The organism is Ligilactobacillus faecis, from assembly GCF_029889745.1.
Lineage (GTDB): Bacteria > Bacillota > Bacilli > Lactobacillales > Lactobacillaceae > Ligilactobacillus > Ligilactobacillus faecis.
Genome location: NZ_CP123639.1, coordinates 1,753,529 through 1,809,452 on the forward strand (window position 1 = coordinate 1,753,529; position 55,924 = coordinate 1,809,452).

The 55,924-nt window shown below is 39.3% G+C and carries 69 protein-coding genes and 1 other RNA gene (2 of these 70 cut by a window edge); 51 read left to right on the plus strand and 19 right to left on the minus strand.

From position 1 onward, the window contains the following. From QFX10_RS07940 to mvk, 5 genes are all read right to left on the minus strand, one after another. Positions 1–875, minus strand: partial view of a M1 family metallopeptidase gene (locus QFX10_RS07940; RefSeq protein ID WP_280605703.1) — the 5' end (the start) only. It extends 1,642 nt beyond the left edge of the window; only the first 875 of its 2,517 coding nucleotides appear in the window; the start codon lies at positions 873–875; its stop codon lies beyond the left edge, outside the window. 97 nt (positions 876–972) lie between these two features. Continuing rightward, positions 973–2,010: a type 2 isopentenyl-diphosphate Delta-isomerase gene (gene fni / locus QFX10_RS07945; RefSeq protein WP_280605704.1), complete on the minus strand. Its 1,038-nt coding sequence runs from the start codon at positions 2,008–2,010 to the stop codon at positions 973–975. Continuing rightward, complete coding sequence (locus QFX10_RS07950; protein WP_280605705.1) at positions 2,003–3,091, minus strand: phosphomevalonate kinase; 1,089 nt, start codon at positions 3,089–3,091, stop codon at positions 2,003–2,005. Before QFX10_RS07950 ends, fni begins: the two co-directional genes overlap by 8 nt. A 4-nt stretch (positions 3,092–3,095) precedes the next feature. Beyond that, complete coding sequence (gene mvaD / locus QFX10_RS07955) at positions 3,096–4,073, minus strand: diphosphomevalonate decarboxylase (protein WP_280605706.1); 978 nt, start codon at positions 4,071–4,073, stop codon at positions 3,096–3,098. Continuing rightward, positions 4,060–5,031, minus strand: coding sequence for a mevalonate kinase (mvk, locus tag QFX10_RS07960; RefSeq protein WP_280605707.1), 972 nt, complete (start codon positions 5,029–5,031; stop codon positions 4,060–4,062). Before mvk ends, mvaD begins: the two co-directional genes overlap by 14 nt. Positions 5,032–5,238: 207 nt before the next feature. Between mvk and QFX10_RS07965 the strand changes: the two genes are divergently transcribed. From QFX10_RS07965 to QFX10_RS07995, 7 genes are all read left to right on the plus strand, one after another. Then, positions 5,239–8,043: a helicase C-terminal domain-containing protein gene (locus QFX10_RS07965; RefSeq protein ID WP_280605708.1), complete on the plus strand. Its 2,805-nt coding sequence runs from the start codon at positions 5,239–5,241 to the stop codon at positions 8,041–8,043. Between the two features lie 75 nt (positions 8,044–8,118). Continuing rightward, positions 8,119–8,616 (plus strand): cell wall elongation regulator TseB-like domain-containing protein, encoded by a 498-nt coding sequence (locus QFX10_RS07970; RefSeq protein WP_280605709.1) that lies wholly within the window; start codon positions 8,119–8,121, stop codon positions 8,614–8,616. A 22-nt stretch (positions 8,617–8,638) separates the two neighbouring features. Continuing rightward, positions 8,639–9,826, plus strand: coding sequence for a pyridoxal phosphate-dependent aminotransferase (locus tag QFX10_RS07975; RefSeq protein WP_280605710.1), 1,188 nt, complete (start codon positions 8,639–8,641; stop codon positions 9,824–9,826). Between the two features lie 16 nt (positions 9,827–9,842). Next, positions 9,843–11,144 carry an asparagine--tRNA ligase gene (gene asnS / locus QFX10_RS07980; RefSeq protein WP_280605711.1) on the plus strand — a complete coding sequence of 434 codons (1,302 nt, stop codon included), beginning with the start codon at positions 9,843–9,845 and terminating at the stop codon, positions 11,142–11,144. A 64-nt stretch (positions 11,145–11,208) separates the two neighbouring features. Beyond that, the gene (locus QFX10_RS07985; protein ID WP_280605712.1) at positions 11,209–11,916 is read left to right on the plus strand and encodes a DnaD domain-containing protein; all 708 of its coding nucleotides are present in this window, start codon (positions 11,209–11,211) and stop codon (positions 11,914–11,916) included. Between the two features lie 26 nt (positions 11,917–11,942). After that, entirely contained in the window at positions 11,943–12,587 is a 645-nt protein-coding gene (gene nth / locus QFX10_RS07990) for an endonuclease III (RefSeq protein WP_280605713.1), read from the plus strand. Between the two features lie 126 nt (positions 12,588–12,713). Next, positions 12,714–13,991 (plus strand): cation:dicarboxylate symporter family transporter, encoded by a 1,278-nt coding sequence (locus QFX10_RS07995; RefSeq protein ID WP_280605714.1) that lies wholly within the window; start codon positions 12,714–12,716, stop codon positions 13,989–13,991. A 42-nt stretch (positions 13,992–14,033) separates the two neighbouring features. Here the strand turns inward: QFX10_RS07995 and QFX10_RS08000 are convergent, their stop codons facing one another. The 3 genes from QFX10_RS08000 to recU form a co-directional block, all read right to left on the minus strand. Continuing rightward, on the minus strand, positions 14,034–15,701 hold the full coding sequence (locus tag QFX10_RS08000; protein ID WP_280605715.1) for an IS1182 family transposase: 1,668 nt from the start codon (positions 15,699–15,701) through the stop codon (positions 14,034–14,036). Between the two features lie 139 nt (positions 15,702–15,840). Next, positions 15,841–18,210 (minus strand): transglycosylase domain-containing protein, encoded by a 2,370-nt coding sequence (locus QFX10_RS08005; protein ID WP_280605716.1) that lies wholly within the window; start codon positions 18,208–18,210, stop codon positions 15,841–15,843. Between the two features lie 67 nt (positions 18,211–18,277). Continuing rightward, positions 18,278–18,886: a Holliday junction resolvase RecU gene (recU, locus tag QFX10_RS08010; protein ID WP_280605717.1), complete on the minus strand. Its 609-nt coding sequence runs from the start codon at positions 18,884–18,886 to the stop codon at positions 18,278–18,280. A gap of 541 nt (positions 18,887–19,427) precedes the next feature. Here recU and QFX10_RS08015 point away from each other — a divergent pair. From QFX10_RS08015 to QFX10_RS08030, 4 genes are all read left to right on the plus strand, one after another. Then, positions 19,428–19,976, plus strand: coding sequence for an SLOG family protein (locus tag QFX10_RS08015; protein ID WP_280605718.1), 549 nt, complete (start codon positions 19,428–19,430; stop codon positions 19,974–19,976). Positions 19,977–20,100: 124 nt separating this feature from the next. Then, positions 20,101–20,442, plus strand: a complete 342-nt coding sequence (gene gpsB / locus QFX10_RS08020) for a cell division regulator GpsB (protein ID WP_280605719.1) — start codon at positions 20,101–20,103, stop codon at positions 20,440–20,442. A 24-nt stretch (positions 20,443–20,466) separates the two neighbouring features. Continuing rightward, positions 20,467–20,841: RNase P RNA component class B (gene rnpB, locus QFX10_RS08025), an RNA gene on the plus strand. 111 nt (positions 20,842–20,952) lie between these two features. Continuing rightward, positions 20,953–22,089: a THUMP domain-containing class I SAM-dependent RNA methyltransferase gene (locus QFX10_RS08030; protein ID WP_280605720.1), complete on the plus strand. Its 1,137-nt coding sequence runs from the start codon at positions 20,953–20,955 to the stop codon at positions 22,087–22,089. Here QFX10_RS08030 and QFX10_RS08035 read toward each other — a convergent pair. Next, entirely contained in the window at positions 22,086–22,460 is a 375-nt protein-coding gene (locus QFX10_RS08035) for an RNase H family protein (RefSeq protein ID WP_280605721.1), read from the minus strand. The two genes, QFX10_RS08030 and QFX10_RS08035, sit on opposite strands and share 4 nt — an antisense overlap. A gap of 79 nt (positions 22,461–22,539) precedes the next feature. Between QFX10_RS08035 and QFX10_RS08040 the strand changes: the two genes are divergently transcribed. The 4 genes from QFX10_RS08040 to QFX10_RS08055 all read left to right on the plus strand — a co-directional run bounded on the left by QFX10_RS08040 (position 22,540) and on the right by QFX10_RS08055 (position 26,601). Next, a complete protein-coding gene (locus QFX10_RS08040; RefSeq protein WP_280605722.1) occupies positions 22,540–22,923 on the plus strand; it encodes an EbsA family protein in 384 nt (127 codons plus the stop codon). 104 nt (positions 22,924–23,027) lie between these two features. Next, positions 23,028–24,686, plus strand: coding sequence for a formate--tetrahydrofolate ligase (locus QFX10_RS08045; protein WP_280605723.1), 1,659 nt, complete (start codon positions 23,028–23,030; stop codon positions 24,684–24,686). A gap of 79 nt (positions 24,687–24,765) precedes the next feature. Beyond that, positions 24,766–25,218: a signal peptidase II gene (lspA, locus tag QFX10_RS08050; protein WP_280605724.1), complete on the plus strand. Its 453-nt coding sequence runs from the start codon at positions 24,766–24,768 to the stop codon at positions 25,216–25,218. A 225-nt stretch (positions 25,219–25,443) separates the two neighbouring features. Further along, positions 25,444–26,601, plus strand: coding sequence for a cellulase family glycosylhydrolase (locus QFX10_RS08055; protein WP_280605725.1), 1,158 nt, complete (start codon positions 25,444–25,446; stop codon positions 26,599–26,601). Between the two features lie 270 nt (positions 26,602–26,871). Here the strand turns inward: QFX10_RS08055 and QFX10_RS08060 are convergent, their stop codons facing one another. From QFX10_RS08060 to QFX10_RS08095, 8 genes are all read right to left on the minus strand, one after another. Next, positions 26,872–28,218, minus strand: a complete 1,347-nt coding sequence (locus QFX10_RS08060) for an ISL3 family transposase (RefSeq protein WP_280605726.1) — start codon at positions 28,216–28,218, stop codon at positions 26,872–26,874. Between the two features lie 676 nt (positions 28,219–28,894). Continuing rightward, entirely contained in the window at positions 28,895–29,980 is a 1,086-nt protein-coding gene (locus QFX10_RS08065) for a tyrosine-type recombinase/integrase (protein ID WP_280605727.1), read from the minus strand. Between the two features lie 73 nt (positions 29,981–30,053). Beyond that, positions 30,054–31,346 carry a hypothetical protein gene (locus QFX10_RS08070; RefSeq protein ID WP_280605728.1) on the minus strand — a complete coding sequence of 431 codons (1,293 nt, stop codon included), beginning with the start codon at positions 31,344–31,346 and terminating at the stop codon, positions 30,054–30,056. A gap of 89 nt (positions 31,347–31,435) precedes the next feature. Beyond that, entirely contained in the window at positions 31,436–32,038 is a 603-nt protein-coding gene (locus QFX10_RS08075; protein ID WP_280605729.1) for a DUF3862 domain-containing protein, read from the minus strand. A gap of 58 nt (positions 32,039–32,096) precedes the next feature. Continuing rightward, the gene (locus tag QFX10_RS08080) at positions 32,097–32,987 is read right to left on the minus strand and encodes a DUF5067 domain-containing protein (RefSeq protein WP_280605730.1); all 891 of its coding nucleotides are present in this window, start codon (positions 32,985–32,987) and stop codon (positions 32,097–32,099) included. Positions 32,988–33,000: 13 nt separating this feature from the next. Next, a complete protein-coding gene (locus tag QFX10_RS08085; protein WP_280605731.1) occupies positions 33,001–33,201 on the minus strand; it encodes a hypothetical protein in 201 nt (66 codons plus the stop codon). Positions 33,202–33,282: 81 nt separating this feature from the next. Continuing rightward, entirely contained in the window at positions 33,283–33,696 is a 414-nt protein-coding gene (locus QFX10_RS08090) for a hypothetical protein (RefSeq protein WP_280605732.1), read from the minus strand. Between the two features lie 9 nt (positions 33,697–33,705). Then, entirely contained in the window at positions 33,706–34,047 is a 342-nt protein-coding gene (locus QFX10_RS08095; protein ID WP_280605733.1) for a helix-turn-helix domain-containing protein, read from the minus strand. Between the two features lie 240 nt (positions 34,048–34,287). On the opposite strand from QFX10_RS08095, the gene QFX10_RS08100 reads away from it, so the two are divergent. The 5 genes from QFX10_RS08100 to QFX10_RS08120 are packed head-to-tail and all read left to right on the plus strand — an operon-like array spanning position 34,288 to position 36,051. After that, positions 34,288–34,497: an XRE family transcriptional regulator gene (locus tag QFX10_RS08100; protein WP_280605734.1), complete on the plus strand. Its 210-nt coding sequence runs from the start codon at positions 34,288–34,290 to the stop codon at positions 34,495–34,497. 3 nt (positions 34,498–34,500) lie between these two features. Continuing rightward, on the plus strand, positions 34,501–34,821 hold the full coding sequence (locus tag QFX10_RS08105; RefSeq protein WP_280605735.1) for a hypothetical protein: 321 nt from the start codon (positions 34,501–34,503) through the stop codon (positions 34,819–34,821). Beyond that, positions 34,809–35,540, plus strand: coding sequence for an antA/AntB antirepressor family protein (locus tag QFX10_RS08110; RefSeq protein ID WP_280605736.1), 732 nt, complete (start codon positions 34,809–34,811; stop codon positions 35,538–35,540). Before QFX10_RS08105 ends, QFX10_RS08110 begins: the two co-directional genes overlap by 13 nt. A 14-nt stretch (positions 35,541–35,554) precedes the next feature. Next, positions 35,555–35,890: a DUF771 domain-containing protein gene (locus QFX10_RS08115; RefSeq protein WP_280605737.1), complete on the plus strand. Its 336-nt coding sequence runs from the start codon at positions 35,555–35,557 to the stop codon at positions 35,888–35,890. 26 nt (positions 35,891–35,916) lie between these two features. Next, positions 35,917–36,051 (plus strand): hypothetical protein, encoded by a 135-nt coding sequence (locus QFX10_RS08120; protein WP_280605738.1) that lies wholly within the window; start codon positions 35,917–35,919, stop codon positions 36,049–36,051. A gap of 86 nt (positions 36,052–36,137) precedes the next feature. Here QFX10_RS08120 and QFX10_RS08125 read toward each other — a convergent pair whose 3' ends face one another. Continuing rightward, positions 36,138–36,344, minus strand: a complete 207-nt coding sequence (locus tag QFX10_RS08125) for a hypothetical protein (RefSeq protein ID WP_280605739.1) — start codon at positions 36,342–36,344, stop codon at positions 36,138–36,140. 284 nt (positions 36,345–36,628) lie between these two features. Between QFX10_RS08125 and QFX10_RS08130 the strand changes: the two genes are divergently transcribed. From QFX10_RS08130 to QFX10_RS08175, 11 genes are all read left to right on the plus strand, one after another. After that, the gene (locus QFX10_RS08130; RefSeq protein WP_280605740.1) at positions 36,629–36,835 is read left to right on the plus strand and encodes a helix-turn-helix domain-containing protein; all 207 of its coding nucleotides are present in this window, start codon (positions 36,629–36,631) and stop codon (positions 36,833–36,835) included. A 7-nt stretch (positions 36,836–36,842) separates the two neighbouring features. Then, positions 36,843–37,016, plus strand: a complete 174-nt coding sequence (locus QFX10_RS08135) for a hypothetical protein (protein WP_280605741.1) — start codon at positions 36,843–36,845, stop codon at positions 37,014–37,016. Positions 37,017–37,091: 75 nt separating this feature from the next. Continuing rightward, on the plus strand, positions 37,092–37,340 hold the full coding sequence (locus QFX10_RS10975) for a Thoeris anti-defense Tad2 family protein (RefSeq protein ID WP_437178600.1): 249 nt from the start codon (positions 37,092–37,094) through the stop codon (positions 37,338–37,340). Beyond that, positions 37,340–37,525, plus strand: a complete 186-nt coding sequence (locus QFX10_RS08140; protein WP_280605742.1) for a hypothetical protein — start codon at positions 37,340–37,342, stop codon at positions 37,523–37,525. The genes QFX10_RS10975 and QFX10_RS08140 overlap by 1 nt, the downstream gene beginning before the upstream one ends. Beyond that, positions 37,497–38,222: a putative HNHc nuclease gene (locus tag QFX10_RS08145; protein WP_280605743.1), complete on the plus strand. Its 726-nt coding sequence runs from the start codon at positions 37,497–37,499 to the stop codon at positions 38,220–38,222. Before QFX10_RS08140 ends, QFX10_RS08145 begins: the two co-directional genes overlap by 29 nt. Further along, on the plus strand, positions 38,200–38,394 hold the full coding sequence (locus tag QFX10_RS08150) for a hypothetical protein (protein WP_280605744.1): 195 nt from the start codon (positions 38,200–38,202) through the stop codon (positions 38,392–38,394). Before QFX10_RS08145 ends, QFX10_RS08150 begins: the two co-directional genes overlap by 23 nt. A 17-nt stretch (positions 38,395–38,411) precedes the next feature. Then, positions 38,412–39,383, plus strand: coding sequence for a phage replication protein O (locus tag QFX10_RS08155; protein ID WP_280605745.1), 972 nt, complete (start codon positions 38,412–38,414; stop codon positions 39,381–39,383). Then, positions 39,380–39,622: a hypothetical protein gene (locus QFX10_RS08160; RefSeq protein ID WP_280605746.1), complete on the plus strand. Its 243-nt coding sequence runs from the start codon at positions 39,380–39,382 to the stop codon at positions 39,620–39,622. Before QFX10_RS08155 ends, QFX10_RS08160 begins: the two co-directional genes overlap by 4 nt. Beyond that, positions 39,619–40,050: a replication terminator protein gene (locus QFX10_RS08165; protein ID WP_280605747.1), complete on the plus strand. Its 432-nt coding sequence runs from the start codon at positions 39,619–39,621 to the stop codon at positions 40,048–40,050. Before QFX10_RS08160 ends, QFX10_RS08165 begins: the two co-directional genes overlap by 4 nt. Positions 40,051–40,054: 4 nt before the next feature. Then, a complete protein-coding gene (locus QFX10_RS08170) occupies positions 40,055–40,789 on the plus strand; it encodes a hypothetical protein (RefSeq protein ID WP_280605748.1) in 735 nt (244 codons plus the stop codon). A gap of 498 nt (positions 40,790–41,287) precedes the next feature. Then, positions 41,288–41,467 carry a hypothetical protein gene (locus QFX10_RS08175; protein WP_280605749.1) on the plus strand — a complete coding sequence of 60 codons (180 nt, stop codon included), beginning with the start codon at positions 41,288–41,290 and terminating at the stop codon, positions 41,465–41,467. Here the strand turns inward: QFX10_RS08175 and QFX10_RS08180 are convergent. Next, complete coding sequence (locus QFX10_RS08180; RefSeq protein WP_280605750.1) at positions 41,464–41,688, minus strand: DUF2188 domain-containing protein; 225 nt, start codon at positions 41,686–41,688, stop codon at positions 41,464–41,466. The genes QFX10_RS08175 and QFX10_RS08180 overlap by 4 nt on opposite strands. A 108-nt stretch (positions 41,689–41,796) precedes the next feature. Between QFX10_RS08180 and QFX10_RS08185 the strand changes: the two genes are divergently transcribed. From QFX10_RS08185 to QFX10_RS08280, 20 genes are all read left to right on the plus strand, one after another. Then, the gene (locus tag QFX10_RS08185) at positions 41,797–41,991 is read left to right on the plus strand and encodes a helix-turn-helix domain-containing protein (protein ID WP_280605751.1); all 195 of its coding nucleotides are present in this window, start codon (positions 41,797–41,799) and stop codon (positions 41,989–41,991) included. Positions 41,992–42,738: 747 nt separating this feature from the next. After that, positions 42,739–42,927 carry a hypothetical protein gene (locus QFX10_RS08190; RefSeq protein WP_280605752.1) on the plus strand — a complete coding sequence of 63 codons (189 nt, stop codon included), beginning with the start codon at positions 42,739–42,741 and terminating at the stop codon, positions 42,925–42,927. 85 nt (positions 42,928–43,012) lie between these two features. Then, the gene (locus QFX10_RS08195; protein WP_280605753.1) at positions 43,013–43,477 is read left to right on the plus strand and encodes an ArpU family phage packaging/lysis transcriptional regulator; all 465 of its coding nucleotides are present in this window, start codon (positions 43,013–43,015) and stop codon (positions 43,475–43,477) included. 256 nt (positions 43,478–43,733) lie between these two features. Continuing rightward, positions 43,734–44,354 (plus strand): GNAT family N-acetyltransferase, encoded by a 621-nt coding sequence (locus tag QFX10_RS08200; RefSeq protein WP_280605754.1) that lies wholly within the window; start codon positions 43,734–43,736, stop codon positions 44,352–44,354. 496 nt (positions 44,355–44,850) lie between these two features. Then, positions 44,851–45,378, plus strand: coding sequence for an HNH endonuclease (locus QFX10_RS08205; RefSeq protein WP_280605755.1), 528 nt, complete (start codon positions 44,851–44,853; stop codon positions 45,376–45,378). A 171-nt stretch (positions 45,379–45,549) separates the two neighbouring features. After that, entirely contained in the window at positions 45,550–45,987 is a 438-nt protein-coding gene (locus tag QFX10_RS08210; protein WP_280605756.1) for a phage terminase small subunit P27 family, read from the plus strand. Between the two features lie 9 nt (positions 45,988–45,996). Continuing rightward, a complete protein-coding gene (locus QFX10_RS08215; RefSeq protein WP_280605757.1) occupies positions 45,997–47,877 on the plus strand; it encodes a terminase large subunit in 1,881 nt (626 codons plus the stop codon). Further along, positions 47,870–48,055, plus strand: coding sequence for a DUF1056 family protein (locus QFX10_RS08220; protein WP_280605758.1), 186 nt, complete (start codon positions 47,870–47,872; stop codon positions 48,053–48,055). The genes QFX10_RS08215 and QFX10_RS08220 overlap by 8 nt, the downstream gene beginning before the upstream one ends. 2 nt (positions 48,056–48,057) lie before the next feature. Further along, positions 48,058–49,239, plus strand: coding sequence for a phage portal protein (locus QFX10_RS08225; RefSeq protein WP_437178588.1), 1,182 nt, complete (start codon positions 48,058–48,060; stop codon positions 49,237–49,239). Beyond that, a complete protein-coding gene (locus QFX10_RS08230) occupies positions 49,205–49,927 on the plus strand; it encodes a head maturation protease, ClpP-related (protein WP_437178589.1) in 723 nt (240 codons plus the stop codon). The genes QFX10_RS08225 and QFX10_RS08230 overlap by 35 nt, the downstream gene beginning before the upstream one ends. Beyond that, positions 49,927–51,129: a phage major capsid protein gene (locus QFX10_RS08235; protein WP_280605759.1), complete on the plus strand. Its 1,203-nt coding sequence runs from the start codon at positions 49,927–49,929 to the stop codon at positions 51,127–51,129. The genes QFX10_RS08230 and QFX10_RS08235 overlap by 1 nt, the downstream gene beginning before the upstream one ends. 6 nt (positions 51,130–51,135) lie before the next feature. After that, positions 51,136–51,462, plus strand: coding sequence for a head-tail connector protein (locus QFX10_RS08240; protein ID WP_280605760.1), 327 nt, complete (start codon positions 51,136–51,138; stop codon positions 51,460–51,462). Beyond that, entirely contained in the window at positions 51,428–51,781 is a 354-nt protein-coding gene (locus tag QFX10_RS08245) for a phage head closure protein (RefSeq protein ID WP_280605761.1), read from the plus strand. Before QFX10_RS08240 ends, QFX10_RS08245 begins: the two co-directional genes overlap by 35 nt. Continuing rightward, the gene (locus tag QFX10_RS08250; RefSeq protein ID WP_280605762.1) at positions 51,774–52,202 is read left to right on the plus strand and encodes a phage tail protein; all 429 of its coding nucleotides are present in this window, start codon (positions 51,774–51,776) and stop codon (positions 52,200–52,202) included. The genes QFX10_RS08245 and QFX10_RS08250 overlap by 8 nt, the downstream gene beginning before the upstream one ends. Further along, positions 52,199–52,579 carry a DUF806 family protein gene (locus QFX10_RS08255; protein WP_280605763.1) on the plus strand — a complete coding sequence of 127 codons (381 nt, stop codon included), beginning with the start codon at positions 52,199–52,201 and terminating at the stop codon, positions 52,577–52,579. The genes QFX10_RS08250 and QFX10_RS08255 overlap by 4 nt, the downstream gene beginning before the upstream one ends. Then, positions 52,579–53,217 (plus strand): phage tail protein, encoded by a 639-nt coding sequence (locus tag QFX10_RS08260; protein WP_280605764.1) that lies wholly within the window; start codon positions 52,579–52,581, stop codon positions 53,215–53,217. The genes QFX10_RS08255 and QFX10_RS08260 overlap by 1 nt, the downstream gene beginning before the upstream one ends. A gap of 70 nt (positions 53,218–53,287) precedes the next feature. Beyond that, on the plus strand, positions 53,288–53,656 hold the full coding sequence (locus tag QFX10_RS08265; protein ID WP_280605765.1) for a hypothetical protein: 369 nt from the start codon (positions 53,288–53,290) through the stop codon (positions 53,654–53,656). A gap of 62 nt (positions 53,657–53,718) precedes the next feature. Continuing rightward, positions 53,719–53,859 (plus strand): hypothetical protein, encoded by a 141-nt coding sequence (locus tag QFX10_RS08270; RefSeq protein WP_280605766.1) that lies wholly within the window; start codon positions 53,719–53,721, stop codon positions 53,857–53,859. Between the two features lie 15 nt (positions 53,860–53,874). Then, complete coding sequence (locus tag QFX10_RS08275) at positions 53,875–55,245, plus strand: phage tail tape measure protein (RefSeq protein WP_280605767.1); 1,371 nt, start codon at positions 53,875–53,877, stop codon at positions 55,243–55,245. A gap of 609 nt (positions 55,246–55,854) precedes the next feature. Further along, positions 55,855–55,924: the beginning of a phage tail tape measure protein gene (locus tag QFX10_RS08280; RefSeq protein WP_280605768.1), read on the plus strand. It continues 3,812 nt past the right edge of the window; the window shows 70 of its 3,882 coding nt (coding positions 1–70); the start codon lies at positions 55,855–55,857; its stop codon lies off the right edge, out of view.

Consider the following 55,924-nt stretch of genomic DNA (forward strand, 5'->3'; position numbering starts at 1 on the left):
TGGGCTAACTCGTGTGCGATCACTAAAGCAACCCGTTGTTTGACGGGTAAAGTCGTATTATCGGGATCAACTAAGAGCAAAGCTTCGCGATATGTCACAAGCCCCCAGTTTTCCATCGCTCCGGCTGAAAAATCAGGCAGAGCGAGTTGATACGAATGAGGGAGCGGATAAGGAGTTTCATAGTAAGCTTCAAAGAATTCGATCGAGCGTTTCGCCACATCTAAAGCAAAATCGAGTTCTTTTGGTGCATGAGCTTTAGTTGAGAAAGCTCCGATCGTCACTCCAGAGCTTGTTTTAGTCGTTTTAGCATTCAATTCCCCAAACGCAAAGGCGACAAGATAAGTCGACATCTTTTTAGTTGTTTCAAAATGATGGACGCCTGCAACACAGCTAGTCTCGGGCATATTGCTCAAGATGGTTTCTCCTGGGTGTTCATCAAACTTCAATGAAAGAGAAAACGTCGCTTTAGCAGCGGGTTCATCGACACAGACAAATGCTTGGCGGGCTGCATCTGTTTCAAATTGCGTGCCGATCAGTTGCTTTGTTTCACCGTCAAGTTCATAGTAGGACGGATAGATCCCCATCATCGTATCTGTCAGCTTAGCCGAGTAAGTGACTTCGATCACATGCTGTCCTAGCTCTGTATGTAAGATCAAGGCGTCTAAAGCTTCGTCCAGTTCAAAGAAAGTTGGTTTATTATCGATCAAAACTTCGGTGATCGCTAGATCTTTTTGGTGTAAAGCGATCGTCTGGGCGTTAGCTTCACCAGTCACTGTTGTTTTACCGTGAAAAATTTTCTTTTTGCGGTCGATATCTAAAAAGATCTCGTAGTTTGTAGGTTTGAATAGCTCGTAAAAACGGGTAGTTTTATCCATCGTGTCACCTTCTTCATTTAGATACGGATATTATAAGCTTTTTTTTAAGAAATTGTAAACAAAAAGGCTAGTCCTCACTTAGAAACTAGCCTTAATGTTAGTAATATTTTTTTAGTTGTGCTTCAAAGCTCAAAAGCTCAGGGGATAAAAGGTAAGGCGCTTGTTGTAATTCGACGATCGAACGACAACCAACTAGCGCCATCACACTTTTGAGCTCAGCTTTTAAGTTTTCGATCCGTTTGATCAAGCCACCGACATCTTCTTTAAGTAGGATATGCAAAAATTCACCTGAGATCCCAACGTTATCTGCGCCTAAAGCCAGACATTTGGCGATATCGAGCGCATTTCTGATCCCACCAGAAGCAGTCAAAGAAAAATCAGCGTGGTAAGGTTTAGCACCGAGTAAAGTTTCTGCTGTCGTCAAACCAAATCCGGCTAAAAACATATGATCTTTTTCTTTGCGGCGCTCATTTTCGATCGTGATAAAATTTGTTCCACCTTTGCCCGAAAGGTCTAAATATTTGACGCCGGCCGCCTTTAATTTAGGTAAAGCTAAAGGCGAGATCCCACCACCGACTTCTTTGACTAAAAGAGGCTGGGGAAGTTTTGCTTGGACTTCTTTGATATTGTCTAAAGCATAAAAACTCCGATCTCCTTCAGGCATCGTCAGCTCTTGGGCCACATTGACATGGAGTTCTAAAGCATCAGCTTCTAACATCTCTAAGGCACGTAAACAATTTTCCAAAGAATGTTCTGCGCCTAAATTACTTAAAAGTAACGTCTTAGGACCAGCCAGTTTGCGCATCTTTTTAAAGCCAGCTTCCGCTTCTGGAAAACGTAAAGCAATACTTTGAGAACCAACTGCTAAAGGTAAGCCAGTTTCTTTTGCGACTTTAGCTAATTTAAAATTGAGTTTATCTGTTTCTTTACTTCCACCTGTCATCGCATTGATAAAGAAAGGGGCTTCGATCTTTTGACCAAGGAAAGTCGTTGAGATATCGATCTCGTTTAAAGCGATCTCAGGCAATGTTTGGGGGAGCAGACGGACTTGTTCTAGACCATTAGTTGCATTTATTTGATATTGTTTTTCAGCGATAAAAACATGTTCATCTTTACGATGGGCGTGCTTATCCATTGGCTCCACCTCCTTTAGCAGTATAGACATTGATCAAAAGTGGGGTGATATCGAGTTTTTTCCATGTTTGATAAAGCTCTTTATAAGGTAGACTTTTATCGACTATTGCGATCCCACAATCGCCACCACCAGCGCCCGAAGTTTTAGCTTGACCGCCAAAAGTTTGAGTACTTGTGATCAAAGCTCGTAATACAGGCGTTTCGATCGGAGTTTGTGTCAACTGAGCTAGACCTTGTAAAAGTTGGCGGTTATGTGCGATCTCAGCTTGAAAGGCCTCCAAAGAATCAGTCTCACATGCGTGGATCATCTTTTCGACACACTCTTTACTAGCTTGCAAAAATTGGGCATACGTCAAGGATGAATTTTTCTTTGAGTGGTCGACTTGATCGACTAATTTAGCAGTCGACGCTGGCGTTTTTGTCCAACCGATCAATAACCGCAAAGCACTTGGAGGTGTTAAACGCTTGATCTTTAGTTTCGGCCAGGGACGGTGCAAAAGTTCATTTAAAGAATATTGTTCTAAAGCTTTTAAAAGCCAGGAGCGATCGCAAGAATAGTAGGCGAGCCAACCGGTGAAACTACTGGCGGCAATATCCCCAAGTGAACCATTTTTTTGGACTGAGTAATGCGCTAAGGCTGCTAATTTAAAAGTTTCAAGTGCAGTGAGCGTGACTCCATAAAAGGCAGCGATAGCTTTGACGGTTGCCACCGTCACTGCCGCTGAAGAACCAAGACCGTACTTTTTGCCGTCTGGGCTATCAAGATCGCTGTCAAAATGTAATGTGAAATGTTTTAATGTGATACCTTGTTCAGAGAGGTAACGTTCAGTAAAGTCTAAGGCAGTCGTCACATAGGCAAATTCTTTTGTATCACCTAGAAAATGAGCTTGACCGTCAACATGGTGCCACGTCACTTTTTTAGTGGGGAGTTGCCTAGAAGTGATCTCGCCACCTTGCTCAGCTTCTTTGATCTTGGCATAGACGAACTGATCGACTGCAATTAAAAGGGCAGGGTGACCTGATTTGACTACAGCATATTCACCTGCGATATAAAGTTTTCCAGGAGCTTTGACAGTAAGCAAAAGATCAATTCCTTTCTAAGAGCGTTGCTCCAGGGCCTGGAGCGGAGACTAAAAGTTGCTCTGCTCTAAAATGTTGTTTTAATTTAGCTAAGATCGTCTCGAGATCTTGACCTTGACAGATAACTTTGACGTTTGGACCAGCATCCATCGTATAGTAACAAGCGATCCCATCTGCGCGTAATTGTTCGACAGCTTGCATCGCTTCTAAGCTTTCTGGTTCAAAGTAGTTGAAATGCGGATCAGCACTGAGATTTAGGGCGTGCATCTTCATCGCACTTTTCTCAGCTAAAGTTCCCATTTTGACAAAATCTTCTTGCAAGATCGCATCTTTGATCAAAGCGAGATCTTGTTCGGTACTTTCGACCCAAGCTGGGTAATATGGAGAAGTTTGGACGACATGTTGCATCCCAAAACGCGAGGAGATCTTCTTTTTAGCAGCGTTGATCACGATCGCGATCATTTTGATATCCCAAGTCGGCGCTTCGATAAAAGGTTTAGCAAAAGAACTCTGATCATCATCGCCTTTTTGCCATTCGACAAAACCACCATAGATCGAACGACAGGCTGAACCCGATCCACGTCGTGCTAAACGTGAAAGTTCAGTCTTATTTAATTTAAGCCCGGCAGCTGTGCTAGCAGCTAACGCTAAAGCAGCATAAGCTGAAGCAGAAGAGGCTAGTCCAGCCATCGTTGGGACATGGTTGACTGAAATGACTCGGGCGGGCAGATCTAAGCCACTTTTTTGGCGGACTAGATCAAGAAAGGCACTGACTTTTGTCGCTTCACAGGCTTTACCATTCAAAGAAAAGTGATCTTTTGTCAAATTCTCATCAAATTGGACTGTCGTATCGGTATAAAAGTGATCAAGTGTCAAAGAAAGTGAACTATTTTGGGGAATGATCAATTTTTCGTCTTTTTTGCCCCAATATTTGATGAGCGCGATATTTGTATGAGCGCGCGCTGTTATTTTAGCAGTTTGCATAGTCAGTTCCTTTCTCTTGTGACAAAGGTTCGATCCACGCTGAGATCGCACCATTTTCAAGTAAAATTTGGGCTAAATGTTTAGCTTCGGCTTGATCAGAGACTAAGCAGATAAAGCAGCCTCCACGACCGCCCCCAGTCAATTTTGCGCCTAAAGCACCACTTTCTTTAGCAAGGGCGATCAGTTCGTCAAGTTTAGCGTTACTTACACCAAGTGCTTTCAAATGGCTTTGTGCCTGATCTAACAGTTGACCAAGTCCGATGACGTCATTTGTGGCTAAGGCTACTTTAGCTTTATGAGCTAAGGCGCCTAACGCATCTAAATGAGCGGCCGTTTTTTCATGATCATTTTGGAGCGCTTCTTTGACAGCTAAGATCGCTTCAGAAGTCTGACCTTTGATCCCGCTATCGCAGATCACAAGGTAAGCATCCATTGCGATCGGGATCGAGGTGATCTCTTGGTCACGGATCAGCCAGATCGGTGTTTCAGAGGCACTTGTCGCTGCATCGAGACCACTTGGATTTTTATGGGTTTCTTTTTCAGCGATATTAGCTAGACTAAGGAGCTTTGTATGCTCAAGGGGAAAGTTGAGTAGTTGGGCTAAAGCCCGGACGATCGCGATCGCAACTGAAGCAGACGAACCCATCCCGCGTTCGATCGGAAGCTCACTTTCAACTTTTAAAGTTAGACCTTGAGTACTGTTATTTTGCACTAAAATGTATTCGACTAAACGTTTGATCCCGTTCATAAATGGTGGGACTTGTGCGAGTGGTCCCGTATAATAACGACTTTCTAAGATCAGTTGATCATCATTTCGAAAACTTGCTTGGACTGTTGTTTTTAAAGTTTTTAAAGGTAAAGCGATCGCTGGATGTCCGTAAACAACAGAATGTTCACCAAGCAAAATGATCTTTGCATGACTAGTCCCAAGACCAAGTTTTTTTCTAGTATCGATCAAAGGAGAGCATCCTTTCTAATATTTATCTTTACGTAAAAATACCATGAAGGTACGTCCAACTTAAATAATAGTTGAAACGGTCAAACTAAATTATACCTGTTTCGTGGCTTGGCTACAAGGGAACTTCTTCTTAGAACATCCCGCCAAAAACATGTGAGAGTGTGGTAAAATTGTTTTCAGAAACGATTTATTTAAAGCGGTGATGATATGACTAAGTCAAAAACTTATGCAGTAGTCGATCTGGAGATGACAAACCCAACTTTAGATGGTAGTGGTCGGATCATCCAGTTTAGCTGCACTTTTATTGAAAAGGGACAGATCACAGATACATTTAGTACTTTGATCGATCCTCAATTACCGATCCCACCTGAAGTTCAAAAACTTACAGGGATCAATAATAATGATGTTCGCAAAGCACCGTTATTTATCGATGTTGCTGAAACGATCTATGCGTTATTACAAGATACAGTTTTTGTAGCGCATAATATCATGCAAGATTATCGCTTTTTAAATGCCGAACTAGAACGTGCAGGTTTTCCGCCTTTAGAGTTAAAAGGGATCGATACTGTCCAATTAGCGCAGATCTTATTGCCAACACTCCCGTCCTATCGGTTAGTCGATCTAGGTAAGTATCTCGGGATCGAACATGATCGGCCTCATCAAGCAGATAGTGATACATATGTGACAGCCGAGCTCTTCTTACTTTTACAAAAACGCGCCCAAAAATTACCGGTCGAAACTTTAGCTAAGCTCTGTCAGCTGAGCAGTGCTTTGATCTATGATACGGCTGATTTCTTCAAAGAAGCGTATCGAATCAAGAAAAAAAGTGGAAGTCCACTCTCGCATGAGTTGATGCAAGTTGAAGAGCTGATCATCAGGCGTCCTAGCTTTGTAGCGAAAAGTGAACGCCCCTTAGCGTTTCCTAAAACAAAAGCAGAACAAAAAGAACTTTTTTCAGGGGTGATCGAATGGCGCAAAGAACAAGTCAACTTGATGGAAACGATCGCGACCTTTTTAGATTCTAAAGAAGAAAAGCAATTATTGATCGAAGCACCAACGGGGATGGGCAAAACTTTAGGCTATTTGATCCCAGCTGCTTATACAGCGACTAAAAACAAACGTATCGTGCTCAGTACAGCAACGACTGCTTTACAAATGCAGTTAGCCGATGAGATCAAACAAACACTGACGACGTTGTTGCCTTTTGAAGTCGAGACTGTCATTTTAAAAGGTAATCAACATTACCTAGACCTTGATAAATTTTGGCGTTCTCTCAGTCAACCATATAACAATAATTCGCGTTTATTGCAAATGAAGATCTTAGTGTGGCTTTTGCAGACAAAGACCGGTGATCTAGATGAATTACGCTTGACGACCCAGCAAGATCCGCTTTTTGAAAATGTTGCTCATACTGGTGTCTTAGGGCTCGATAAAGCCAGTTCCTTTTACAGTGTCGATTATTTGCGCTTACGAGCGATCGCACAAAAAAATGCGACGTTTTTAGTTACAAATCATGCTTATCTGTTGAACCACGCGTCTGAATTGGAGACAGATGAATTTGAGTTGATCGTAGACGAAGCTCAAAATCTCCCGCAAGCAGTCATCAAAAATGTGCAGCAAGTACTTGATTTTGATGAGATCAAGATCTTGAGCGATAGTTTGTTAGTCAAGATGGAATCTAAAGTTTCCTTTTCCTTTGCACAACTCATCGAGCAAAAATTTGTGACACAAGAGCAATACCGGCGATTCCAAAAAAATGTGCAGGTCTTGGATCACGTCACTTGGGAGTTGAGACAGCGCTTTATCGAACGCTTTTTACGTTTGAGAAGTGCTGGGATCATAGAATGCCCCCTTTCAAAGAAACGTTTTTTAGGGTTTCTCAAAGAAAATATCGGACTGATCACTAAGATCACTAAAGCGCACATGGCGTTTTTACAAGATATCGTAGCGTTCAAACAACTATTTTTTACTGCTACTAGAACAAAACAACTCGCACAAACGGCAGAGCTATATCTTTTAGATTTTTTTAAACTAGCCGATCAACTAGCCACAAGTTTTTTGGCTTGGGCCAATCTTTCCTTTGAAAAACTTGAGACAAGTACAGATCAACAACTTATTTGGCTCAGTTTGGCATCACAAGAGACTGCCCACTTACGCCTTCATTTTAGCTATTTGGAAGGAGGCGACTTTTTAAAGCAAAATATTTATCGTAAGTTCCAGCATACGATCTTTTTAGGGGCTGGTCTCTTTACAAAAGAGACGCGCGCCTATACGTTACGGCAGCTAGATCTGCCAAAAGAGACGCGTTTACTGAATTTCAAGAGTTCCTTTGACTATGAAAAGCAAGCTACGGCCTTTCTGGTAAAAGATGCGCCTAATGTCTTGCAAACACCTCCTGATCTTTATTTAGACTATTTGGCTCAGACATTGGCAGAATTGACAACGACAAATAAATGTCAAACGATGATCTTATTTAATTCGTTAGATGAGATCACTAAAGTCTATGACCGCTTAGCCACATTGGGTCTGACAAAAGAAAGAGAAATCTTAGCTCAAGGTGTGAATGGTAGTCCTGAAAAGCTCAAGAAACGGTTTGTATTAGACCAAGATAAAAAGGCGATCTTACTTGCAACAGGAACATTTTTTGAAGGAGTCGATCTGCCTGAAAAGTTGTTAGAGTTACTAGTGATCGTACGTTTACCTTTCCAAGCACCAAACACTTTGTTTAATCAAGTGCGCTATGAAAGGGCAAAAGAAAAAGGCTTAGATCCATTTTGGAATATCACAGTCCCAGAAGCTGTTTTACGCTTGAAACAAGGCTTTGGCCGTTTGATCCGAACGCCAAATGATAAAGGCGCGTTTGTTTTATTGGATGAACGGATCTTATCTAAAAGTTATGGTAGCGAATTTATGCAGGTCTTTCCTGAAAAATTACCAATCAAAGTTGTTTTAACAAAAGAGCTAAGTGCACAAGTCAAGGACTTTTTAGCGCTAGCAAAAGAAAATTTTTAAAATAGGTGGTAAACTTGGTATAATTGAAATTAGCTAGGTAATTTTATTAAGTATATAAGGGTGAAAGATATATCAATGGAAAGAAAAATGCGAAGTAGGAAACGTTCCAAGCGGTTACGCATAGTTGGCGGGATCAGCGCTGTTTTATGTGTGATCTTTGTACTTTACAGCCTGGCAGTCTCACCAATGAGAAGAGCTCATGACCAAGCTTTTGAGCTTGCGCAAAAATACGCGTCGTTAAAAGATGATGAAAAATTCTATCACTACAACCGAACGCAAACGTACTATACACTTTTAGGAACAAACAAAAAAGGCCAAAAGATCTATGTGATCGTGGCGCAAAACGGTAAGAAGATCAATATTTACCAAAAAAATGAAGGAGTCAGTGAAGCTAAAGCAAAAGAGGTGGTCAAAAGTTCAGATAAAGTCAAAAAGATCACGCATGTGGCGCTAGGACTTCACAAAAATAAACCTACTTGGGAAGTCAGTTATTTAAATCAATATGGAAATTTATGTTATGACTTGCTTGATTTCAAATCGGGTAAGATCATCAAAACGATCCAAAACATTTAACGATCAAGGGGGATTTTTATAGATGGAATTATCAAAAAGAGTGCAGGCAGTAGTCCCTTCAGCAACGTTAGCTCTCTCAACTAAAGCAAAACAGTTAAAAAAAGAAGGTCTTGATGTCGTCAATTTGACTGCTGGTGAACCTAATTTTCAAACGCCACAACATATCAAAAAAGCAGCGATCAAAGCGATCGAAGAAGGGCGTTCTGATTTTTATACCCCAGCGTTAGGGATCACAGAATTGCGTCAAAAGATCGCTGAGTACACAAATGAACAATACGGGACTCACTATGGGATCAAAAATACAGCTGTTACTGTAGGGGGGAAATTCTCACTTTATGCGATCGCCCAAACGATCTTAGATCCAGGTGATGAAGTTTTGATCCCGTTACCTTATTGGGTCAGTTACAGCGAACAAGTTAAGTTAGCTGGAGGCAAAGCAGTTTTTGTCTTACCAAAAGAAGGGCATTTGAAGATCACCCCAGCTCAGCTCGAACAAGCAAGAACAGACAAAACTAAAGCCGTGATCATCAATTCACCGCAAAATCCTTCAGGTGTGATCTATTCGCGTGCAGAATTAGAAGCACTTGGAAATTGGGCTGTGGAAAATAATATCTGGTTAATTGCTGATGACATGTATAATAAGTTAGTTTATAATGGAAACAGCTTTGTTTCTTTGGTCCAACTTTCAGATGCGATCAGAGAACAAACGATTTTGGTCAACGGTTTTTCCAAGACGTATTCGATGACAGGGTGGCGTGTTGGTTATACTTTAGCGCCTGAACCAGTGATCGCAAAACTCAAAGCTGTAGTCGGGCATGCGACAGGCAATCTAGCGGCTGTCAGTCAGTATGCAGCTTTAGAAGCGATCACAGGTGATCAAACTTGTGTCGAAGAGATGCGGGCTGAATACGAAGAGCGTTTAAATACTTTTTATCCGCTTATAAATGAGATCCCAGGCTTTTCGATGAAGGGTAAACCAGCAGGGGCTTTTTATCTTTTCCCAGATATTCGCGAAGCTTTAGAAAAAACAGGTTTTACTGATGCAGATCAATTTGCCCAAGCTTTACTAGGTGAAGCTTTTGTGGCAGTCGTACCAGGCGAAGCTTTTGGGATGCCAGGACATATTCGCTTGAGTTATGCAACTTCGATGCTAGATCTGGAAAAGGCTGCCCGTCGGATCAAAAAATTCGTTGAGCAACATAGTAAATAATTTAGGAGGTTTTTAAGTGGAAACTATCAGCATTATCAACGCTAAAGATCATGTCGACCAAAAAGTAAAGATCGGAGTTTGGTTGACAAATAAGCGTTCGAGCGGTAAGATCGCTTTCTTACAATTACGCGACGGAACAGCTTATTTTCAAGGAGTCGTTGTTAAAAATAATGTTTCTGAAGAAGTCTTCAAACTAGCTAAAGAAGTCAGACAAGAAGCAAGTATGTATGTTATCGGTACGATCCACGAAGATAAGCGGTCTCACTTTGGTTATGAGATCGAGATCGAAGATATTGAATTGGTAGGAGAAAGTGAAGACTACCCGATCACTCCTAAAGAACACGGGACAGACTTTTTGATGGATAACCGGCACTTATGGTTGCGATCTAAACGCCAATTTGCGATCATGCAGATCCGTAATGAAATGATCCGTGCAACATATGAATTTTTCAATAAGGAAGGTTTTATCAAGCTTGATTCCCCGATCTTAACGGGAAGTGCGCCAGAAGGGACGACAGAATTGTTCCACACTGAATATTTTGAAAAAGATGCTTATCTTTCTCAATCAGGTCAGCTTTATGCTGAAGCAGGGGCTATGGCATATGGCAAAGTCTTTACTTTTGGGCCAACTTTTAGAGCTGAAAAATCTAAAACAAGACGCCATTTGATCGAGTTTTGGATGATCGAACCAGAAATGGCTTTTATGCACCAAGAAGAAAGCTTAGAGATCCAAGAACGTTATATCGCTTATTTAGTTGAAAAAGTTCTAGAAAACTGCGATTATGAATTAGATATTTTAGGACGCGATAAAGAGGTGCTCAAACGTTATACTGAGCTACCTTACCCACGGATCTCTTATGATGAAGCGATCAAATTATTGCAAGACTCAGGCAAATTCCCAGACGTAAAATGGGGTGAAGACTTTGGTTCACCAGAAGAGACTTATTTAGCTGAACATTTCAGTAAGCCAGTCTTTGTCTTGAACTATCCAAAAGCGATCAAACCATTTTACATGAAACCTCACCCAACACGTGAAGATCTGGTGATCTGTGCTGACCTTTTAGCACCAGAAGGCTATGGTGAGATCATCGGCGGTTCAGAACGGGCGACAGATCCAGAATACTTAGCAGAACAGATCGAAAAAGCCGGTCTTAATAAAGCTGACTATGAATGGTATTTAGATCTTCGGCGTTACGGTAGTGTACCACACTCTGGTTTTGGTCTTGGATTAGAACGTGCAGTAACTTGGATCACGGGTGAAGATCATATTCGTGAGGCGATCCCATTCCCACGTTTATTGAATCGGATCTACCCATGATCGCTCAAAAAAAGCGGGACATGACATTTGTTATGTCCTGCTTTTTTGCCACTGAAAGGGAAAAATGATGGATGAAATATTGATGAGATATTTAGATGCTGGACAGGTGGTCGTGTCCAATCTATTATTACACAACTACCGCGATCTCGGTTTAGATGAGAGCGAATTTATTTTGATCTTACAGCTTTTAAGTCGCGACCAACAAGGAAAGACAGTCGACTTAAATGAGATCTCACAAGCGATGCATTTACAAGACAGCCAACTAGGTGAGGTCTTGCGCGGACTTTTAGAAAAGAAGATCTTACGTTTAGTGACAAAAACAGATGCTGCTGGGAAAAAATATGATAAGTATGACTTATCTCTTTTATATGCGAAGTTATTTAAATTCCAAAATGAGTTGCAAGAGAAACAAGTTGCAAAACAGACGCAAGCAGATGCTAAAAGTGTCTACCAAGGGATCGAAGTCGAATTTGGACGACCGCTTTCGCCAATGGAGCTTCAGACGATCGATCTTTGGTTAAATACGGAAAAATATCCACCCGAGTTGATCTTGCTCGCACTCAAAGAAGCAGTCTTGAACCAAGTTTATAATTTGAAATATATCGATCGGATCTTACTTAGCTGGGAAAAGCAAAATATCAAAACGAGTGCAGATGTCTTGCGTAATCAACAAAAAAGGCGTCATGCTTTTGAAAATACAGAAAGACCTAAGGAACGCGGAAATAGAGCTAAGCCAAGTATTCCAATGTATGATTGGTCAAAAGATGATTAAGATCAAGCGTTGAAAGGAATAAGAAAATGTTGAATAGTGAAGAAACAGTCAAAGCATTGAATGTGATGGGAGAAGTTTTTCCAAATGCAACGACCTCTTTGACAAAGACCGATCCTTTTCATTTTATGTTGTCAGTTATCTTAAGTGCCCAAGCGACTGATAAAGCCGTTAATTTAGTGACGCCAGCGTTATTTGAACGTTATAAGACGCCAGTTGACTTGGCAAATGCGAGTCTGCCAGAAGTTGAGAGTTACATCAAAACACTAGGACTTTACCGGAATAAAGCCCGTTTTCTAGTCAAATGTTCCCAAGAATTATTAGAACGTTTCAATGGTGTCGTACCGAAAACGCGTAAAGAATTGATGAGTTTGACTGGTGTCGGGCGTAAAACGGCCGATGTCGTTTTAGCTGAATGTTTTGGGATCCCAGCTTTTGCAGTTGATACACATGTGAGTCGGGTAGCGAAACGTTTGGCGATCGTGCCACCTGAAAGCGACGTTTTGACGATCGAGAAGATCTTGATGCAAAAAGTTCCTAAAGATCTATGGATCAAAGGTCATCATCGTATGATCTTTTGGGGACGTTATCAATGTATGGCCCGTAATCCTAAATGTGAAACTTGTCCTTTACTGGATATTTGTCAAGAGGGGCAGATTCGGGTGATGCGGTAAAAAACGAACAAAATATTTCATATGGTTAGAAAATAAACAAAAATACAAACAAAGTAATGAACTTTTAGTTGATCTATGATAAATTAATAGATGGCATAAAAATTATGAAGTGAGTTGAGAATTATTATGAAGAAACTAAAGGTCTATCGCCTGTCTTTAGGGTGGCAGATCATTATTGGTCTTTTATTAGGGATCGGTTTAGGTGTTGTTTTTACAGAAAATAAGAAATTTATTGCCTTTGCAAATGGTTTAGGCTCAACATTTATCAACATGATCTCGATGATCGTTTTACCGATCGTCTTTGCAAGCTTAGTTGTTGGGATCGCTAATATGGGTGATATCAAGAAACTAGGACGGATCGGCTTGAAAACATTGATCTATTTTGAAGTCCTTTCAACGATCGCCTTTATTACAGGCATGTTAGTTTCAAACTTTGCTAAGCTTGGGTATATGCTTGATCTAAGTAAGTTATCACAAGTTGATATTTCGACTTACGTCAAGACAGCTAAGCAAGCTTCGCATAGCGGGTTAGGTTCGATCTTGATGTCGATCGTTCCATCAAATTTCTTTGATGCATTGGCAACAGGACAAATGCTACCTGTGATCTTTTTCTCCTGTCTCTTTGGTCTAGGGATCGCAGCGATCGGAGAAAAAGGTAAGATCTTGTTACAGTTCTTCCAAGCTGTAGCTGAAGTCATGTTCAAGATAACTGGTTGGATCATGCATTTTGCTCCATTTGGGGTCGCAGGGTTGATCGGGGCCACTGTTGCTCAGTTAGGGCTAGAATCTTTACGACCATTAGGTTTATTTATTTTGATGTCTTATATCACGATGATCTTCTTTATCTTAGTTGTTTTAGGGATCACTTCACGTCTCTTTGGCTTTAGGATCATGGATCAATTACGCGTCGTTAAAGATGAATTAGTGCTAGCTTTCACAACGGCAAGTTCAGAAGTTACTTTGCCTCGTTTGATGGAAAAAACGCAAAAACTAGGGGTCGATCAAGCGATCAGTTCGTTTGTGATCCCAACAGGATATACGTTTAATTTAGACGGTTCGGCGATCTATCAATCATTAGCAGCGATCTTTTTAGTGCAAGCTTACCATATCAATTTATCTTTCTCACAGCAAGTAACGTTATTACTAGTATTGATGGTCACTTCAAAAGGAATGGCAGGGGTCCCAGGGGCGTCTTTTGTCGTCTTATTAGCTACGATCTCAACGGTCGGAGTTCCTGTCTCAGGACTGGCTTTGATCGCTGGTATCGATCGGTTAGTCGATATGGGCCGGACTGTTGTCAATGTTGCTGGTAATGTTACAGCTACATTGATCATAGGTAAGTCAGAAAAAGAATTTGATCAAGCAAAACATGATCGTTATGTCGCAACTTTTTATAAAAAGTAGATGAACTAAAAAACGGGGCTGGGAAAAAACTACTAGCCTGAACTAAAAATACCTGATCAAATCTCGTTTTTGAGAAATTTGATCAGGTATTTTTCTTTTATGCTTGTTTTCGGATCGTTTTTTCAAAAATCCTCCCCCTATTTCTTTGAATAGGTGCCATAATTTTGATATATTGATCGTCAAAAGTATCAGTCCGATCTCATTTCGAACTGCTTTCTCTCCTCTAACATGTACTCGGCGTACGCCAAAATTACCCTTCATATCTCCGAAAATGGTTTCAACATCTGTACGTCTTCTCGCGTAGATCTTTGAACCCTTTTCACTTGAAAGGTCTTCTGTGGCACTATTTTTAAAAAATTCCCAGTTATAATTTATGGCTTTAGTTCGCTGATAGCCTTTAGGCGTCTTAGCTAAGTTTTCAAGTTCTTTAGTAGCCTGGAAAATATCAGCTACATAAACTTTAAAGTTTCTTTTGAATCCATATTTGTCCACACTTGAACTGTATCTTTGAAACTTAAATACTACACCGTCAGGATCTATATAATAATCATCTTCTGCATGATATGTCCAATTTTTGATATTGCGTGGATCTTTTTTGTATTTACGACTCTGTTCTTTTTGATACATTGGATAGGGCATCAATGGGATCTTTTCAAACATATCAGTAACAGCCTGATAGTTAGCTTCATTCCCATATCCAGCGTCCGCCACTATATATTTGAATAGTTCTAAGTTAGTAAAAGATTTTAAAAATGGCACTAATGTCCGTGTGTCCGTTGGGTTAGGAAATATATCATAATGTAGGACAAAGCGACCGCTAGTCGCGATCTGTAAATTGTAAGCAGGCTTTAGTTGCCCATTTTTCATATGATCTTCCTTTAAACGCATAAAAGTAGCGTCATTATCTGTTTTTGAGAAGCTATTTCGTCCCTGAAAGATCTTCCTATTACGTTCGTATCTTTCTTTTCTTGGCAGAAGATCAGTTTGGAGTTTGCGTTTGATGCTTTTTAGTCTTCGACGAGCTCGCTTATTTTTTGAACCACCTTTTATGACTTTAGGTTCAGTAGCGATATCTTCTTCAATCGCATCTAATTTAAGATCGGTCCCCTTAATAAGCTCCTTTATCGCATCACTGGACCCCAGCATATCTTTTGAAATAGCGATATCAACTTGGTGTTGGATCAGCTCGTCATAGGTCTTAGCTACTCTTTCATCAAGCGACTTTTCAAACTTATCAGAAGCATTTTTCCAGGTAAAACTATAGCGATTAGCATCAGCTTCTAATTTAGTACCATCAATAAATAAAGCTTCATCGGCATCTAACATACCATTTTTAGATAGAAGCAAAGTAAACAGCACAAAGGTTTTTTCGATGATCTTTTTAGCATGATCACTTGACCGAAAGTTATTGATAGTCTTATAACTAACAGAAGTATTTCCACTTAACCACATCATTGGAAGATAGTATTGATTCAATTTAGCGATCTTTCTACCAGAAAAGACGGATTCAAGATAAGCAAATAAAGTCATTTTTAAAAGCATAGCTGGATGAAAAGCTGGACGACCGGTATGTGAAGTGTCCTCTAAAAGAATATCTTGGGGGATCGAATCAACAAAGCGACTGATCAAAACAGCAATATGATCATCAGGTAATTTCATTGAATAAGTGATATCTAATTCCAGCTCAGATGTGTTATAATTTTTATACATGGTAGGTCTCTCCTTTATTGGTTTTGGTCAACTTAATATTAGCAAGAGATCGATCATATGAAAAGGCTCACGTTGAAAAAAATTCGACGTGAGCCTCTTTCTTTATTAGAACTGAGTTTTTTCCCAGCCCCGTTTTTTGTTATGGATTGGCTGGTGGAGTTTGATTTTGCGGTTGCTCATTGCCACCGTTATTTTGGTTTTGAGCTGATTGATTCGACTGTGCACTAGAACTCGAGGACGGTTCCACTGAACTAGTCGAGCTAGCCGAACTTGATTCATTTGAACTTTGCGAAGAAGTCGACGATTGATTTTCACTTTCGTTTGAAGTAGAACTTGAGGAGGTCTCAGACGAGCGCGTAGAACTTTCGCTTGTGGATGAAGAAGTTTGACTTGTCTCAGAACTTGAAGCAGAGCTTGTCGAAGATCTTGAAGTAGAACTTGCTTTATCGACTAAGGAAGAACTTGGCGCTGCTGAACCAGCAAGATAAAGTTCACGAACTCCATTGATATAACGCGTATAGACATTACTTGGACGCTTCCAATCGGTATTTGATCTACCTTGGGAAACATAAGTCATAATGTCTTTATAAAGTAGAGAGGCTAAAGCGATCGAATTACTGTCGAGGTAATTTCCAGCTTCGTATTGATGGTCATAACCGACCCAGACTGAGATCGAATAGTTTTTAGTGTAACCATTGAACCAAGAATCCATGGCAGCGTTTGAAGGAAACTTATCTGCGATATCAGATGGATAAGCGTTCGTCCCAGTTTTACCAGCTTGGTAAAGACCGGCGATATTTGCCTTTGTTCCTGTTCCTTCAGGAGAGGTAAGCACGCCTTTTAGCATATCAGTGATCATGTAAGCTGTCGAAGACTGCATAACTTGTTTGCCAGTACTTGAAAATTCTTTTCGTTCACCATCACCAGTGACGATCTCCTTGATATATTGTGGTTCGTAATATGTCCCACCGTTGGCAAAGGAAGCGTAGGCTGCGGCATTTTGTAGGGTTGATGATGGTAAGCCGATCCCATTTTGATATTCAAGCGTCTTTTTATAATCAAAGCCCATTTTTGAAATGAAGTTTTGAGCCTTAGTGATCCCGACCGCTGAAAGAGCTCGGATCGCAGGAACATTTCGTGATTCGACCAATGCTTGGCGCATCGTCATGTTGCCTTTATATTGATGATCGAAGTCGTATAATTGGATATTTGTGCCTGGATAGACATAACTAGTATCTTTCAACATGTGATACGTAGCCCAATCTAGATATTCGATCGCAGGAGCATAGTCGAGTAACGGTTTAGCTGTCGAACCATTTGTACGATCAGTTTGGACAGCCCGGTTCAGACCAAAAGTAACATCGCCTGTTTTGCGTCCTCCCAGCATGGCGACCACGTTTCCGTTGTTGGGATCGATCACTGTTGTTGCGACTTGAAGTTGGTCGTCTGGGAAGTTGAGATATTCATCGGTATTTGCGATCTCGTAAAGGCGTTTTTGAACAGACATATCTAAGTTTGTGTAGATCTGTAAGCTATCTTTATATGGATCGTACCCTTTTTGACGTGCTTCTTGGATAACTTGTTTGATATACGGATCAGCGATCTTTTCAGTCGTAGTTGCTGTTTTCGTTGAAGATTTTTCAACTAGACCAGTTGTGACATTTTCGTTTTTAGCTTCATTTGCTTGAGTTTGACTGATCTTTTTATTAGCGACCATAGCATCTAAGACTTCGTTGCGTCGTTTTGTTGCAAGCTCAGGACTTGAATACGGATTATAAGATGAAGGTGCATTTGGGATCCCAGCGATCAAAGCTGTTTGAGCAAGATCGAGCTGATCAAGGGTCTTGCCAAAGTAATATTTAGCAGCTGTTTGCATCCCGTAGCAACCATCGCCCATAAAGACTTTATTGACATAAAATGTCAAGATCTGATCTTTGCTATATTGGCGATCGAGTTGTAAGGCTAGCCAAGCTTCTTGAGCTTTTCTTTTGAGAGTTTGATCAGAACGTTTAGTCGAGAAATAAGAAAGTTTGATCAACTGTTGGTCAAGCGTACTACCACCTTGAAGCCCCGCTGAAGAGCTTGAAGCATTTGACATGGCTGCTGCAACGATCCGCCACGGGTCGACACCATGATGTTGATAGAAACGACGGTCTTCGATCGAAACGACTGCATCTTTGAGTTGAGTCGGGATATTTTTTTCTGAGACATAAGTACGGTTCTCAGTTCCTAATGACATCAATTTTTTACCATTTGAGTCATAAATGACAGTCGAACCAGCACTTTCAAGCTGTTGTTCACTGAGCTTAGGTGCACTCCGCGCATAAGCAAAGAAAGTTAAGGCGCCGACTGTTATCGCTAAAACAAGAGCGGCGATCAAGGATAAAAGGATCTTTGACCACAGTGATCGTTTGCTTTTAGAAGATGATTGACTTTGTTTATTGCGTTTTAAACGACCATTTTTCTTCGGACCGTTTGTCCGTGAGTATTTAGGATTATTATTATCCATAAGATTACTGCTATGTCTTTACAAAAGACATAGTTTTCCTTTCATAAGATTTTTGGAGTTTGACTTTTTAAGGTTCATGCTCGAGTAAGTGATCAACATATTTTAAATAGGGGATCCGCGGATGGAGTCCATACTGGATCTCAAACCCTTCACTTGCGATCACGCTTTTAGGGATCGATTTAGAGCCAGTAAGGCGTTCGTCCCAGTAGCGAAAAAGAGTTTTAGCTGGAAGGAGAAATAGTTGATCGTGTTTAACGAACTTGATGATCGTAAAGCAGATCCCGGCTTGAGCTTGACAAGCTCGCATATGTTCAACTTGATGCTCATGGAAATTACTTAATGGAAAAGACGTTTTATTTTTAGTTTCTTTTGCCTCAAAATCTAAGTATTTTCCGTTATAGACTCCATTATAATCAGTCGTTGATGCCTGTTTGAAGTAGGCTTTTTGGATCACAGCAGCGCTACGCTTAGGATAATAGACATCTACGATCTGAACAGGAGTAGGTTTTTTATGAACAACAGCGATCCCAGTCTGAAGATAGAATTTATTGCTTTCGTTTATCTCGTCTTCTAGTGACATCCCTCGTTTACTATAGATAATATTTTTATGTCTGATCCTTTTAGCGGGATAGTCATTTTGCGTATAGGGATCGCCATTTGGATAATGAAAGACCATTAGCCATCACGCTACTATATAAAACGTTATCAAATATGTTCGTAAACTAGCGCGACCACATTTGAAAAAGAATCATATATTCCTTTCTTGAGTTTATTTGCTATCGGCAACACAAGCTAGTTTTAAGGTGCTTGGGCTGATAGTTTTTGGGTGGAGCACACTTTGTTCTTATACTGTGGCTGATAAATTTGAACTTATCTTTTGATTTATCAGCGATAAAGATCGGTCACAACGACATTACAAAACTAAAAAAGCATGTTTGTATATATCTCGATCAGCAGTTGTTAACTCCTATCCGATTTATTATAACATATTCATTGATAATTGGGCGAGAAGCCAATGGTTTTGACCACAGGAAGATAGCATGACTTCTCGTTATATATTGAAAGTTGAGCAGAATCTGCAAGAAGTGCTTTTGCATGCTATAAAACTGGTGTTACAAGCATCAGTTGATAGCTTGAGATGATTGGCGAGCCTCAGTTTCTTTTGTAAGCCACATATATGCTATTATAATAGCTAAAAATAGAGAAGAGGTGTAAAAATGCGTTTGTGGGTCACAGGCTATCGTAGCTACGAACTTGGGATCTTTAAAACAGATGATAAAAAGATCGAAGTTATCAAATATGCTTTGCGCCAATTATTTGAACGCAAATTAGACGAGGAACTAGAGTGGATCATTTCTGGGGGGCAGCTAGGAGTAGAACAGTGGGCTTTAGAAGCTGCACTAGATTTTACTAAAGAAAACATCAATGTAAAAACAGCTTTGATGTATCCTTACGCCGAATTTTCTAAAAATTGGAAAGAAGATAAGCAACTCAAATTATACGAATTAGAGCAGACTGTTGATTTTTCGGCCAGTGTCAGTGACAAACCCTACACTTCACCCGTTCAATTACGAAATTACCAACGATTTATGGTAGAACATACAGATCAAGCGGTCTTGCTTTATGATCCGGAATATCCAGGCAAAGCTAAATATGACCACGAATTTCTTCAAAAGACCGCCCATCCTTTTGAATTGATCGATATGTATCAATTACAAGATGCAGCAGAACAATATGCAGAACAACAAAGGATCGACTATGAGTAATAATTGTTGAGGATTGAAATTACTATACAAACAAATAAATATACTTTACAATAAAGGATATTTTTGATACACTAAGTAGTGTTATGAGTTAAGCTCCTAATATATAAATTGAGGTGTAGTTTCGATGGAAAATGTAAATCTTACGCCTAAGGACATCGTAAATAAACATTTTACTAAGGGCTTACGTGGGTATGACCAAAATGAAGTCGATGAATATCTTGATGCTGTTATTCAAGATTATGAAACTTATGCAAAAGAAGTGCAACGTCTTCAAATGGAAAATGACCGTTTAGTAAGTAAGGTCGATGAATTAACAAAACAAGTCGCTGTAGGTAACTCAGGTCAGACAACACGGCCAACAACAAATGTGGCGAATATGGATGTATTGAAACGTTTGTCCAATTTGGAACGGCACGTATTCGGTGCGCAACTCGATGATGAGAGTGACCGTAGTAATCGCTTTTAAATTAAGTTATTAATATAATGTGTAGTTTTCTGGTAATCGCGGTCTATTTGATATAGGCTGAGGAAAGTCCAAGCTTGCACAGGCTGAGATGCCTGTAGTGATCGTGCTTGCTGAAAAAATAAGGCAAGGTATCGTTTAGGCGGTAACGGCAGATAAAAGGGCTAAAGTCTTTGACCATGTCCGAGTAGTCTTGAAAAGTGCCACAGTGACGAAGCAATAGTGGAAACATTATTGGTGGAACGAGGTAAACCCCGCGAGCAGGTAACCCAAACTTTGGTAGGGGCGCTTCATGACGGAAATGAACTAATCATGGGGGTAAGTCGTATGACTTACAGATAGATGATTACCACCGATTCTAGCTCCCTGGGCTAGATGACGTACAGAACGTGGCTTATAGAGGACTACATATCAGGATAGCTAGGATAGAAGGTAACTTTTATCCTAGCTTTTTTAATATGAATATAATGAAAGGGGCTCCTAGTCAAAGATAAGCTAGGACAAATTAAAGTTATGAAACAATATGATTTGATCGCAACTTGTGCGGCAGGGATCGAAGCCGTTACGGGTAATGAATTGCGCCATCTAGGCTATGATGTAAAAGTTGAAAATGGGCGTGTCCGCTTTAAAGGAACGATCGCAGATATTTTAAAAACGAATCTTTGGTTACGAACAGCTGACCGTGTCAAAGTCATTGTCGGTGAATTTCGGGCGACGACATTTGACGAACTCTTTGAACGGACAAAAGCCCTTGCTTGGGAAGAGTATTTACCGTTAGATGCTAATTTTCCGGTAGCTGGAAAATCGCAAAAGTCGAAACTTCATAATGTTCCAAGTGTGCAAGCGATCGTGAAAAAAGCGATCGTTGAGAAATTATCCTTGATCTATCATCGACGTTCTTTTTTACCAGAAACAGGGGCTAAATACCCATTGGAAGTAGCTTTGAATAAGGACCGCGCTTTATTGACGTTGGATACAACGGGAAGTAGCTTATTCAAACGAGGCTACCGTCTTGAAAAAGGTGGCGCGCCATTGAAAGAAAATATGGCTGCCGCTCTTGTGTTGCTAGCTCGGTGGTATCCTGAAAAAACATTTGTCGATCCTGTATGTGGTTCTGGAACACTTCCGATCGAAGCGGCCATGATCGGACATAATATCGCACCAGGGATCAAACGTAATTTTGTTTGTGAAACATGGGACTGGATCCCTGATGAACTTGTTGAAGTACTGCGACAAGATGCGCAGGCACAAGTCAAATTCGATCAAGAACTCGATATTTGTGGTTACGATATTGACGGACGGATGATCGAGATCGCTCAAAAAAATGCTATTGCAGCAGGTGTTGACAAAAGTATCACTTTCAAACAGCTAGCAGTCAAAGACTTTAAAACAACTAAAGAATATGGTGTGATCGTTGCTAATCCACCATATGGTGAACGTTTGAGCGATGCTGCAGGAGTCCACCGTTTGTATCGTGAAATGGGTGATGTTTATCGTCCGTTAGAAACTTGGAGCAAATACATTTTGACAAGTGATCTAGAGTTTGAAAAATATTACGGACAAAAGGCTACCAAAAGACGTAAATTATACAATGGAACTTTGCGAACCGATCTTTTCCAATATTGGGGAAGACGTAAACCACGTGCTTAAGCATGGAGTGCTTGGAGGGCGAGATTGTGTGCGCCTTTATTTTGAGTATCGGGGATCCATTGATCGATGATCAAGGGAAGTTCAGCCCGCAATGCATTTAATTGAGTTAATTCCTCGGCAAAAGAGCGACTATAATTTTTTTCGAGGCTATCGATCACGATCTTACTATCGCTATAAAAAAGGAGCGTTTCAGCCGGAAAGTGTTTGCTTACTTCTGAAAAGCCGGCGATCGCAGCTTTAAACTCTGCTTGGTGATTGTTTTTGGCTGTTGTTTTTTGTTTGAGTTGATATTGATGTTCGTTGTGAACGATCAAGATCCCTAGACCGACCTGATCGTTTTTGATGGCTGCGTCAGTATATAATTTGATCATGATAAAACTCCCTTTAAATTTAGACTGTCTTCATTCTAAATTTTTATTAGATCTTGAGCAAGAGAAAGGTGTTTTGTAATTGAAACAAAAATTTTATTGTCAACCTGATATCCCTACGGCAGTCACTTGTTGGTCGTATACTTTGATGATATTTTTAACAAGTCTATTTTTATGGTTAGAGATCACAGTTTTTCAGATCTGGACGGCGATCAGCTTCGGTGTTTTTTTGCTAGTCGTAGTTCTCCAAGTCTTGAGGCGGAAATTGATCTTGACTGAAGATGAGATCGTGCTAAAAAATGTTTTAGCCCTTAATAATAAAACAATCAAATTTAAAGATATCAAACAAGTGTCACATACAAAATATCGGTTACAGATCAGTGATCGATTTCGAACTTATGAAGTTTTGATGCTACCTAAAAGTGTGACAAAAGCTTACGACGAACTTAAAAAGTTCGGTTTTTAAGTAGTCTTAAATGTTTATTGAAGGTATGATCCACTATTTTGGTGACAAAAGACGGATAATACTTTATACTGGAGATAAATCAATCAAAGGAAGGTCCTCATATAGTGAAAGATATTGAAATTGCACAACAAAGTGAGATGTTACCGATCGTTGAGGTCGCTAAAAAAGCTGGGTTAACTGAAGATGAGATCGAACAATACGGTCCGTATAAGGCGAAGATCAAATTACCGTTAGTACAAAAAGAAAAAACAAAACAAAAATTGATCTTAATGACAGCTGTCAATCCAACACCGGCTGGGGAAGGAAAGTCAACAGTAACGGTTGGTTTAGGTGATGCGCTTAGTTTATTAGGTAAAAAAACAATGATCGCTCTACGTGAACCGTCTTTAGGACCGGTAATGGGGATGAAAGGTGGTGCAACTGGAGGGGGCTATTCTCAAGTTGTACCAATGGAAGATATCAATCTTCATTTCACAGGCGATATGCATGCATTGACAACTGCTAATAATACGTTAGCTGCTTTAGTCGATAATCATATTTATCAAGGAAATAAATTGAATATCGATCAGCGGCGTGTTATTTGGAAACGTGTTTTAGATATCAATGATCGAGCTTTACGAAATATCGTGATCGGTCTTGGGGGGATCACCCAAGGTATTCCTCGTGAAGATGGATTTGATATCACAGTAGCTTCAGAAATGATGGCGATCTTATGTTTAGCTAAAGATATCGAGGATCTTAAAAAACGGATCGGAGCGATCGTAGTTGGCTATACATTTGACCGCAAACCAGTGACTGTTGATGAATTAGGTGTGACTGGGGCGATCGCACTCTTATTGAAGGATGCGTTGAAACCTAATTTAGTCCAAACGCTAGCTCATACACCAGCGATCGTTCATGGAGGACCATTTGCTAATATCGCACATGGATGTAACAGTGTTTTGGCAACAAGAACTGCACTTGAATTAGCTGATTATACGGTAACTGAGGCTGGCTTTGGAGCTGACCTTGGTGCAGAAAAGTTTTTAGATATCAAAGCGCCACAGTTAGGTAAATATCCAGATACGATCGTGATCGTTGCAACTGTTCGAGCCCTTAAGATGAACGGGGGGATCGCTAAAGATCAGCTTGATAAAGAAGATGTTGAAGCTTTGCAAAGAGGTTCTGAAAACTTAAAACGGCATATCAAGAGCATGAAACGCTATGGGATCCCGGTAGTTGTGGCGATCAACCAATTCACAGCTGATACAAAAGTTGAATTAGAGACATTAAAAGCGATCTGTGCGACTGTAGATACACCAGCAGTCGTAGCAGATGTTTGGGGTCAAGGTGGCAAAGGAGCATTGGAACTAGCTGAAGTTGTCGCAAAAACTTGTGAAAAACCTGTGCAAGTCCAAAAACTGTACGCTAGAGAAGACAGTTTAGAAGAAAAGATCACCAAGATCGTGACTGAGATCTATGGTGGAAAAGATGTTCAGTTGAGTCCGAAAGCTTTGCGACAACTAGCACAATTTAAAGAGCTTGGTTGGGATAAATTACCTGTCTGCATGGCCAAAACGCAATACTCACTATCAGATGATCCAAAAGCATTAGGTGCGCCGGTTGATTTTACGATCCATGTACGCGAATTTGTTCCTAAGTTAGGCGCTGGATTTATCGTAGCTTTGACAGGTAACGTTTTGACGATGCCAGGTCTACCTAAAGTTCCAGCGGCGATGGGAATGGATCTAGCTTCAGACGGTACAGTCACAGGACTTTACTAGGTCAAATGAGATAGGCTGTAGTTTAGACTACAGCTTTTTTGCTGATAAATATTGATGATTCAAAAGAAGGTTAGAAAAGATGCCACTATATATTTTGCTGATCGGGATGATAGTTTTACTTGATCAACTGATGAAATACTTTATTCAAGCAAATATTCCGTTAAATGTCAGTTATGAAGTTATTCCTGGAGTACTTTCGATCGGACATGTGCGTAATTATGGTGCTGCCTGGAGCATGATGTTAGGGCAACGCTGGTTTTTTATCGTGATCGGCTTGCTTGCGCTAGTTGTTTTAAGTTATTATTTGAAAAAATTGTATCAAAATTGGCTTTATGCTTTAGGGTTTGCATTTTTGATCAGTGGAACACTTGGAAATTTGCTCGACCGTTTACTAACGGGGTATGTTGTCGATATGTTCGAATTGGATTTTATCAATTTTCCCGTCTTTAATATTGCTGATTGTGCCTTGACGTTAGGAGTGATCGTTGTTTTGATCGCGATGATGCGAGATAAAGAAGGTCTATTTGTATAAGATAAAAGCATCATTCAAAAAAGGGCACATATTGTTTCGTTTAAACCTAAGGAGCGATAATTATGGATCTAACTAGATGCTAGAATACATTATTTTTGTTAGAACAGTAACTCTGATGATAATTGTTATGAAATTGACCTTGTTAGTACAAAGCAATACGGTGACGAATATGAAATAAAAGAGATGTCAGATACAGGGACGTTATTCTTACAGTAGGGTGATCACATGACAAAACTAAAAGATAAACTTGGTTTTAACCTCTTTTATTGGGACCGACACTTTAGCGAAGCGCTTGATCTGATGCAACAAAAAGGCGTGAAATATGCGCGTTTATATTGGGACTTTCAGAGTTACGAAATCAAAGATGATGCACTTGCTTGGCACTGGCGTGATGATGCGATCAAACAAGTCGTAGATCGAGGGATGATCCCAGTATTGCCATTTTCAGCTGGGGAGATCACAGGTGAGCGTACCTGGGTCGATGAGACTAGATCTTATTTTACGGTCGATGAGATCGCTAAGTTCAAAAAATTTATTACGCAAATAGTAGAGCGTTATAAGCAGTACAATATTATCTATGAGGCCTGGAACGAAGCCACCGGATCTTTTTGGGTCTGGTCGTGGCATGATGCGCAAAATGATCCTACGGTGATACGATCATACATGAACATGAATAGGTATATTGCACAACAAGTCAAAAAGATCGCACCTGATTCTTGGTTTTGCGATTTAAGTAGTGTGTACTATCCTAACGTACATGAACCCTTTGGAAACAATAAACTAGCTAAGGTCATCGAAGAGCTAAAAAAGGATGTCAAACAAACGGACTATATATCTTTTCATCCATATCCGTTGCAAAGTATAAATAACGGCATGCCAGAAACTCTGATACGTGATGGAAAGATCGACGATTTAGATATCCCGTTGATGTATACTGAGTTAGGCTATCCACTTGAAAAAAGTTGGCAAGGTGAATGGAATGTAGCTCAATCTGCCGATAAGCTCGTTAGGTTGTTATTGATATCTGATGCTATCGGTATCGATGCGATGATCCCGTATACTTTGCGTACTGGTCAGGACTATTCTTTAGCCAACAGTCGCAACAAACAACTAGAGCTAAATTATATCGGGCAAGCTGTTTTTGACTTGCTTGATGAACTAGGCGATCATACATTTATCCGACAAATAGACACAGGATCACACGTAGATTTTAGCGATGATCTATATGTACTCGAGTACCACAAGGGCGCTCAGTTAAAGATCGCGTATTGGACTCCAAAAGAGACGATCAGGCAACAAGTCACTTGGCAAGACTATAGACCAGAGCTAGTTTTTGAGACAAAAGTTAAATTTTTAAATTATAGCGATCTAGCTAAACAATAGTAGTAAAGAAGAGATGTAGCGCAATTGGCCGCAGTTGTAGAGCTTCATGTGGTCTTTTTAGAACAGGTTTTCTTGACTGAGTGGATAAGGATACGGTATGCGCGACAAATTGTACAAAACAACAAACGAGATCAGAAATACAAATCTGATTTATTCGGACAAACATTACGATACTAGAATAGACACGAAAAGCGCCACACTCCAAAAATATCGAGTGTGGCGCTTTTTTGTTGCAAAAAAATTAGGCTCTTTGTCAACCACTGTGTAAAGTTAAATTTTTTTAGAAGTTCCAAGATAGGTTTGAAGGTAAATGCGTGCTTTTAAATGATCAAAGTTTCTATATCCATAGGCAGTACGTTGTATCTGTTTGATCTTCCGATTGATCCCTTCCAAAGGACCGTTTGTGTAACGTGAATACATTGGATCTAAAGCAGATATGATCGCGTCTAAATTGTCAAAGAACGATAAAAGAACTTTTTCAGATTTAGTAGCTAAGGTACGCTTAATAAGGTACTTTTGATGAACTTCGTGAATACGTTGTTTAAAGATGTCTATTTTGTTTTTAGTTGGAGCGACGATGATCTCTAATAAACGTTGATAGTCCCAGTAAGCTTCATTAAAGGTTTGATCACCAACTTTAAGTCCCGAATTTACTAAGCGCTCTGAAGTAGTCCAAATTTTTAGTGAACGTTCATAAAATTGATGGGTACAATCTAGGTCGTCATAGCGTTTTAAGAATAATTTCCAATTCCGCTTAAATAGTTTGTAGTTTTTAGAGCTGCGTTCAAAGCTATTCATCAAATCAGTTCGCATAGAGTTAAGTGCTCGGTTAAGCATTTGAACTATATGAAAACGATCAATGATGATCTTAGCATTAGGGAATAGAGTTTTAGCAATATCAACGTAGTAAGAGTTTAGATCACAACTGACGGTGCGCACTAACTGTCTGACGGATTCCGGGAATTTCATAAAATACTTGATGATAGTATCTTTAAACCTATTAGGTAAGATAGTTTGGATAACATGATTATCCGAATCAAGGCAAATAAAATGATAGCCATTGTGAGTACCTCTAAATTCATCAAAGCAAAGATGGAGCGGTAAGAAATTGAAGTTATTCCGAAATTCAGAACGAGTATGAGATAACATACGGTTAACTGTTGAAGCAGAAACACCTTCTTCATAAGCGATCGTTTTAGCGGAAATGTCATGTCTTAGTTTAGTGGCAATCTTAGCTCTAAGTGAATAAGAGATCTGACAATTTGGAGGTAGGAGCGTAGTTTTGGCAGAAATAGTTGAATTACAATTGCGACAACGGATACGAGCTGAACGAGCTTGGATAGTAGTTTGATGAGTGGCGTTGACAGCTGGGATCCGAATGAGTCGTTTAGGAGTGTAACCATTACGGTAAAAGGTGGTAAAGCCACAATTAAAACAACGAAAGTTCGTTAATTCGTGAGGCAAGAAATTGATAGTAGCTTGAAAAACTTTATAAGAGATACCATTGATCTTTTCATCATAAGGTTCATTAAAGAAGTGAAGATGAGGATCACTAATATCAAGACAAGATTTAACTATCGAATCAACAGAATGTGTAGTATAATTTAAAGAGGTCATAATGTCACCATACTTTCTAATGATGTTTTCGTGGTTGTATACACAAGAGAAAAAGGTGCCATTATGGCTCTTTTTTTGTGTAAAAACTTTTATTTACATACCATATCAAAAAAGCTGTGTAATGAACAGATTATCATTACACAGCAAAAAGTATAGAGCCAAAAATTACCTCCTGACAAAAAGTCAGAAGGTAAGACTGGCTAGGTTGATTAGACCCATAACGAGATTAACTCGTTGCTCACACTTTCATATTAGAAAAATATTTTCTTTTTGTCAATACATAAAGTATAATTGTAGCGGTACATAGAAGCTGATTACTTCTAAGTTAAGTACCAGTTGCGAGGTGAAACTCGTCGCTCACAAAGTTAGTAGAATTAGTATTGGCAGTCCTTGTCGATCTAAATTCAGATATTATCTATGATTGGTTGAAAGACCGTCACTAGACGAAAAACGCCACACTCGAAAAAGATCGGGTGTGGCGCTTTTTTGCCATGTTAGAGGACATTTAGAGGACAAAATACCCCGAATCCCTTGGTATATCAATAATATCTAAGGAGAGTACAGGCTAGCTTTTAAGTTTTTAGATGAAATAATGACTATTAAATCTAGATTTATTAATAATACGAATGATTAAAAGAAACATTGAAAATTGAATTTGTTGTCCCTTTGTTGTCTTTTATAACTCATCTAACAATGATTCGATCTGATTGTCTGAACGTTGTTTATACTCGTCTATCAGATAAGCATATTTTTTTGCCGTGATCGTCATATCAGAATGACCCAATCTTTTACTTATAGCATACAGGTCAACCCCTTTAAAAAGCAAGTAGGCTACTTGAGAATGACGCAGTGAATGAAAGTGAAAGCTTGGTTTATCGATTTTTGCTTCACATAGTAACTTTTTAAGGGTCTTATTTATGCTGGTAGGAGTAGGGATGGTTTTATACTGATTTTCAAAGATCATTTCAGAATCATTTTGCTTTAGTTGTTCTAGAATATCTAGCAATTTTTTGTTTACTCTTATTGTACGATTACTTGCATTACTTTTAGTTTTCTTAAAGCCAGTCTTATACATATAGTCCCACGATTTATTGATGGAGATAGTTCGATCAGTAAAGTTTATATCTTTCCAAGTCAATGCAGATATTTCACCGATACGTGCACCCGTGTAGATACCAACTAAGATCATGTACCGACTTGTAAAATTTGGATTTAATTTAGCGAGCGTTACTGTAGTCAGGCGTTTAAGTTCATCAAGATTCAAGTATTCAATATCACGTTTTTCCGTTTTATAAGCTACCTCAACATTATAAGTGAAATCTTTGGTAATTATCTCATCTTGAATGGCTGAGCGCACGCATGCTCTGATGATGCTGTTTAATTTATAGACGGTCTCTTTAGATCTGCTTTTACCGTATTCATTGATAAATTTTTGGTAGGTGATCCGATCTATCTTGCTGATTTGAGAATCTTCAAAATATTCTTTCAAAAGTGAAGAAATATTCTTATAGCGTGCGTTAGAAATATCACTTAATTTGGGCTCTTTAAATGTTTTCCACCACTCGAAAAAGTATCTAGAAAAAGGGGTATCTTTCTTCAGATTGAAAACACCATTTTCTTGTGATTCGATCTTTGCTGCGTAGAGTTTGGCTTCATTTTTGGTTTCAAAACCGTTCTTTGACACTTGCTTTAGTTGTCCACTGCTGTCGCGTTTAGAGATAATAACTTTCCAGCCAGACTTTAATTTTCTATAACTTGCCATTTTATTACTCCTTTGCGAATGTATGTTCTTTTTTGTGTCTTATAAAACCCGCCACAGAGGACGGGATTGAAATTTATTCAAACCATTTAAAATCATAGCGTCTAAATACTCTGGATGTTCCAATTGGAACGCCTGCGTCATCAATCACATCTGTGGAGATACCTTGATGTACATCCTCATATTGATCAAGCTTATAATATTTTTGTATATAGCTATAAGTGAATCGCATAGCACTTCTCATGATACTTGTGCGCTCTTTTTTGCTTAAATTAAGAAATCCTTTGTAAACGTGAATATAAAGCCTTTTATCTTCTCCACTTTTATCGCTAGAATACTCTATTTTATCAATATAGTTAGTCCAAGCCCAAGCTTCGTCTGGAGTGCCGTCATCAGTGGGGTTACCATCCCCGTCTAACTCTCCTCTTGCCCAACCTTTAGCTTGTTTCAATCCAGCAGCAATATCCCTATTAACTTGTTTTTGTTTATTTACTTTCTTCTTAGGCTTTGAGGAACTAGAATTATTTTTTGAAGATTCACTACTTGATGAAGATTGTGAAGAGGAACTCTTTTCTTCAGATGCTGAATTTGTTTGTGTTGCTTCATCTGAATGAGTTTGATCAACCTTCAATGCGTAAAGTAAAGGAACTTTTTCCTTTTTATTCTTGACAGTTTTATATGTTTTTGTACCTTTTAATTTTCCGTAGACTGTTACTGGGTCATCTTCAGCTAAAGACGAATTTTTTTGAACAAGAGAAGAGAATTCCAAGTAGATGATATCGTTAGGATTATCATTTACAGAAAGAAGAGCACTAGAATCATCTACCATCTGTAAAATTTTTCCAGAGAAGGTTAGATCTTCATTTTTATATTTTTTGGTTTCTTTCGAGATATTCGCATACTCTACATTTTTATAAGCAGAAGGTTCTTTGATCTCAGTTCCTTTAGTTGGAGGAATAATAACTTTTATTTTAGAATTTATAGACTCTATATCAAAAGTAGCATCTTTCTTTTTATTGCCAAGATTTTTATCAGTGGACAAATAGTAAACAGATTCTTCACTATCGATAGAAGCAAGATAGGTGGAATAATTCCCGTTTTTATTGGCTTTTATGCTGGAAATAATAGAATAGTGTTTTGGGTCATTGCCATCCAAGTCGGCAAGAATATATATTTTTTGTTTTTTATCTGCTTTTCCTTTTACGGAATAATAATCTTGTCCATCCTCCGAGTAACCTTTGTTATTATCAACCTTTCCTTCAGAATCTAAATTTGATGCGGTTAATTCCTGAGCATTAACATGGATACTAAAGCAAAGTGCGATTAGAACTGTAGTAAAGAATAGTAAAATTCTTTTATATTTACTCATTCTGTCATCCCCTTTTTATTTCAGCTTTTAATGTCGTCAGTGTTTGGACGTATGATTGATATACTTCTTTTTTTGCGTTTTATATTGATTTATTTTAGTTCTGATTGTGTTTTAGATGTTAATTGACCATTGGTAAACTTGAGCGTTGCATTAGCATACGAATTACCTTTGATACCAGTTAACCAAATAGCTGTAATCTTTGTTTCACCACTAATGACCAGTTCATTTAAATTATCAGGTTCACCGTAATTTTTGATGATTTCATCGTATGATGCACCAGTTTGGATCTGGTTAAATGCATCTAAAGTTAATTTTTCTTCACGTTTTCCAAATTTAAATCCGCTAAGATCCTTAGTTACAACCTTATCATCTACAAAGTGAAGCATTATAGTGACTCCATTTTTAGTCCAAGTACCAGTTTTAGCGGAAGTGCCTTGAAATTTTGTAGGCTTACCTAGTGATTTTTTAACTTCATCAAGTGTTGAACCACCATTTCCGGAATCCATAATATCGCCAACTTTGATACTATTAAATTTGTTACGAAGTTCTGTGTTTTTCAAGACAACTTCACTTTTAGCACTCGATGAACTCGATGATGTATCTTTTTTTGAATCAGTCGAGCCGGCACAAGCAGATAAAACAATGGAACAAACTCCCAATAAAGCAAAAGATAATAATTTCTTTTTGTACATAGTAATTCCCCTTTTTACGTAGCCGCTTTTAACGTTGTCAGTATTTGGACGAAAAATTTTAATAACCGGCTTCAGTTTGAATTTCGCCAGAAGTTTGTAGTTCATCTGGTGTGGACTCGAGTGCTTCTTTTGGTGACATTCCGAAATGTTGAACTTTGTAAACTACAGGAGTCACACCGTATTTATTAACAAAATCAGTTAGAGTTCCATCAAATGGTGGGAGCTCATTGTTTGAGTTACTGCTTTCTTGCGAAGAATTGGAGCTATCAGAACTTGAAGATGTATTTTCGGTTTGTGCTAAGCTTTCTTGATCAGAAGAAGTGGTAGATGTTGATAAAGTATCGTTGCTTTTATTCAAATCAGAAACATCAATACGCTTAGCGTCAAGAGTGAGCGCTGGCTTTAGTTCATCTAATGATTTTGTTCTTGCTACGAGTTTATATTTTGATGATAGATTATCGACTTGGTATCCGAGCATAAACTCGATTGTTTTTCCTGGGTGAACTTTGTCAGATGATGCGTCATACAAGTCATCGTAAGGTGTATTGATAGATAGACCACCCACTCCCAAATCTGAGTCAGAGTTCTTGCCAACTCCATAAACCTTAATATATTGCGCTAAAAAATCCCTAGGTGATTGAGATTCACTTGAATTATTAGTAAACTTTCCAACAACTAAAACAGCTTTGATCTCTCCTTCGACTGCAGGATTAGTCGTTTTAGTTGTTTCAACTTTAGTAATCGTTATGGATCCATCATCATTTTTAAATGTTTTACCACTAAACCCTTTTTGGGATTGAGAAGAAGTTCGTTCACTTGAAGTTGCTTTATTGGGGATATTAGTATTTGAACACCCAGATAAAGTCAAAACGGCAATTAGAGCAAATAAAATGCTAGCTTTTTTCAAAGCTAAATCATCTCCTTTAAGTTTTATCAGTTTTAGAGTCATAGCTTAAAAATTATTATTTGAATAAATCAAAAATAGAAAAAGTTGTTTTATTATATACTTTGTTGTAAACAGCTTTTTTAGGATTTTTTATAAAACCAGTTCCTTTTTTACCATATCCAGGTATCACTGCTCTTTTTAATGAGCGTTTAGCCCTACCAGTCGTTCGAGCAGATATCGATTTCTTTAAACTGGGTTTTCTCATACCAAATTTCATAAGACGACTTCCTTTTTATTTCAGCTTTTAACGACATCAGTATTTGGTCAAATATTTTACATAACGATAAGGCTTACATTTCTAACCCAATAATACCCCAACCTTATTCTTTATTATCGTCTCTACGATAGGGATATAGTTGAGGGATAGATTGTTGGCTGATAAAAATGTAGTGCAGTTAACATCTTTTAAGTCTATATCGTTAGTGTTGCACCAAGTGTCTAATGTATGTTCGATCATATAAAAATTGGCTTTATATTCCATTTGAGACCTAGGTATGTAGTCTTTGTATTTCCCAATAATATCGTTATCATTTGCGACATGTCCAAGTTCATGTAAAATAACTTGCTCAATGTAGTTATTGTCTAATCCAGAACGCACTATTATAACATTAATATCTGGAGTTTCTATACAGAAACCGTCATTTTCAATTTCGTCGCTGATTTCAAGAACAGCATTGTATTTTTCTAAAAGTTCATTAATACGGCTATTCATACGCAACACCTACTTTTTTGTCGTAAAATACCCCTTTAATATCCCACGAACAACTTCTCTATCGTTATCACTCATAGGTTTACCATCAAATGATTTGGCGTTGTCTAAGGCTTTTTCCAAAGCTGTATAATCAATATCATCACCGTCATTGCTTTTTTCTTTTCTGCCTAATAGGTAGTCGGTAGATACATTGAAATAATCGGCTACTTCTATTAATTTAGTTGAATTAGGAGCAGATTTTTTCCATTTATACAGATAATTTTTACTGAGTCCAAGATCTGCTTCAACGTCTACAATGCTCTTACCTCTAGAGTCTGCAAGATTTTTAATTCTATCAAAAACTGTTTCCATAATAGCCTCTCATTTTTTGCCAAAAAAGGCAATTTTGTTGTTGACATCTACCAAAAAAGGCAATATACTTATTCTTGTAAGTTGATGATGTAAGTAAGAACAGCAAAAATTAATTGGTAGATGACAAGCTGTTATTAGAATGAACAAGTTTACTTTGTAAGCTTATTTATTTATGCTCTTAGTCTACCAATTAAGATAGAAAGTGTCAACTGAAATTAACCTAAAAGGTAGGTGGATATCTTGTCAGACTTAACTTATAAAGAGAAGATGACGATTCAACTAATGAGAAATAAGAAAGCTGGATTAAAACCGGCCAATCAAGCAGATATAGCTCGGCGTTTTGGTTTGAGCAGAATGTACACATATTCTGTAATTGCAGAAAGTCAAAGAGGTCCTAAGTCAAATGAATGGCGTAAAAAATTCGCTGCATATGCAGGGATGGAGGTGTGATGAATGATTATTACGATTGACGAAAAAGATTTGCAACGCATGATAGATGAACGTGTTGACGAACGACTTCAACGAGCCAATCAACCAGTTTATTGCAAAGGTTGGTTAGAGCTAAGAAAAGACATCACCGACTATTGTCACTTGACAAAGTACAAGCAAGCCAACAGAAGTTTTGCAACGCTCCAGAGTTTTATTTACTCAGCGATCAAGTTCTCGTTGGGTATCAGCCGTTTGTCTGAGATGTCAGATGCACAAGCTGTGATTGCGAGAGAAGTATTTGAATTTTTAAAAGAAAAGCGAGGTCAAGCAGAATGGATGAGTTAGTACCAGTACAAAAACAAAAAGATGGGTCAGTTGTTGTTAGCGGTCGTGATTTACATGACTTCTTAGATGTAAAAACAAAATACGCTGATTGGTTTAAGCGAATGAGTGAATACGGATTTGATGAAAATGTTGATTTTGCCGTGTTTCTCAAAAATGAGAAGGACGATACAGCGTTCGGAGGATCTAGAAAAATTACAGACCACGTCATGACCCTAGACATGGCAAAAGAAATTTCAATGATCCAACGCACAGAGAGAGGTAAGAAAGCCCGGCAATACTTCATTGAGATCGAGAAACGCTATAAAAATCAGCAACCACAATTGCCGACATCCCCAACCGAGATGCTGAAACTAGCAATTGATTCAACGCTGGAAACGGCTGGCAAAGTTGAGGCGCTAAACACTCGAATGGACGAATTTGAACAAAACGCTCCGATCGATCCGGGAGAATATAACTATTTGAGCAAGCGGATCAGCTCAGAAGTTCAAAATTACGTTGTGTCACATCACATGATTTTGAACCAAAAGCAACGATCACAGCTTTATAAAGATGTGAATCGGGGTGTTAAAGAAGTGACTGGGGTCAAAACAAGATCACAATTGCGAAAGAAAGATTTTGATGTTGTTGATCGGTATTTGATGAACTGGACGCCTAGCCCAGCAACATTGATGATCATTGAACAACTTGCAGTTGAGAATGAACAGACGAAATTGATGTAAAGGAGTGATGAAAAATGCAATTACCTTTGGAGCAACTTGAAGAGTACTTCAGAGAAGTAGCTCGTGAGGCTGTTAAAGAAGCAATCGAGAAAAAAGAACAGCAGGAAGAGATTGCGTGGAATATGGAAAAATTCAGAAAAGAGTGTTGCTTTAACCATTCGGCAGCTTGGGTAAAACTTTTTATCTTTGACCAATTTCGCGATGAAATCGTTATTAATGGTAAAAAAGGGTGGCTGATACCAGCGCGAGGGCGTGGATCTTCATATAAGATCTTTGCAAAAGAGGCTCGTCAATGGATAGATGCTAACAAGTATCGCATTGATTGGGATGCAAAATTGCCAAGGGGGTGATCACGAAGAGAAATGGAGGTAAACAGATGGAAAAAGACGACAAAAAATACAGAGATCCCTTTGAAGGGATGAGCTTCAAAGGAGTCCCTGTATCAAAAAAAGAATACCTGAAGGCCTATGAAAGCTATGTTAATCGCTGTTCTGGGAAAGCCAATCAGTAGTTCTATGGGAGTTAGCTAAGAAGAAACGGAGGTAAGTTAAGCAATGGATATGGTAATTCTAAGCCAGGTTTGAACTAAAAAAGAGCCTATGCAGGCTCTAAGCGGATATATTCATTACCGACTGCTGTGAGATCAGATAATGTATCTGTAAGTTTAGAGATTGCTGAAGTAGTTGATGTTGCATTACTTAATGATTCAGCATATTTCATTGCACCACCAACTCCTTCTAATTTACTTAATTCTCTACCAGTAAATGTGCCACTTACGACAGCTTTTGGTTTAGCAGTTTTCAATTGTGTTATCGTTAGGCTTTTTATCCTAACCTCTAACGGTTTCCTGTTAGTTCAGCATATCTGTTCAACTCAAAGAGTTGTCGGGCGCTCGTGGAGTAATAACTCTATGCGTTGCACCTTCAAGAACAAAGTTCAAGCTTGGCTCAGGGTTACCATATCTAATGACTTAGGTTTTCCTTGAATTCACCCGATACGCGCACTACATCGCTGTAATGTGGGGCAATCAATATCCAGAGTGATTATATCGCAACATTTTGCGATAGGCAATAAAAAGGAGGTAGCAAATGTGGGAAAAAGTATTAGCAAGGCGTGAAGAATTAGGTTACACGAATTACAAAATCAGTAATCTTACAGGTATTCCTGAGAGTACGCTACGAAGCTATGAAAAGCGAGGTGTGAAGCCGTCGTTTGAGAACGTATGCAAGATTGCTGACGTGTTAGGACTGGATCTAGATGTTTTGAAAGAGGAGGTATTGAAAAATGAGACGTAGCACTTGCGTGGTGGCGTTACTGATCGGTTTTGGGATCGGTAGCTTCCAGACGGATTGGGTCATGAATTGGGCTTTTATCTTAGCGTGGGTGGTGGGTGTTGTATCAGACATTATCCGCCCAAACGAAGAGCTACAAAGACGAGTCGAGAAGTTCTTTTTCGGCGATCTAGGCGACCTATAAAAAAGGGTCGCATGGCAGTGCGACCCAAAACAAAAATAAATTCAGTTAAAGTATAACACAAAAAGGAGCGGAATGATGAACATACAACAGGCAACGAGGAGTGCCACTTTAAATCATTATCTTGGAATGAGACGACAGCTTTGGTGCAAGGATAAATTGGTGTTAAAGCCTACTGATACGCAAAATTGTACAGAAATGTACAGAGAAGGGAAGATTTTATCAAGTCGTTGGAATCCTAATGCCGAGGACTTAATAGCGAATGATTGGGAAGTTTGTGCAATTAATTCTGAAGAATTGGATTACTTCAGAAAGGATAAATATTGATGGAGTCATGGAAGAAGGATGTGTTGCTTGTTTTAGGCAATTATTGCAAGTGTCGAAGCGACAGGATCCACTACCTTGAATTTTTATTAAGTCGAGTGGATGAGTTAGATAAGCGCAACTTTTTGAAGAATTATCTTCAGTTGGAGTTGAAGGCAGATGAAGAACAACAAAATCGAGTTCGTTAAGCTTGCTGGTGATCTAGCAACGTTCAAGGTTAGTGATGTAGCAGCTCTTTCAAAAGAATTAAGAAGAGGGATACGTCTGTTTGAGTTAGAGCCAAGCATTAGCAAGCGACAACGTAAATACATCTATGCATTGATCGGAGATCTAGGCGATGTCATAGGCTATGAGACGAGCTATGAGAAAGCGATCTTGAAAAAAGATCTGAAGCAAAGTTTTTGCGATGACACTGAGACACCCTTATTTTCGCTCTCAGACGTTTCAAAAGATGTAGCTGGACAATTTATCGAGTATCTCATTGAAACGTGTCTAAGAGAAGGAATAGCGCCCACAGACAAACTTGTGTGGCAAACAGTTGATGTAGATCGTCAAGTTTGGTGGTGTTTGAAGTATAGATATTGTACAGTCTGCCACAGCAAGCAAAACTTACAGATCAATCATGAAGATACAGTTGGAGTCGGTAATGATCGACGACATATTGATCACAGAGGGCATAGATTAGAGTGCTTATGTGCGAGACATCACACCGAGTTTCATAGTATTGGCGCAGTTCAGTTTTACAACAAGTATCACTTTCACGGGATCTTGCTAGACACTGAACAAGTTGTTGAAATCGGTTTGATGAGCCAAAAACAGTGTGATCGATTTGACGAAATCTACAAACAGGAGGCGTTAAAGAATGGAGAACCAAGCAATCAATGAACTTAGAAAGAAGCGGTGGTATGAGAAGGATGGAGAGTATCGGTTATTTTTGTTTCGTGACGTCAATGGTGTGTTTTACTACCAAACAGAAAATGATGTCAAAAATAAGAAGATCACTGGAACGCCTGACCCAACATGGTGGATCAATTCACGCAGAGTCTATAAAAATTAGAAAAGGAAGTAGTCGAGATGAAGCAAGCATTGCACAAATTAAACCAACTAGGGTTCACGCAAGTCCCCAACGAGGTCCTTGATGATGAACGCTTGAAATGGGCAGACAAAGGGCTGTTTGCTTATCTCTGGCGTCAATCTGATGAGTGGCAGTTCTATGAAAATGAGATCATTAAACATGCTGCAGATGGGCGTGATGCATTTAGAACAGCTAAGAACCACTTGATCGAATTTGGTTATCTGGTGATCGAACAGACCAGAGACAAAAATGGACGGATGTCATTAGGAAAGTGGTACTTGAATCCTTATCCAGGGCGAAAAATCGTTAAAAGTTTAGAAAAAGACCGAGATAAAGGCATTTCTACCGTGGACGGGTTTTCCGTCGACGGGAAAACCGCCGACGGTCTATCCGCCGACGGAAAACCCACTACTAATAATACTAATAGTAATAATACTAATAACAATAATACTAACAGTAAGAAAAGATTATCGTCCGAACTGGCAAGCAGTTCAGACACTCCCCCTAAAAAAACGAAAAAGAAGCGTCAGTATGATCTTGATTCTAAGCCATATCGTTGCGCAGTAAAGCTACAAGATGAGATCTTAAAAAATAAACCTGATTTCAAGAGACCTGATCTACAGAAGTGGGCTGATACGTTTCGTTTGATGAATGAGCGTGATGGACGTGTATGGAAGACGATCGGAGAGGTGATCATCTACGCGACACAAGACGATTTTTGGCGAAGTAACATTTTGTCTGCTGACAAGTTGAGAAAGCAATTTGATCGGTTAGAAATGCAGATGAGCGAAGGTAAAAAGGGTAAGCGGGTCGTTGCTAAAGAATCTTTACCGGATTGGGCAAAGGGTAAAGGACAAGAAGAGCCTAAGAATTTAGATCCTGAAGAGCGTGCAAAGTTAGATGACGATATTGACCGATTGCTTGCAGGACTTAAAGAAACTGACCCAGATAGAGGAGTTGAAAGTACATGAGAAGTAAGCTGGAAGAAAAAGATATTCTTCGTGATAAATATGGACACCCCTTGCGTGAATGTGACGAGTTACGACAAGGAAATACAAAATACGAGGTAGAGATCATCAGACCTGGATTTGCTGTGCTATTGAATAAAGATAATCAAAGTGAAATGATGGTGACGCCGAAAGAAGCTGAAAATTTTGAACTTGTCCGAAAGTTTAAAATTCGACAAAAGAAAGGTTGGAGACGCAAATGATGAAGAAAAAACAAACGATCAATCTTGATCTGCAAAATTTAGCTGAAGGTGGGGTTTATGAGAAGATGAATCGAGCTTTTGAAGAAGCGATCGAAAACATCTTAAATCCTAATACTGATCAAACGAAAAAACGAGAGATCGACATCAAGATTACGTTGCAACCGTCAAAAGATCTTCGACAAATGGAAACTAACGTACAAGTGAAAACAAAACTGCAACCAGAAATGGCTGTGCCAACGACAGTTTTGATCGGAAAAGATGCTGACGGGCGGGTACATGCAAATGAATTGAGATCTGGTGCTGAAGGGCAAACGTACTTTGATCCACAGGACAGTACGCTCAAAACTGATACAGGCGAGCCAGTAGATGAAGTTGAAGCAGAGTCACAAGGTAAAGTGATTGATCTACAAAAACGGAAGCGAGGATAAAAAAATGAATGATTTAGGTAACGCATTAGAACAAGTAATTGAATTGGCGCGTAAGGCGTATGAAGAAAAAGTTGTTGAAGTTGATGGACACAAGTATGAAGTTGAAAGTGATGGTTTGAGACTATTACGACATCCCGAATTTCCAAAAAATAAGGTAGTGTTGAGCACGTTGACGGGAATGATCGACTTTATCGAACGTGAAGGCAACGCAGAAGAAATGATGTTAGTTGTAAAATCTCCGACTGAAGTCTACCTAGTAGGGAAGCTTAATGATCATGGTGAGCGACCAACATATGCAGTAGCTCAAGCGGATGTACCAGAATTTCGCTATGAGAGTTGGTATGGTCAATCTGAACTGATCATTGCTTTGCAAGCTGCATTTGTTGAGAACAGCGAAACAGATAGAGATATCTTGTTGCAAGTTATCGGAAACTTGAAAGAATCGCATGTTAATTCAGCTAGTGATGATGGTGTTAGCCAAAGCGTTCAGATCAATACAGGTGTTGCCAGCGTTGCAACTGCGCGCGTTCCTAACCCAGTTACATTGCAACCATATCGAACATTCCTAGAAGTCAAGCAACCAGAAAGCAAGTTTGTCTTTAGAATGCGTGAAGGGATGGAAGCAGCACTCTTTGAGTCGGACGGTGGTATGTGGAAGATCGAAGCTAAGCAAGCAATCAAAGAGTACTTAGAAACTAAGCTGGAGAGTTTAGATATCAAGATGAGCGTAATCGTTTAATCTACCGAAAATTCGGCTAATCTGCAGAAATTATTGCAGAAAAGCTGATTTAACTGCATTTGTTTCAACAGAAAAGCATCCCCTTATTGCTGAAAAAGTGCAGGGGGACATTACCGACAAGATCTAGCAAGTGGGTCTTGTTGGTCGAACTAACATGATTTGACTGATCATAGTTCACTCTTAACGCTTGCAGAGAGTTTAAAGTTAATTGATCAGATACTCACATATAGGATCGTAAAACTAGAACTCAAATAAACCCCGCTTTTGTAGCGCAGAACGGTTCAAATCCGTTAGCGGGGTATTTGCCTAGGAAGGTAATTAAAAAACGGGAGGCGCTAAAAATTGCACAAATGAACCTTATGACTTAGGGATGACGATCGCTGAATATAAAAAGCATATTGGTGTGAACGTAACATTGTCTGATGAGCAGATTGCAAAAAATCAGAGTAGAAAGTCCCGTATTACAAAGGATTGGAAGGTAAGTAGGGAGGACAAGAAATGACAGAAGAATTATTTGAGCTAGAAAAAGAAACAAAAGACATCAACGAGCCGATGGTAAATTGGGCTCGAGTGATCGTCGAAACAGACGAAGAGAACCCTAAAACCATAGCGCTGATCACAAATGAAGATTGCGAATCAGCGCCAGACTTTAGAGTTCGGGTCAAGCCGGTATATTAGCCTTTAGGCGGGAATGGATCATGACCGTGGCTATCTCTACTTTGGATACGACCGTCCCTGCCATGCGTAATTAGCTCTGTGTGCTGATTACGAGCAATATTTCGTGCGATATCTACAGCTGCTTTTTTGGTATCAGTGTGTACTGTAGATTTCTTAGCACCAGCGCCTTTAACGTCCCAACCGCCTTTGGGGTTAGGAACTACATGTTGATTTCGTGCCATTTATAACACTTCCTTTATGTGAATTTCAAATATGAGTTTTAGGAGGCTGCATATCTGATACAACTAATATAATACTATATTTAGTATTAATCAAGGGGGAGGTACTATATGTTGTGGTTAAAAATCAAAAAAGAGTTAGTGGAACAAAATGTCTCAATGTACAGACTCGCTAAAAACACCGGTATCAGTGCATCTACTTTGCAGAATTACAAGAATGGAACTGAACCATCATTCAAAAATATGTGCAAGATTGCTGACGCATTGGGTGTCAGTTTGGATTATTTCAGAGAAACGGAGGGATGATCAATGACAGGAAAGAAACGCAGTCGGAAACGTGACAAACGTAAGCGACGTCAGAAGAAGTTAGAGCGAGCAAAGGAAAAGAGCGATGCTCGTGCTTAAGTGGCTGATGTTGATCGCATTTGTGGGGCTATTGAGTGTGATCGCGTTTGCTCACGATGAAAAATAAAAATGGCAATTTTACTTGAGAGTTGACGAAATTGAACAAGCAGAGGAAATAACGATACTTTATATCGAGGTCACAGTGACAGAATTGTAAGACGTGGCGGGTGGGAAGTGCGAAGCAAGCGAGATGATTTTACAGTAAAAACGTCCCTTTTGCTCCTTTAGGTAATTGACTGATACAGCTTCGTACTAGGGTCTTACAGGTTAGCGGTGGCTGAATAAGTACCGCTGATCATTACCGGCTAGAGTTTTGTAAGTGGGCTTTAGCTGGTAAAAAAATAAAACTAATAGTTACAAGTTATGATACACACAAACACTTACGGAGATCTGAGGCGTGATCAATTAGATACTCACAATGTTGGTTGGTAAACGTCTTAAGACCCCACAGTAGCACGCTCAGACGGTGCGAGCCCGTCGGTGGGGTATTGCTTAGATGAGATTTGCGAGTGATCGCATCTAAGACAACCAAATAAACGACAACTCTAACAACTCGTAAACGTTCCATAATAGATCGTTAGGCAGTGCAATTCTGCCAATGGGACATTTTACCTTGAGCAATAAATAAAACGCAAAGGAGCGAAGAATATGGATGAATTTGAGCAAATAGCAAGCGGGCTAATGATGCCGATCAAAAAGGTAGTCCCAGAAGATAACCGAAAAGTATTAGATGAAGTCGAAAATAAGCTGGCTGAAAAGCTACAAGCGCAGTACGAAAGAGGTCAACAAGATCTCGCTAAGGCATGGCAACAAAAACATCTAGGGGGTCACAAATAACAAAAAAGCTAAAGCATCGATCAAGACACTTTAGCTCTCTCAATAAATCTAAGCAATTAATTATAACATGAGGGAGAGCGATCTGATGGAACTTGATCTAAAAAAGGCGCAAGAATTTCAATTACAATTTGACGGAATGGAAGTCGATACGATCGAAACAGCTGCTAAAGTGCGCAAGTTCTTCAAGCAAGATTATCCAAAATTGATGTTATGGGCTGGTGTTAATGCTAGCTACATAAAATCACCGGTGATCACGGATGAACCTAAATCGCCTTCCTTTGGCAACCGAGCAGAAGAAAAGATCAGTAAACGTATTTATGCTCAGCAAACACTTGCTAGTGTTAGTAAAGCTATTGGCGTGATCAGCGAAGAAAGTCGACTTATTTTGGTAAGCGTGTACGTGGAAAATAAAGATGCATGGGGTATGTGTGAGATCCTCGGGTGTGAACGTGCACGGTATCAGACAAAAAAACGCAAAGCAGAAAATGAGTTTGCAGATGCGTTTGAAACTTGTTGTTTGTGGTGGAGTGACTTGCATGTTTATAAATAGACTCGCATTTTACACGCCTAACCGAGGCACATTTTTTCTTGAAGCTACATAAAAATATATGTTATGCTTAGCTTGTAATTAATGAAAGGATGAGGTCCTATGGTAGGGATTGTAAGTAATCGCAAAATGACCTTTGATGACAGAAAATCGTTCGAATTATTTGAAACGAAACTAGGCAAGGGCGTCATGAATAATGTTACAAAGGAAATGCTAGATAAGAAAACTAAAAACATCACTATCACACGAGGATCTGAGAATGTCGGAAGAAAAATATAATTTTGAGCTTGTTCCGTTATCCAGTGTGGTAGACTTCGAAAATTTGGTTTCTGACTTTGATTGTGACAATGATGACATTAATGACTTCTTAAAAAATAATTGCCCTAAGTATGAGTTGGAAAGACGACTGGCTACCTTTTTATTGATAGATAAAGCAAACTCTTGTCTTGCTGGTTTTTATTCGACAAACATAGGTATGTTGACTACAGAGGTAAAAGATGAGGATGATATGCCTATTGAAGAACAACATAACTACTTAAATTTGGCGTATCTTGCTGTTGATCGTGGCTACCAAAGAAGAGGTATAGGCACAGCCTTAATTAAAGAGGTTTTTAAGTCTGTATTAGTAATAGCATATTATGTTGGGATTGAAATGGTGTTCCTGCAGTCGCTAGACGAGAGTGTGAACTTTTATAAAAAAGTGGGTCTCCAATTAGTATCAGGCCCATCACCTGAGGAATATCAAGCGAATGGAAATGATACTGCTGATATGCAGTTCGATATGTTCATAAGAATAGATGATCTATACAAAAAGGGATATCTTCCTTATGAAAATAATTTTATAGCTAATTCTATTGATATTGACAGTGGTAATAAATAAACCGATATATGAGATTGATCATCTTGTATATCGGTTTATTTTTTTATGGATGAAATTCACAAAAAAGTTAGACATAGACGATACAAAAAGGATACCCAAGCCAGACGTGTGTCGGACTATAATGATATTGTCCAAGAAATGGATGAGATACAGTTATTTATCAATTAATCTATTTCAAGTAATCTGACGGCTCAGAACGTCACTAAATAAATCTAAGCGTGTGGGCGCGTTAAGTCCGTGCCACGTAACTATCCGAGAGAGTGGCAAAATGGTTCATCTAGTGACAATTGTGCTAGTGCAATTCTAGCTTGAACCTTAGCCATTAATATCAACTTGAGTCAGCTGTAACAAGCTGGCTTTTTATTTTTTTAAGGGAGGTGATTACTTGAAGCAAACAAAAGATGCAGGATTAGTTAGTTGTAATTATGAAGCGTGGCTAATAAGTAAACTTAATCATGATCTAAATAAAGGTTCAAAGAAAAAAGGAGACTGACACATGCCACGTGTAAGAAGATGTAGACAACAGGGATGCCATGCAATGGTCAACTTCCCACACCATTATTGTACTAATCACTTTGAGCAAGAAGCAGAGTATTTAGCTAACCGTCAACGATGGGCACGTAGTAGAGAACAAGGATACCAGCACAGGTATAACACCGTTACGCGTAATAGATCGAAAGATAAGACTGAACAGTATAACTTCTATCGATCGCGTGAATGGACAAGACTAAGACGCTTGGTTTTGGAACGTGATCACTATCTCTGTCAGTATTGTCAAGCGTTCAACATAGTAACACCAGCTAAGACGGTCGATCATATCGTACCAGTTGAATTTGATAGTGCACTGAAGTCAGATCTTAATAACTTAGCTGTTACATGTTATATGTGCCACAGGCTTAAGACAGATTGGGAACAAGATTATTACGGAACAGGGCAAGGAAATAAGCTAAAGAACGTTCCAAAAATCACTGAAAAAAATCTGGTGGCAAAGATGATAAGAACATATAGCCCTGACAGGCTGTGAGAGCTAAATATAGAGCGTTTTATTATTTATGATGAAATTATCACGAATAAATTTATTAGACCCCCCGCCCCATTTAAAGCGACGGAAGAGCGCACACAATGGCGTCTTCTTATCCCAAACGTCAATTTCAAAAAATTTTTTATAGGGGGGTCTTGACAAGGAGGTGATGTGATGCCTCATAAGGAGCTACCTGATAGACCTCCATCATATTTAAAGGGAACGGCGGCAGCGATGTGGCGTCGACTGGTCCCAATGATAAAAGCTGATCCCGTTGTAAACGACATGGATCGTACCGTAGTTGAAGCTTTTTGTACTAACTATCAGCTGATGCGCCAAGCTTATGATGACATTCAAAAAAATGGGATAACTAAACCGATATACAAAACAACGATCTCACCGGTAACCGGAGATGTAGTTGCTAAAGACTTTACTGGATTCAAGCGTAATCCATCAACTCAAATTCTTGATAGCGCAACTGCAAAACTTAGATCATTGGGTAATGAACTAGGACTTACGCCGCAATCACGCGCAGATCTGATGAATATTCGTTTGGATGATGATAATGATGGAGCAATGGAAAGTTTGAAAGAATTTTTTGGAAAGAGTTGATAGTTGACTATGAATAAAAAAATAGATCTAACACAGTCGCATGACGTTTTAGGTGAGTATAGTAAGCTTGACTTTTCAAAAATCAGAGAAAATTATACAGATCCAGGTACAAAATACTGCTTTTCAGTCCTTGATGGAGAAATAGTAACTGGATATTTGATAAAACTTGCCTGTTTTAGGCATTTGCGGGATTTACAGCGCCAAAATACAGCAGATTTTGAGTATGTTTATGACATTCGTGAAGCTGAAAAGCTTCTAAAATTTGCAAGTATTTGTCCGAATGTTGACACAGGTGAGCCGACTAAATTAATGGCATGGCAAAAATTTATTTTTTGTATGCTATTCGGTTGGCGTAATGCATCAGGTGGCAAGAGATTTAGTCGTGCGATCGTTTCTGTTGCTCGTGGTCAAGGTAAAACGTACTTGATGGCGATCTTAATGTGCTATTCATATCTTATCGAGTCGATAGGGCTAGGAAATCAAGACTATCTAGTATCCAGCATCAACTTTAAGCAAACAGGTAAGCTGTTTGGTTACATTCGTACGATGATCAAGCAGATCGTTTCTAGGGTTCCATTTAAAAAATTAGCTGAAGAAACTGGGCTGTCACCACAATCTGAACAGATCATTGAGCGAAAAACTAACAATATTTTGCGTGCTATTTCGTTTGAGTCAGGACAATTTGATTCGTTTCACTTTACAACAGCGATAGTTGATGAAGTCGGTGAAGTCAAGACACGTGATAAGACTTCAAAGATCATTTCTGGACAGGTCAAAGTTCCAAATCGGCAGTTTATTCAGATTTCGACTAGTTATCCAGACCCAAGCGTCCCATTTCATGAAGATCAAAAGATGATCCAGCAGGCTATGGAACAAGACTGGAATCGGGATGCCGATACGTATTTAGGGTTGATCTGGGCGCAAGATAGCTTAGAAGAAACATTCAAAGATCATTCATGGCCCAAATCGAACCCGTTATTGTATCTACCAGGTCAAAAAGAAGCCCTTATCCAGGGCCTAAGAGATAAGCGGGATAGTGACATGCTGACTGGAAATATTGCTGATTTCCAAAATAAGAATTTAAACTTATGGTTGCAGGAATCGACAAGTAGTTACTTAAAACTTGCTGATATTGAGCAAGCGATCATTGAGGAATTTGATATCAGTGGGCGTCAAGTCTATATTGGCTATGATTATTCTATGTTTAGTGACAATACCGCTATTGCGTTTGTTTATCCATATGAAGAAAATGGCAAAGCACGCTGGCATATTGAACAGCATAGCTTTATCCCATGGCAAAAGGCTGGGTCGATCGAGGCTAAGGAAAAACAAGATGGTATAAATTACCGCGAATTAGCTAAAAAAGGATATTGTACGATCACCAGTCACCCCCAAGGTTTAATAAACGATGATCAAGTCTATCGCTGGCTGATGGACTATGTGGAAGATAATCAGTTGAGTCCTATCTTTTTTGGCTACGATGCTTGGGGAGCAACTAATGCGATCAAACAGTTAGAGCTCAACTCTGGCTGGAATTTACAAGCTATTCGGCAACGCACATCTGAGCTTAAGGATCCTACTAAATTTTTACAAAAGTTATTTGTTGAACAAACAGTGACTCGTTTAGATGACAAGATCATGGAGAAAGCGTTGCTCAACGCTGAACTCATCGAAGATAAGATCGGGATCCAAGTCGACAAGGCCAAAGCTACGCTCAAGATCGACGTGGTCGACGCGCTCATCGATGCAATGTATCAAGCTATGTATCATTTTGAAGACTTTGGCATTGCTAACGATAAGTCACATCAAGTTGAACTTATGACACAAGAACAAGTTTTAGAGTGGTTCAATAGTGAAGAATCGGGGTTAGGAGGTGATTTTATTGATTAGTAGATTTTTTAGATTGCTGTGGTCAGTGATTGACGTATTATTTTTTGTTTTAGGCATTGTAGCGCTCGTATACGGTGCCTTTTTGTTTGGCAAGATCGTCGGTTATATGGTCCTAGGCATCTCTTTTATCGTGTTAGGGATCATGACTGAATTAGCTGGCGGGAAAGGAGGTGACTGAGATTGCCTATTTTCAAGATCCAAGCTTCCGCTAAAAGTGCAATGAGTGTCCCGGTCGATGATCCAACGGTCATCGATCTGTTTAATGGTAGTCAAGCCACTAAATATATCAGTGCAGGTGAAGCGCTACAGAACTCAGACATTTATTCTGCGATCTTCCAACTCTCAGGTGATCTAGCATCAGCTTATCTAGTATCTAGTAAAAAGCGCTGGCAATACATCATTGATAACCCAACACCAACAGCCAATAAACACGCTTTTTGGCAAGCTGTGTATGCTCAGCTATTGCTAGGTGGTGAAGCTTTTATCTATCGTTGGCGTAATCGTAACGGGATCGATGTTCGCTGGGAGTATTTAAGACCTTCACAAGTCAGCACCTACTTGTTAGACGATGGGTCAGGGTTGATCTATACTGCGACTTTCGATGAACCTGATGTCGGTGTGGTGATGAACATCCCGCAGTCTGATATGCTCCATTTTAGATTGCTATCTAAGACTGGCGGTATGACAGGTGTTTCACCGTTGAAGTCTTTATCACAAGAATTCAATATCAAACGTTCATCAAACAAGTTGACGTTGCAGGCATTGTCACAAGCGATCATTAGCCCCGGCATTTTAAAGATGAACAAAGGTGGTTTGCTCAACTGGAAACAAAAAGCCGCTCGTTCAAAAGAGTTTATGCGTCAATCACAAGCCGCAAACAATGGTCCGATTGTCATCGATGACCTAGAAGAATACAAACCCTTAGAGATCAAGTCAGATATCGCTAAGTTGCTAGCACAAGCTGATTGGACCGGTACACAGATCGCAAAAGTGTATGGTATCCCTAATTCCTATTTGAATGGTCAAGGCGACCAACAGTCATCTATCGATCAGATCAAAGGGATGTATGCCAACGCTTTGTCTCGGTATATGGAAGCGATCACTGCAGAGCTTAATGATAAGCTAAATACTACGATCACAGCTAATTTAAGACCAGCGATCGATCCGTTACAAGATGGCTATGCTAATACATTAGCTGGGTTAGTCAAAAGCGGTGTGATCGCGTATAACCAAGCAACGTATCTGTTAAAAGAAACGGGTTATTTTCCTAATGAATTGCCCGATCCGATCAAACAGCCAAAAGTTGAACCAGTGAAGGGAGGTGAGAATGATGACGATCCAGATCAAGGGTCCGATCGTTGATGATGCCACAGGCTTGTTTTACGACTGGCTCGATATGCCAAGTACGACACCTAACAGAGTTACTGAAGCGTTAAAAAAAGAAGACTCAGAGACTGTAAACGTTGATATTGCTTCTAACGGTGGCGATGTATTTGCTGCCTCTGAGATCTATACTGCATTAAAGAACTCAGGCAAAAAAGTTAATGTGCGTGTTATGGGTTTGGCGGCTTCTGCAGCAAGTGTGATCGCGATGGCTGGCGATAAGGTAAGTATTTCACCGACTGCCCAGATCATGATCCATAAAGCTTGGACGGATTCAGCCGGTAATGCAGACGAGCTTTTGCACGAGTCGAACGTATTAAGTAGTATCGATGAGTCGATCGCTAACGCTTATGTTGCTAAAACAGGTATGAAGCACGCCGACGTACTGAATTTGATGGCACAAGAGACATGGTTAGGCGCTAAAGATGCCGTTGATAAAGGTTTTGCTGATGAGATCATGTTTGCAGAAGAAAAAGAAGCTCGAGTGCTTAATTCTCTTGAAGCAGTGCCAAGTAAAGCGGCAGTCGACAAATTACTCAATATGATCGCAAAAATTAAAACAGCTGAGGAAAATAGCTCGATCAAATTGTCAAAAACTTCTGAGAAGGATCTCAGTGTAAGACAGAAGAAACTGAATATTTTAAAAGAAAAGGACGGTATTTATTAATGAATATCAATGAACTAAATGATGCATGGATCGCTTCTGGCCAAAAAGTAGCTGATCTCGATGCAAAGATCAATTTAGCTGTGATCGATGATGATTTTGTCCAAGCTAAATTCGAGGATCTTAAAGCCAAACGAGACAATGAAGTGGCGCATCGTAACGCTCTCAAAGAACAATTAGACATTGCGCGTAAGGCAAACGACGTTGTCAATGCACCTAAACGTGAGCTCACCAAAAAGGAAGAAGATACCAAAGAGAAGTTTGTTAATGAATTTATTGGAATGGTCAAAGGCGATCCTAAAATTGTGAATATGGTCACGTCATCTGTTGATGAAAATGGCGATAGTGCAGGCTTAACGATCCCTAGTGACATTCAAACAGCGATCCATACATTAGTACGACAGTATGATTCACTTGAACAATACGTCAACCGCGAAGCCGTTTCGACGCCAAGCGGTAGCCGTGTATACGAAAAATGGGCTGACATCAAACCATTGGCTAATTTGGATGATGAAAGTGCCACGATCGGCGATAACGATGATCCAAAATTGACAGTGGTCAAATACTTGATCAAGCGGTACGCAGGGATCACGACAGTAACTAATACGCTACTTAAAGATACAGCCGAAAACATCATCTCTTGGTTATCAACTTGGATCGCACGTAAAGTCGTTGTAACAAGAAACGAAGCAATCATTAATGTGATGAGTAAAGCTCCCGAGAAGCCGACATTAGCTAAATTCGATGATATTGTAACGATGATCAATACAAAGGTCGATCCAGCGATCAAGAAAACATCATTCTTGATGACCAATACTTCAGGATTAAACGTCTTGTCGCAAGTTAAAGATGCGGTGGGACGTTATTTGCTTCAACCAGATCCAAAGCAACCAGACCAATATCTGTTGAAAGGTAAACGGATCGTCGAAGTAGCCGATCGTTGGTTACCAGATAAAGAAAATGCCCACCCACTCTATTATGGTGACCTTAAACAAGCTGTCACATTGTTTGATCGCGAAAATATGAGCTTACTTGCTACCAATATTGGTGCGGGAGCTTTTGAAAAAGATCTGTATAAAATCAGAGTCATCGATCGTTTTGACGTTGTTCAAACTGATAGCGAAGCTTGGGTCGCTGGATCATTTAAGAAGATCGCAGATCAACCCGCAAACTTGACGCCAGCAGCAGACGCTCCAAAACCTTAGTAATGTATGAGTGTTGATAAAAAACGGCTAAAGCTTAGTTTGAGGATCGATAGTAATTTTGATGATGAATTACTTGATATGTACCTCAGTGCCGCTAGTGATTTTATTAAAAATGCAGTCGGTGCTACTGATGATTTTTATATCAATAATGATCTCTTTGATACAGCAGTCGTTGCTTTAGCTTCAAGTTATTATACTAACCGGACTGCACTATCGAATACGCAAACTTATACGATCAATATGACGCTTAATTCGATCATTGGTCAATTACGTGGTCAGTGGTCGGAGGAGAGTGAAAATGAAGAACATCAATCCATCAAGAATGACGTTTAAACTTGAATTTGGTCAAATGGTAAGTGGGGGCACAGTCAACCCTAATACCGGTGCTAGAATGAAGGTTTTTAAGCCTAGTTTCAGTACTTTTGCTGGTCAATGGTCACTGAGAATGTCTGACACATTGTCTTTAGCAGGTTTAGGTATCACTGATGCTGTGGTCTTTTTCGTAAGACATCGCGAAGATATTACAGGTGATATGCTGATCAAAAAAGATGGGATCATCTATAAGATCAATAATATTGCTTATGATGACGGCTTGCCACCTGACGGGTTCGATCTGATCACTTGTACGCGGGAGGTATCAAAACATGGGTGAAGTTAAAAATGCTGATAACTTTGAAAGGATCCTAGACAGTTTAGCTGAGGGTTTTGGACATGCTGAACGGGTCATCGTCAATAAAGCGGGAGCAGAGGCTTTTGAAAAGATCATGAAACCTAAAGTTCCATACAGTACAAAAACACATTCTGGAAAGTCAGTTCATTTAAGAGATAGTCTTGTTACTGAGCAACATCCTAACGGCTCGATCTCAGTCGGATTTACGGCTAAAAGTCATAAAGGTTATATTGGACGTTTTCAAAATGATGGTTGGGATGTACGTGATCGCAATGGTGTGCAACATGGTCATGTGCCTGGAAAGCATTTTTGGGAAGAATCAGCCAAAGAAGCGCAAGTCGTTTTACCAAAAACGATGGCGATCATTGCAAAACAGATCATTGACGGGAAGGTGAAGCCATGACGCCGGCCGCATATATTTTAGGTTTGGTCAATGATAATATCGATAGCATCGATCACCTATCAAGCGAGCATGTCCATGCTTTTATGATCGATCCAAGCGATAACACGACAACAGAATTGATTTTAGTAGTCAGCGAACTAACGGATGACGGTAGTGATTACGGTAATGATACCGAGATCAATATCATCCGACAAGTTCAGCTGACTTTTTATTACCCGCCTGATTATCAATATGATATGACGGCTATCGAAAAGAGCGTTAAACGTGTACTTTTCAGCAAAAGCATTCGCTGTTTTTCTGATGCGGGACATGTGATGACGCCTGATAACCAAAACATCACTAATACTTTGAAATTCAAATATAAGGAGGAGTCATAATGGCTACTATTGGTTTATACGGTATTTACACCGGCATTCGTGGTGCTGACGGCAACGTTATCTGCGACGATAAAAAAGGTTTGAGTGCTGACGGGATCTATTTTGTCGGTACTGATAAAAAGGAAGGTAACTTAGGTTCTAAAACAGCAAATATCACGGGGTTAGCTGCCACACCTACAAAAATTGATGGGAATAACCAAGTTGTTGATGTCAGCAACCCACCTTCTAGCCCTTCAGTTGCATGGACAGCAAACGAGATCAACCACGTTGTCAAAGAAAAGATCTTAGGCCGTGTCTCAAACGGCAAAGGTGGCTACTTTGATGCAGACGACACAGTTGAATGTCCTTTGATCATCGTTTCGCAAGCCACGATCACGCGTAAAAAAATTTACTTCTGTTTTGGTCGAGGTGTATTCAATGAAGCGAGCCATAACGTTGGAACAAACACAAGTACAGCTGAAACTCGCGATGATGACAACTTGACATACACAGCGCTGACTTATGATAAATTCAACAATAAACCATATGCGATCTTCTATGAAGAAGACGAAAACTTTGATGAAAAAGCAATGTTTGACCTTGTTTTCCCGGGACAAAAGAAGTTTACGAACTCTAAACCAGCTACACCATCAGTTTAATTTTTAGTCGATAAATAGCGAACACAGAGACGATTAATGTGAGACGAAAAAAAGGAAAGGAAAGTTATTAGTGAAAAATACAGTTAAAGTTGACGCAAAAAAACTTGGGTTAAAAGAAGATCTAACGCTGATCGATTCACCCAAAAACATCAAGATCGTAGGTAATTATTACAGCAAGATCCTAAATATTTTTGCTGAAGATGATACTGATGATGAAAGTATCACAGTGCCAGTCGTTAAGAATATCGTTCAAGTGACTGCGATCGTACTGGAAGCACTGACAGAGCTTTTGGGACTAACAAAAACAGAGAGTCAAAAATTAGAAGAATTATCTTTTAGTTATATGGTCGGTATCTTTAACGATATGTTGAGAATTTGTTTAGGTATTGATATGGGTATTAATTTAGACGAAGAAGAGGACAAAGAAGACCCAAAATAACTGCTCGAAAAGAGCTAAAACAACTGACTGGTTTCTTAGAGGATATTGATTATCTTGCTCAAATGGCTATGCAAAAGGGTATTTCCCCAAGTGATTTTTATAACTCATCATTTAGTGAGTGGCAGTCGGCTTGGAATGCCAAAGCGCCTGAAGAGCGAGTACAAGATCCATTGGAGTTGGCCCGTAGTATTGGAGCATTGTAGGAAAGGAGGAAAAGCATGACAAAAATTCAAGGCTATCAGTTTTCTATCGATATGACTGATAACGGTATGACTAGAAGCTTGCGTACGATTCGGGATGAAGCAAAATTACTTAAATCTGCAATGCAAGCTAATTTTGCTGAGATCAGATCTGGTGAAGGGATCATGGCAGCTTATGCTAATAAGGCTGAAGATGCCAAGCGTGCGATCGAAGGGCAAAGAAACTATATTGAAAGACTGAAAAAGGAACAAGATGGTCTAGATCTGACGACTGAAAAGGGGCGACAAGCCTATATCAAGTTTGAAAATCAGATCAACAGCGCTAAGCGAACGATCGCAAACTTGGAGTCACAAGAAAAACAAGCAGCTAATTCGCTTGAATTGCATAGATCAGGTATTTTAAGGCTAAAAGATGCACTGGAAACGACCGAAAAAATTAACAAGAACTATGTCGAGCAACTTAAAAATGCAGGGATGAAATATACTGCACAAAAAGCTCAAATTAAAGGACTTATCGATACTCAAAAAGTTCTGGAGACACAGTTGCAAGCAGAGAAGAAATTGCTTGTACAAGTTGAACAAACATCGGGCAAAGCATCTAAGACTTATCGTGATCAAGCGATTAAATTATCTGAGCTGTCTAGAAAATACATTGAGAATCAAAGAGAAATTAGCGGATCAAATAAGCTGGTATTAAAGATGAACGATTCGCTACTCGAATCTAGAGATCGTTTAGTAGCAGTTGGTAAAACAGCAAAAGAAACATTTGGTAATGATTTAAAGAGAGCAGCAGAAGTCACTGGTGCAGCGCTTACTGGAATTGCTAAGATGTCTTATGAGGGTGCAAAGAAAGCTACCGAAGTATCTAGTCAATATAAAGTTATCTATAATAACCTAGTCACCGGTGGTGAAAGCGCAGCTGAAGCAACTAAAAAAGTTAAAGAGATGCAGGAAGACGGCGCTAAATATTCTATCAAATATGGTGTTTCTCAAAAAGAGGTTGCAGATGGATATTTAGAACTCGTTAAGCGCGGTTACAGTTCGAGTCAAGCTCTAGGAGCTATGAATACTGAGTTGCAAGGATCCATTGCATCGGGTGATGATTTTAATGATGTTGTTAAAGTTGCCAGTGGTACTCTAGAAGCTTTTGGAATGAATGCTAAATCAGCCACTGAAATGACCAAGAACACTAAATTGGCTGTTAATGAGCTAGCTTACACAGCAGATACTACTGCTACTGATTTCCATGGAATTGGTAAAGCTATGGAGTATGTAGGCACAACATCACATCAAGCCGGTTTTAAACTTAGTGAGACATCGGCAGCCCTAGGTACTTTGTCTAAGCAAAATATTGACGCAGATAAGGCTTTGGTAAAACTGGCCGCTTGATCAGAAATGATCTTGAAAAATAAATCCGTTAATTCGGGGAAGACTAAGCTATTGTGATATAATTGACCTAGGATTTTATTAGCTTAGGAGACATACGATAATGGACTATATATTAGTGCTATTAGGCAAGATTATTGAATCCCAAACATGGTCAAAGTTCTGGGACTTTTGTGGGGATCTGATCATTAATTTCTATGAATATTGTGAAAAGCATAAATTCATAGGAATGATAATTTATGGAGTTTTGGCACTTTTAATTGTTTTGTTGTTCAAATTCATACTTATTCCAGTATTTTTAACGATAGTAAAATACGTGTTTGGAACCATATTCGCAATTATCCTATTAGTCGTTATCATAGTAGGTTGGATAATTGATTTGATATTTAAATAGTATGTTGATCCCGAGCCAAGCTATGGGAAAACTCATAGAAGGTGTAGAGACTAGAAAAAGTAAGCTAAGAATTAGGCACGTTAGGAAAACGTGCTTTTTTTATGCAGAAATTTCCACGAAGGCGGATGACCCTAACGAATAAGACGAGGGCCAAGAGATAGTCCGAACATTATGGAAACATAGTGAATTAGAGGATAAAGAGCCTCTAAGATAACAAATTGGGTACAGGTCTGCGTAAAGTCATCAATAGTTTGACTGATGCCGTTGAAGCTCAAAAAGCAGCACAAG

What these genes read in the sequence shown, in the direction of transcription:
- fni (WP_280605704.1), bottom strand. Translation starts at nt 2,010, where the DNA reads ATGGATAAGCACGCCCATCGTAAAGATGAACATGTTTTTATCGCTGAA.
- mvaD (WP_280605706.1), bottom strand. Translation starts at nt 4,073, where the DNA reads ATGCAAACTGCTAAAATAACAGCGCGCGCTCATACAAATATCGCGCTC.
- QFX10_RS07965 (WP_280605708.1), top strand. Translation starts at nt 5,239, where the DNA reads ATGACTAAGTCAAAAACTTATGCAGTAGTCGATCTGGAGATGACAAAC.
- QFX10_RS07970 (WP_280605709.1), top strand. Translation starts at nt 8,119, where the DNA reads ATGGAAAGAAAAATGCGAAGTAGGAAACGTTCCAAGCGGTTACGCATA.
- QFX10_RS07975 (WP_280605710.1), top strand. Translation starts at nt 8,639, where the DNA reads ATGGAATTATCAAAAAGAGTGCAGGCAGTAGTCCCTTCAGCAACGTTA.
- QFX10_RS07985 (WP_280605712.1), top strand. Translation starts at nt 11,209, where the DNA reads ATGATGGATGAAATATTGATGAGATATTTAGATGCTGGACAGGTGGTC.
- nth (WP_280605713.1), top strand. Translation starts at nt 11,943, where the DNA reads ATGTTGAATAGTGAAGAAACAGTCAAAGCATTGAATGTGATGGGAGAA.
- QFX10_RS07995 (WP_280605714.1), top strand. Translation starts at nt 12,714, where the DNA reads ATGAAGAAACTAAAGGTCTATCGCCTGTCTTTAGGGTGGCAGATCATT.
- QFX10_RS08000 (WP_280605715.1), bottom strand. Translation starts at nt 15,701, where the DNA reads ATGTATAAAAATTATAACACATCTGAGCTGGAATTAGATATCACTTAT.
- QFX10_RS08005 (WP_280605716.1), bottom strand. Translation starts at nt 18,210, where the DNA reads ATGGATAATAATAATCCTAAATACTCACGGACAAACGGTCCGAAGAAA.
- recU (WP_280605717.1), bottom strand. Translation starts at nt 18,886, where the DNA reads ATGGTCTTTCATTATCCAAATGGCGATCCCTATACGCAAAATGACTAT.
- QFX10_RS08015 (WP_280605718.1), top strand. Translation starts at nt 19,428, where the DNA reads ATGCGTTTGTGGGTCACAGGCTATCGTAGCTACGAACTTGGGATCTTT.
- gpsB (WP_280605719.1), top strand. Translation starts at nt 20,101, where the DNA reads ATGGAAAATGTAAATCTTACGCCTAAGGACATCGTAAATAAACATTTT.
- QFX10_RS08030 (WP_280605720.1), top strand. Translation starts at nt 20,953, where the DNA reads ATGAAACAATATGATTTGATCGCAACTTGTGCGGCAGGGATCGAAGCC.
- QFX10_RS08035 (WP_280605721.1), bottom strand. Translation starts at nt 22,460, where the DNA reads ATGATCAAATTATATACTGACGCAGCCATCAAAAACGATCAGGTCGGT.
- lspA (WP_280605724.1), top strand. Translation starts at nt 24,766, where the DNA reads ATGCCACTATATATTTTGCTGATCGGGATGATAGTTTTACTTGATCAA.
- QFX10_RS08055 (WP_280605725.1), top strand. Translation starts at nt 25,444, where the DNA reads ATGACAAAACTAAAAGATAAACTTGGTTTTAACCTCTTTTATTGGGAC.
- QFX10_RS08060 (WP_280605726.1), bottom strand. Translation starts at nt 28,218, where the DNA reads ATGACCTCTTTAAATTATACTACACATTCTGTTGATTCGATAGTTAAA.
- QFX10_RS08065 (WP_280605727.1), bottom strand. Translation starts at nt 29,980, where the DNA reads ATGGCAAGTTATAGAAAATTAAAGTCTGGCTGGAAAGTTATTATCTCT.
- QFX10_RS08070 (WP_280605728.1), bottom strand. Translation starts at nt 31,346, where the DNA reads ATGAGTAAATATAAAAGAATTTTACTATTCTTTACTACAGTTCTAATC.
- QFX10_RS08075 (WP_280605729.1), bottom strand. Translation starts at nt 32,038, where the DNA reads ATGTACAAAAAGAAATTATTATCTTTTGCTTTATTGGGAGTTTGTTCC.
- QFX10_RS08080 (WP_280605730.1), bottom strand. Translation starts at nt 32,987, where the DNA reads ATGACTCTAAAACTGATAAAACTTAAAGGAGATGATTTAGCTTTGAAA.
- QFX10_RS08085 (WP_280605731.1), bottom strand. Translation starts at nt 33,201, where the DNA reads ATGAAATTTGGTATGAGAAAACCCAGTTTAAAGAAATCGATATCTGCT.
- QFX10_RS08090 (WP_280605732.1), bottom strand. Translation starts at nt 33,696, where the DNA reads ATGAATAGCCGTATTAATGAACTTTTAGAAAAATACAATGCTGTTCTT.
- QFX10_RS08095 (WP_280605733.1), bottom strand. Translation starts at nt 34,047, where the DNA reads ATGGAAACAGTTTTTGATAGAATTAAAAATCTTGCAGACTCTAGAGGT.
- QFX10_RS08105 (WP_280605735.1), top strand. Translation starts at nt 34,501, where the DNA reads ATGATTATTACGATTGACGAAAAAGATTTGCAACGCATGATAGATGAA.
- QFX10_RS08110 (WP_280605736.1), top strand. Translation starts at nt 34,809, where the DNA reads ATGGATGAGTTAGTACCAGTACAAAAACAAAAAGATGGGTCAGTTGTT.
- QFX10_RS08115 (WP_280605737.1), top strand. Translation starts at nt 35,555, where the DNA reads ATGCAATTACCTTTGGAGCAACTTGAAGAGTACTTCAGAGAAGTAGCT.
- QFX10_RS08120 (WP_280605738.1), top strand. Translation starts at nt 35,917, where the DNA reads ATGGAAAAAGACGACAAAAAATACAGAGATCCCTTTGAAGGGATGAGC.
- QFX10_RS08130 (WP_280605740.1), top strand. Translation starts at nt 36,629, where the DNA reads ATGTGGGAAAAAGTATTAGCAAGGCGTGAAGAATTAGGTTACACGAAT.
- QFX10_RS10975 (WP_437178600.1), top strand. Translation starts at nt 37,092, where the DNA reads ATGAACATACAACAGGCAACGAGGAGTGCCACTTTAAATCATTATCTT.
- QFX10_RS08140 (WP_280605742.1), top strand. Translation starts at nt 37,340, where the DNA reads ATGGAGTCATGGAAGAAGGATGTGTTGCTTGTTTTAGGCAATTATTGC.
- QFX10_RS08145 (WP_280605743.1), top strand. Translation starts at nt 37,497, where the DNA reads ATGAAGAACAACAAAATCGAGTTCGTTAAGCTTGCTGGTGATCTAGCA.
- QFX10_RS08150 (WP_280605744.1), top strand. Translation starts at nt 38,200, where the DNA reads ATGGAGAACCAAGCAATCAATGAACTTAGAAAGAAGCGGTGGTATGAG.
- QFX10_RS08155 (WP_280605745.1), top strand. Translation starts at nt 38,412, where the DNA reads ATGAAGCAAGCATTGCACAAATTAAACCAACTAGGGTTCACGCAAGTC.
- QFX10_RS08160 (WP_280605746.1), top strand. Translation starts at nt 39,380, where the DNA reads ATGAGAAGTAAGCTGGAAGAAAAAGATATTCTTCGTGATAAATATGGA.
- QFX10_RS08165 (WP_280605747.1), top strand. Translation starts at nt 39,619, where the DNA reads ATGATGAAGAAAAAACAAACGATCAATCTTGATCTGCAAAATTTAGCT.
- QFX10_RS08170 (WP_280605748.1), top strand. Translation starts at nt 40,055, where the DNA reads ATGAATGATTTAGGTAACGCATTAGAACAAGTAATTGAATTGGCGCGT.
- QFX10_RS08175 (WP_280605749.1), top strand. Translation starts at nt 41,288, where the DNA reads ATGACAGAAGAATTATTTGAGCTAGAAAAAGAAACAAAAGACATCAAC.
- QFX10_RS08180 (WP_280605750.1), bottom strand. Translation starts at nt 41,688, where the DNA reads ATGGCACGAAATCAACATGTAGTTCCTAACCCCAAAGGCGGTTGGGAC.
- QFX10_RS08185 (WP_280605751.1), top strand. Translation starts at nt 41,797, where the DNA reads ATGTTGTGGTTAAAAATCAAAAAAGAGTTAGTGGAACAAAATGTCTCA.
- QFX10_RS08190 (WP_280605752.1), top strand. Translation starts at nt 42,739, where the DNA reads ATGGATGAATTTGAGCAAATAGCAAGCGGGCTAATGATGCCGATCAAA.
- QFX10_RS08195 (WP_280605753.1), top strand. Translation starts at nt 43,013, where the DNA reads ATGGAACTTGATCTAAAAAAGGCGCAAGAATTTCAATTACAATTTGAC.
- QFX10_RS08200 (WP_280605754.1), top strand. Translation starts at nt 43,734, where the DNA reads ATGTCGGAAGAAAAATATAATTTTGAGCTTGTTCCGTTATCCAGTGTG.
- QFX10_RS08205 (WP_280605755.1), top strand. Translation starts at nt 44,851, where the DNA reads ATGCCACGTGTAAGAAGATGTAGACAACAGGGATGCCATGCAATGGTC.
- QFX10_RS08210 (WP_280605756.1), top strand. Translation starts at nt 45,550, where the DNA reads ATGCCTCATAAGGAGCTACCTGATAGACCTCCATCATATTTAAAGGGA.
- QFX10_RS08215 (WP_280605757.1), top strand. Translation starts at nt 45,997, where the DNA reads ATGAATAAAAAAATAGATCTAACACAGTCGCATGACGTTTTAGGTGAG.
- QFX10_RS08230 (WP_437178589.1), top strand. Translation starts at nt 49,205, where the DNA reads ATGATGACGATCCAGATCAAGGGTCCGATCGTTGATGATGCCACAGGC.
- QFX10_RS08235 (WP_280605759.1), top strand. Translation starts at nt 49,927, where the DNA reads ATGAATATCAATGAACTAAATGATGCATGGATCGCTTCTGGCCAAAAA.
- QFX10_RS08240 (WP_280605760.1), top strand. Translation starts at nt 51,136, where the DNA reads ATGAGTGTTGATAAAAAACGGCTAAAGCTTAGTTTGAGGATCGATAGT.
- QFX10_RS08245 (WP_280605761.1), top strand. Translation starts at nt 51,428, where the DNA reads ATGAAGAACATCAATCCATCAAGAATGACGTTTAAACTTGAATTTGGT.
- QFX10_RS08250 (WP_280605762.1), top strand. Translation starts at nt 51,774, where the DNA reads ATGGGTGAAGTTAAAAATGCTGATAACTTTGAAAGGATCCTAGACAGT.
- QFX10_RS08255 (WP_280605763.1), top strand. Translation starts at nt 52,199, where the DNA reads ATGACGCCGGCCGCATATATTTTAGGTTTGGTCAATGATAATATCGAT.
- QFX10_RS08260 (WP_280605764.1), top strand. Translation starts at nt 52,579, where the DNA reads ATGGCTACTATTGGTTTATACGGTATTTACACCGGCATTCGTGGTGCT.
- QFX10_RS08270 (WP_280605766.1), top strand. Translation starts at nt 53,719, where the DNA reads ATGGCTATGCAAAAGGGTATTTCCCCAAGTGATTTTTATAACTCATCA.
- QFX10_RS08275 (WP_280605767.1), top strand. Translation starts at nt 53,875, where the DNA reads ATGACAAAAATTCAAGGCTATCAGTTTTCTATCGATATGACTGATAAC.